A 57,671-nucleotide genomic window follows, 5' to 3' on the forward strand; every position below is an offset into this window, starting at 1 on the left:
TGGTTGGAGGAACTGGGTGTCGAATTTGACTATAACGAAGTGACCATGCCGGTAGGAGCGTTGTGGCGCCGTGGACATAAACCAGTGAAGCATGAAGGCTATGCCTTCGTAGCGGCTTTAGAGCAATTTGTCTGTGCACAGGGTGGTCAGATCCTCACCGATACTCCGGTGAAGCGACTGATTATCGAAGCAGACGGCCGAGTTAGCGGCGTAATTGGTACCGGAGTAGCCGGGCAAACGGTAACGGTTCATGCGCCGGCGGTGGTGCTGGCTTCCGGTGGCTTTGGGGCCAATACGCAGATGCTGAAGCAGTACAATACGTACTGGAGCGAGATCGATGACGACATCAAGACCTCGAATTCTCCGGCGATTACCGGCGATGGTATTCTGCTGGGACAAAGTGCGGGCGCTGATCTGGTCGGCATGGGCTTCTCGCAGATGATGCCAGTGTCCGATCCGCAGACGGGCGCCTTGTTTAGCGGGTTGCAAGTGCCGCCACAGAACTTTGTCATGGTCAATCAGCAGGGCAAACGTTTCGTCAACGAATATGGTAGCCGCGATCAGTTGTCGATAGCAGCAATCAATAACGGAGGCCTGTTCTATCTGATTGCGGATGACAAGATCAAGGAGACGGCCTATAACACAAATCAAGCGAAGATCGATAAGCAGGTGGAGCGAGGCACGCTATTCAGAGCGGACACACTGGAGGAGCTGGCCCGGCAAATTCATATCGATCCGACTACGCTAGTGGATACGATCGCGATGTACAACTCTTACGTTGATCAGGGACATGATCCGGAATTTGGTAAAAATGCGTTCGATCTTAAGGTTGCAGTGGCTCCGTTCTATGCGACACCTCGTAAGCCAGCTGTTCACCATACGATGGGCGGACTCAAGATTGATACACAGACGCATGTTCTTCGCGAATCTGGCCAGATCATCCCGGGGTTGTACGCAGCCGGTGAGGTGGCAGGCGGTATCCATGCCGGTAACCGTCTGGGTGGTAACTCGCTCACCGACATTTTCACATTCGGCCGAATTGCCGGACGGACAGCTGTTGAGGAGCAGGCTGTTTTGTGGAGCTGACTCATAAGTAGACTTACTACGAAGATAACAGCTCATCTTGATTCTAAATGTTGTTAAAAAGGCAGCGATTCTCTTGTTATTGGAGGATCGCTGTCTTGCGTTTTTGGTCCGCTGCGGCTTGCTTCAACACATTGTGGGCGAGCGAAAGCTACCCGACCTCAAGGGTCACTTTGGACAGCCCTAGAAGCAGAAAATGCCGGAATCCCCGGTTATTTTTCAGTTGCCCAAACACACTTTCTGGCTCAATCATTCGGCGGACGGCTAAGGTATACCCTTCCTCGCTTCGAAGCAGTTCCCGTGCTTGGTGTTGGTATCTTAGTCGTTCCAGACTAACGACCACCTCTCGGTTTCCTGTTGCTTTCGTACAGCGATCCTTCAGAGGGCACCCTTCGCAGGAGCGACTTCGATAATGTCGTTTGTGAATTTCGTATCCACTCGATAAGGTTCCCTTGTGTTCTCTATGAATCTCCAGGGTTTGACCGGTCGGACAGGTCCATGTATCCTCATTTTCGTGATATGTCCAGTTCTCGATCTTAGAGATGACGAAGGAATGTAAGGGCAAAGACCCCGCGTGACATGGGAGGGTAAGCCGTCAGGAGACAGATTTGAAGTGATTCATATGCAACTTGAGCTGCAGGCAACCAGATAGCCGAATTTACAGCAGGGCCGCCGCTCACTCCTGTCAACACTTCCCGATAGAATTTGATCTCCATCGGCACTATCGGCCTGGACACCGGCGGCGAGGAGCGGACGCAGCGGGAGATTGCGAAGGACCTTGGGATCTCGAGGAGTTATGTGTCGCGGATCGAGAAGAGGGCACTCATGAAGCTGTATCATGAGTTTTATAAGGTGAAGCGGTAAAGAGTGAGGATTGCCTGTAGGAATGAGACAGTAAAGGTCTCAATCTTACAGTTTTTTTATTTTTGAAAATTCAATGATTAGATTCTATACAACAGGCTCTTAGCTGAAATAAGTTGCGCTTTACTGTGGTATACTCGAACTATAAGTGGAAATGAGGTGTTTCTATATTGATGAATATTACACAGGACCTTGCAAAATTGATTCGACTAACAGGTGACCGTGCCAAATTGGATGCTAAGGCAAATGGAACATATATAGTGTATAAGACAAATGAAGGGCAGATTGTTAGAGAATACAGTACGGGCAAAATAGAGGAAATGAATGAACAGGATTTCATCCATGATTGAAACAAAGGCAACAATGTTTGTATTTGCAGGTAATAATGGAAGCGGAAAGAGTACAATACGCAACTTGATTGTGGACCGGCTTGGAGTCAGTGTGAATATTGATCCAGATGCACTAGCCCGGAAGATCAATAATAGTCAACCTGAAAGAAGCAAAGTATCTGCGGGAAAAGAAGCTATAAGAATAGCCAGGGAATGCATCCGTAATAAGTGGGACTTCACCGTGGAAACTACTTTAGCTGGTGGTAACGTTATAAGGCAGATGAAGGACGCTAAGGAGCAGGGCTTTAAAATCATTATGTTTTATGTGGGACTAGGTGATGTCCGGCTAAATATTGAACGTGTTGCTTTGCTTAGATCTAATTGATCAATTAATTGTTGTTGATAATAGTAAGGCTGATGGAGAGTTTATTCTTGAAGCAGATAATAGCGGGATAAAATATTATTTAAATGAACTGCCTGAATGGGCACAATTAATCGATAAACAATTACAGATTAAATACAAAACGTTAAAATAACCAATTCAATCGGAAACGATCTTGATTGGTTTATTTTTTGACATCGCATCGTGTCCACAACCTCAAGAAACTCGGGCAACACCGGTGAAGATATGGAAGACCTGATCTCCATCGGCACCATCGGATTGATTAAGGCCATCGAGAGCTACCACCCGAACAAGGGCACGAAGCTGGCTACTATCGTAACCTCGATATCTTGGACGAGAGGGAGAAAGAGGTCGTCGTCGGCCGCTTCGGCCTGGACACCGGCGGCGAGGAGCGGACGCAGCGGGAGATTGCGAAGGACCTTGGGATCTCGCGGAGTTATGTGTCGCGAATTGAGAAGAGGGCGCTGATGAAGCTGTATCATGAGTTTTATAAGGTGAAATGGTAAACGCATAATCACAAGGTAATATCCGTTAACAATAGCGCATTTATAATTTCTAAAGCAACTTGTCTGCGGATGAGTTGCTTTTTGTTTTACCAATATATCGTCCTGGAGATACCCCTTCTGACTTCGTGAATTGTTTGGTGAATGAATAGATATCCCCGTAACCAAGACTAACGGCTACATGTTTGATGGGAAGTCCGGATAGCAGCATCATTTTTGCCTGTCTCATTAAATGCTCCGTGTGATATCGCTTAGGGGAAATCCCCGTAGTCTCTTTAAACAATTTTCGGAAGTTCTCGTAGCCCATATTCACGGCAGATGCCACTTCCTGAATATCAAAGTGAATATCATTGGAAACACTAATCAGCTCGCAGGCTTTTGTTATTTTATTTTCATTTTCATTGCTATGGTCAATATGAATGCTACTGTGTAATCTGATAATCAAATCCTGAGCCTTCATTAGCAGGGAGGGAAGACTTTCATCTGTTGCACTTTTCAAGGCTTTCAGCAAGGAAACAAAATCAAAGAAAAAATCATTCGTATGCTGTGTCGATTGAACTTCCTTATCGGAATTAATAATTCCAAGTGTCCTTAAGTATGAATAGACAGGATACCCGACACTGATATAAAACTCGATCCACTTACCATCTGGTTCAATTGCAGTAGAGTGCAAACGTTCAGGTAGACGTTGAACAAGATCGCCTGCTTGCATAGAAGTAACGGTACCGTCCGTAGAAATAAACTTACCACTGCCTTGCAATACTACAAAACAGCTGTAATATCCTATCTTAAAATCATATTGAGAACGCTCTGCTGATCTTTTACGCATAAAGCCGCAAGACAAAATACCCTGATTAAAATCGTTGCCGATACATCGGTAGATTACATCATTTTCATCAATGTCTTCAACATTCATGGTTTCACACTCCTACCAAAATGGATAAATGAAATACCATACTCAACATTTAATATAAGGAATTTTCCTTCTATTATAGGGGTATCTACATTGAAAGATCAACCAATTAGAACAATGGATGGGAGTGTTATATAAGCCAATGAAGCGAAGCAGAGATTGGGAAAATCAATATGTCACTCAAAAAAACCGTTATCCCATGCATGAGCCCTACGGAGCATACGAAACCGTTGAACAGGCTTTAAGCGGAGACCGGAGAAAGTCTAAATATGTGAAGAGCCTGAATGGAGTGTGGAAGTTTAAAATATTTGGGTCTCCCGATGAAGTAACGGATGAATTCTATAGTCCTGAACATGATGTTTCCCAGTGGGATCATATTCCGGTTCCTTCCCATTGGGAGCTTTCGGGGTATGGAAAACCTGTATACACCAATATGCTGTATCCCTTTGTTCAAAAAGGGGAGGGTTCACATCACGAGATCCAACTCAAGAAGAATGAATACATTTTGAATCCGCCTCATGTGCCGGAGAGCAACCTTACCGGTTGTTACGTCCGAACGTTTGAAGTGGACGAACATTTTAACGAAAGGGATATATTTATCGATTTTGGAGGTGTGGAATCGTGTTTTTATCTGTGGTTAAACGGCAAGCTGGTTGGTTATTCTCAGGACAGTAAGCTTAATGCTTCTTTTGAAATCACGGATTACATTCAAAAGGGGCAAAACCGTATAGCGGTTCAGGTGATGCGGTTTGGGGCCGGGACTTATCTGGAGGATCAGGATTACTGGCATCTCTCGGGGATCTACCGGGATGTTCTCATTTATGCAAAACCACGTATGCGCATCCATGATTATAAGATCGAAACTCTCTTTTCAGGGAATTACAACAATGCCGAATTAAGCGTAACGGTTCTTCCTAATAATCAAGCGAATCGTTATGGTGAAGCCCATGTGCGGTTGTCCCTGTATGATAGCGATCAGCAATTGGTTACTGCGTTTGAAACGCCAAAGTTTGCGGATTGTGATTTCTACCTGCGAGAGAAATATGTAGCAAAGGTTACGAAAACCATTTCAAATCCGCAATTGTGGAGCGACGAGAACCCTTATCTCTATAAATTGGTCTTAGAAATGATTGATTGTTCTGGAAATGTAATTGATATTGAGAGCGCAAATGTCGGCTTCCGTGAAGTGAATATTGATCGAAAAGGGGTCCTGAGAATTAATGGGAAGCGTCTCATTATTCGGGGAACCAATCTTCACGCCTTTTGTCCTGAAACCGGACGGGTCGTAACAACAGAATATATGCGTGAGCAAATCAAGGTCATGAAATCGCTGAATATCAATGCGGTAAGAACAAGTCACTATCCGCACGCCATCGAATGGTATGACCTGTGTGATGAACTGGGCATTTACCTGGTGGATGAAGCGAATATTGAAACACACGGTCTTGGCGGCCAGTTAAGCGCATCCCCCGAATGGACAAATGCGTATATGGAACGGGCTACACGGATGGTTCTGAGAGATAAAAATCATCCATCCATTATTCTCTGGTCTCTGGGTAATGAATCCGGTTATGGAGCGAATCATGCTGCGATGTACGGCTGGATTAAGGAGTATGACAAAACAAGGTATGTTCAGTATGAGTCTCTGAGTCCTCCGGCAAATATCTCCGATATTGTGGCGCCTATGTATCCTCAGAAAGATTGGATCTTGGATGTCATGGCTGATAGCGAAGACCTGCGTCCTTTTATTATGTGTGAATATGCGTATGCGAAAAGCAACAGTAACGGAAACTTTAAGGAATTTTGGGATCTCATTCATAAATTCCCGCGGTTTCAAGGAGGATTTATTTGGGATTTTCAGGATAAGGCGCTTGTTAAGCAGGATAAAGACGGAAATAAAAATTATGTCTATGGCGGGGCATTCCAGGAAGAAGTTACGGATCCTGCTCCTGACATGTGCCTGAATGGTATTGTTTTCGCTGATCTAACGCTCAAGCCGGCTGCGAATGAAATAAAAAATGTACAATCTCCTATCCAAATGGATTACATGCCTGGGAATAATGGCTATCGAATTTATAATCATTACAGTCATCGGGATTTAAGCCATTTGAATATGACTTGGGAGCTGGTTTGCGATGGCAGTGTGATTGAAAGCGGTAGTTTGCCTAAATATCACACAGCACCCGGTTCCGTTGATAAGCTTCAAGAGCCATACGATTCGTCTAAAGTCTCCGGGGAAGCTTTTCTTAATTTCTATGCTTATTTGGACGAGGACACCTTTTATTCTAAGAAGGGAACCTGTATTTATGCCTGCCAGATAGAGCTTAAAGATTCTGTTAATAAAGTGCATACCGGAGAGATAGAAAAGGATAGCTTGAAGTATGATGAAACGGCAAATGAAATTCATATCTATAATGAGAATACAACGGTTCTTTTCTCGAAAGAAACCGCAGAGTTCATCTCTGTAAAATACAATCACAAGAATTATTTCACGGGAGGAACAAATAACTTCTATCGCCCTCCGACAGGCATTGATGCAGGTATTCATCTCGAATCGTCCAATTATGCAGATGAATGGAAAGCTCTCGGGCTCCATTCCAATCAAAAAGAAATCAAGAATATTCGGGTATTTGCAGCACCGGCAGCTGTTATCATTCAAGTTCATTGTATATATCATGGATGCATTGAAACCAAAACAAATTATACCGTCGGCGGCAAAGGTATAGAAATCACAAATACAGTTGTGAACAATGCGAAGGTAGATACCCTCCCGAGAATTGGGCTAAGCTTTAAGTTCTCTGAGGCTTGGAAGAAGATGAAATGGTATGGCCGCGGGCCATGGGAAAACTATGCGGATCGCAAATCTGCCGCATTCGTTGGAATATATGAAAGCACTGTAGAACAGCAGCATGTACCCTATATCTTACCGGTAGAATGCGGGGGTAAGGAGGATGTCCGGTATTTATATTTGTCATCCGAAGAACAAGGCGTGAAAGTATCGGCAGCGGGACATTTCCATTTTGATATTCATGGGCACAGTATTGAGCAATATGACAACGCCGCCTATGAAGACGAGCTGGGACATTCAGATTCTGTTTTTCTTAATATTGATCACAAACATGCAGGTCTTGGCGGAGATACCGGCTGGACCAAAAATATTCACGAGCCCTATCAAATTAAGAAAGGTGTCTATGTGTATACGGTAACTATAGAAATCATTTCTTAAGAAAAACTAATATGTAGGATAATAGCCTGTAGACTCACAATAGATATTTAAAAAGCGACTTGCCAACAGGGAAGTTGCTTTTTTTGTCAGGTCAAGTAGCTGAATTCATTCTAGAAAAAATATTTTAAAAATTAAGTTTTAACTGATGAGGAGTGCTATTATGACATACAAAGAAATATAGGATATCAATAGGGGAAAAGGAAGGAAGGCAGCGCGTGATGAAAGGGTTCTCGAGGTATATAGGCGGGATTTCGATTAAAAACAAAATATTCATATCGAATGTATTAATCATTATCGTATTTATTTCAACTCAGTCGTACTTTGCCAACACGATTTCACAGAAGGCCATTATTGAGAAAGAGATCAATAATTCATCCCGGGAGCTTGTGCTTATCCAAAACAACCTTCAAACCTTGGTATCTACAATTGAAGATTATTCAAAAATTCTGGCCAGCGATTATCGTTTGCAGAACGTGCTTTATAACGACTTATTATTAAATAATGAGCAGAATGCGGGCAAGCCGGTTGAGGGTTTAAATAACCTTTCGATGAAAAAAACACTTTCAGAGACGATCAGCAATATTGTGGAGCCTAACACAAGAATTAAAGCGGTAAGCATCCTCACCGCAAATCATCACTGGGTGGACGTCGGGTTTGCTGATAACGCCTATGCTTCACGCATATTCGGTGACGGTTATGGAGCGGAGGATCGTTACTATTTACCCATTTGGACAGGCTTGATGAAATTCGGATTTTTGTATGAAGGGGAAGACAGCGTATTTGCGGTTTCCAAAACGGTCATTCACAAAGATACCGGTAAAACGATTGGCCGAATTTTTTTGTACGTGAAAGAAACGACGATTGCCTCGATTTACGAGGAAGAGGAAAATAAGGGCGGGGAATTTTATATTGTCGATTCCGCCGGCCAAATTATTTCCTCACAGAATAAAGCCAAGTTGTACCGGGATTTCAAGGAAGCCGTCTCCATAAGCATTCCCGAGAATGCTGAAGACACAACCTTTACCCAGGGCAGCGGAAGTGAAGAAATGTTGATATTCACCCATCGCTTCGAACCATTGAAATGGACAATTGTAAGCGCTATCCCGATGAAGAATATCTCTTCAGGCCGGAAAGAAATCAATCAACTGATTCTCGGGGTCGGTGCAGCATGTTTGCTGCTGGCATTAATTGTGTCCTTCCTGCTGTCCCGGTCGATCACACGGCACATCTTCCAGCTTGCCAAGACAATGAGACAAATCCGGTCTGGACAGATGCAAGTCAGAAGCCCTTACCAATCCAAAGACGAGATCGGATATTTAAGCGAGGGCTTCAATAACTTAATGGATCGTATGGAGGCGCTTATGGCTGAAAACGTGGAGAAGCAACGGACAAAGGCTGAGATCGAATTCAAATTGCTGCAATCGCAAGTAAAGCCTCATTTTTTGTACAATACGGTTGAAACCATTATTTCACTCATTAAGCTGGGCTTAGGGAAGCAAGCCATACAGGCAGCCCAATACATGGCGAATTTCTATAAGATCTCCTTAAGTAAAGGTGACGATATCATACCGATAGGTGACGAGATGCGTTTAACGGAAAGCTATTTGGAAATTCAACAGCTGCGTTATGTGGAATATATGGAGTATACGATGGAAATTGACAATGAAATTTTGTCCTATTCGATACCGAAGCTGACCTTGCAGCCCATCGTCGAGAATGCGATCTATCACGGATTGAAGCTCAAACAGGAAAAAGGAATCATACGCATTTCAGGAAAACGAAGCGGAGACCATTTGGAAATTGAAATTTATGATAACGGCGCCGGGATGCACAAGGAGCAGATCAAGGCGATTATGGATGGGACCAGCATTCCTGATGAAATTAACGGATTTGGGATCAGAAGCGTATCCAACCGGATAAGGATGCTGTACGGGGAAAGATACGGACTGCGGGTTGAAAGCAATTACGGCGTTTATACGAAAATTATAATCGTACTGCCTCTTCGTTATCATTAATCCGCAAGATAAGGAGTGTATAGAATAGGAGGAATGACCATGTACAAAGTGCTTATCGTCGATGATGAATATTACTTCAGGCAAGCCTTGAAGATTTCGCTGCCATGGAGTGAGTTGGGCTTTCAAATTGCGGGGGAAGCCAAAAACGGGGCGGAAGCGCTGGAGCAGATGACCGAGTTAGAGCCTGATGTTGTACTGGTGGATATGAATATGCCGATTATGGATGGATTGGAGTTCATACACAAAGCCAAGGAGCGCGGCCAGACCACTAAATTTCTGGTGTTGTCAGGCCACAGCGAGTTCGTGTATGCCAGACAGGCCGTGCAATTAGGCGTTGTTAATTACGTGCTGAAACCCATTAACGAAGAAGAACTCCAAAGTTCCTTATTAGATATCAAGGAACTTATACGAACGGAGCGTCTGGGCAAGCTTGAATTGGACGATTTAAGAAGGCGGGCGAGCGAAGGCTTGTCTGTCCTGAAGGAGCAAGTGCTGAACGGCTGGCTGCAGGGCAAGGCTATCTCTAGAGCACCTTCCGAACGGGGTCGATTAAATGATTTGGGAATAAAGCTCGAAGGGCTGCATTATCGGGTGATTGTTGTCGACCTGGATTCAAGCGATGAGAGGAATCTTGAGGAGGGTATGCGGATTCGCCAAGCCAAGTTACAAGAAATCGCTCAAAAGGATATGCAAAGTGCCTTTCAGTGTGCCGGCTGTTACGATCATGATGCCCGTCTGGTGCTAATCATAGGAACGTCTGACGGCTCCTTCAATAGGCTGGAAACGATTTGCGAACGTATTCGATTATACGTGCAGGACAATTTGGACTGTACGGTAACGATCGGCTTAGGGAATAGTTACGACAAGTTTGAGTCGGTTTCGGTGTCGTACAAGGAAGCGTTAATCGCCTTGAAGCATCGGTTTGTCTGGGGAGGTAACAAGGTGTTCGCACATTCCCAGGTAGCGGAATCCGGGATAAAGGTTGGGTTATTCTCGGTGGACAAAAGAAGCAGCTTGCTGATGCACATGCGAAGCGGACAACCGGCCGGGACAACAGAATGGCTCTCGACTTTTTTTCATGATACCCGTGTTAAAAGTGCAACTATGGAAATGCTGCTTCTCGCCGGAATCGAAATCGTATCCACCTGCCTGGAATTTTTGTCCGAAGCCTCGCAAACGTTAGAAGATGTCTTCCTAAATACGACACAGCCCGATATGATACAACACGTTCAGCGGATGAAAACCTTCAACGAGCTGGAGGACTGGATACGTGTATTAGTTCTAAAGACCATGGATCATGTGCATAGCCGCAAACCCAATAGAGCCGTCAAAGTCATAGAGGCGGTCAAAACGTATATTTCGGGGCACTATGGCAACGATGAATTACGAATCGAGGATATCGCAAAAAGCGTTCATATGAACTATAACCATCTTTGCTTCGTGTTCAAAAAAGAAACGACCTTCACGATCAATGACTACCTGACCGAAATACGGATGACTAAAGCAAAAGAGCTTTTTGATCAGGGAGAGAAGGTTATTCAAGACGTAGCGAACCGGGTGGGTTATGCGGACGCCAATTATTTCAGTAAATGCTTCAAAAAATATATGGGAATCACGCCTAGCAAATATGTGAATCAAAGCCGGTAGCCTATGCAGACGTTAGAGGGAAAGTGAAAACTTTGCCTTTAGCGTCTGTTTTTTTGCCGTTAATTTTACTGCTGGCCCGAGAATAATCTCTGTACTAAGTGTGGGAAGATTCGTAAAATGATCACAAGATTGATAACGCTTTCAATATCAATCCGATATCCGCTTCGCTAAATAGGGGAGGTAAACAATGAAAAAGAGGTCGAAGGCAGCAGCTATGTTCCTTATGGCAAGTATTCTTCTGGTTTCATCGGCATGCAGCAGTGGGAATGAACCAAGTTCCAGCCAGTCATCCGACAATCCGTCACCCTCGGCAGTAAGCACGGAGGATACCAAGAATACTACGAAGACGGACGGCAAAAAAATCAAGATGAGAGTCATAACGCTTACGACCGACGAGAACCGCAACAACATTATGGACAAATTCATCAAACCGAATATTGCTGCAGCGTTTCCCAATCTTGAAATCGAGTTTGAGCCGGGCGGCGGCGGTGAGGAAATGGCCAACAAATTGAAGACGTTGAATGCTTCCGGGGATATGCCGGACGTATTCTGGAATGATGCCGGCTTCTTTACGCCATTGAAGAGCACAGGCAGCATTCTGGATCTGTCATCTTATATTTCCAAAGACGGTTTCTTGGACAAATATGCGGTGCCTGATGCGTTAAAGCATGTCGATAACGGGATCTACAGCTTGTCTTCCGGAGCGGACACTTATTTCACCCCTGTAATCTTCTATCACAAAGACATGTTCGAGGAAGCAGGGGTTCAAGTGCCAACTACGTTCGACGAGCTGATTCAAATCTCGAAGACGCTCAAGAGCAAAGGGGTGGTACCGGCTGTGACTCCCGGCAAGGACGGGTGGGGACCGAAGCTCTTTATGCTGCAGCAAATGATTCAAATCGGTGATCCGCAGGCGATGGCCGACCTTGTCAGCAACAAAACGGACTTCAACAATCCATCCGTCAAGGAAGGTGCGGCCCGCATCGAAACGCTGGTCAAGGAAGGCGTGTTCCCGGACGGTATTTCCAATTTGGATTACGGTCCGGCGATGGAAATGTTTACGTCCAAAAAGGCGGCTATGTTATGGATGTTTACTTGGGAGCTGCCAAATCTCGCAAAAGACGAAACGGTTGACTTCTTCCCGTTTCCAAGCGCCAGCGATAAATATAGCCCTACAGAGAACGTACAGTTCTGGGGTTCTCCGCTTAACGGTTATGCGGTCAACGGCAAAACGGAGAACCCGGAAGAGGCTGTTAAGCTTGCTGAATTTCTAGCCATGGGGGATGCGTTATACTTTGAATCTCTCGGTGCTCCTATATCTTTACAGACAGGCAACCAGGCAATGGACAGGAGCCCGCTTATGCAGAAGTTCGTTGACTGGTACAATCCGATTCCGAATAAAATCGCGTCATGGGCACTTAATTCGCTAGATTCGAGGACGTCTGCCGAAATGTCTACGCAGGGAGCGAATTTATTAACGGGCGAGTACGCAGCCGAAGATTTTAATGTGGCGATGAACAGGATCTGGAGCGAAAATACGTGGTTTGACAAGTAAACGACGCATTAACTGCTAAATCCCCTTCGGATAGATCCAAGGGGGTTTAGACACAAATTAAATGGTGGAGAGAGCGATGAACAAGTACTTTAGCACGAAAGTATCTATATTTGTGTTTGCTTTCCCTGCATTGCTGCTGTTCACCTTATTCTGCGTATACCCTTTGCTGCCGGAGATCTGGGTGAGCCTGCATAAGCATGACGGGTTTAGAAATTTGGGTTTTGTGGGTTTGGATAATTACAAAGAAGTGATGGCTACCTCATCCTTTTGGACCGCTCATAAGAATACGTATCTCATTGTAGGCATCTCATTATTGCTGGGGCTGCCCTTGTCGATGATGCTTGCGTTTTTTATGGACGCTCAGACACCGAGGTTTCGCCGATTCTTCAAGACGGTGGCGATGTTTCCGGCTATCCTGTCGGTCACGGTTGTTGCCCAGATTTGGGTGGCGTTCTACGAACCGAATTGGGGTTTACTGAACAAGATTCTCGATTCGTTAGGGCTACATTCCTGGACGCATTCGTGGTTAACGGAAAAGAAAACGGTAATGCCCAGCATTGGAGTGACCTTCCTATGGCAATATATTGGACTGAACGCGTTGCTGTTCTATACAGGAATTAAGACCATACCCAAAAGTTACTATGAAGCTGCATTAATCGACGGCGCTAATTATATTCAAGTTTGCTTAAGAATTACGATCCCCTTGCTGCAGAATGTAATCAAATACGTACTTATTCTGTCCACATTAGGCTCAATGGCATTTTATTCGCATGTGCGAGTCATGACGGCAGGAGGTCCGGGAGATCTATCCAGGACGGTCATCTACCAGATGTATTATACGGCGTTTGATACTTCCGAATTTGGCAAAGGTAATGCGATCGCCGTTATTTTTATTCTGGAATGCCTTTTGATCTCCTTTGTCATTCAAAGGTACGTTGCCAGAGAAAAACTGGAGTTTTAAGCTGGGGGGGAGCTTTCTGAAATTATTAAGCCGAGTGTTTTGGGTAGCTATGGGATGCACATTTCTATTTCCCTTGTACTGGATGGTAACGATGTCATTAAAGTCCAAAAGTGAAGCTTACGACAATCCTTTTGGATTACCGTCTTCCTTGGACTGGCTGAACTTCAGCGAAGCGCTGTCCAAATATCATTTTTATACGTATTTCGAGAACAGCGTGATTTATACCACAGGCACAATTGCCATTACGCTGACAACGGGCAGCATGCTTGCTTATTGCCTCAGCCGTATGCAATGGAGATTCAATTCGGCAATGTTGTTTTATGTATCTATGGGTTTAATTGTCCCAATCGAAGTCGTCGTTATTCCGTTATTCCAGTTGGTTAAATGGATGCATATCAAAAATAGTTATTTGGGTCTTATCTTGCCGTATTCCGGCTTCGCCATTGCTTCCTGCGTACTGATGCTGTATGCCTTTTTCCGTTCTTTGCCTAAGGAGCTGGAAGAAGCGTCATGCATAGATGGAGCGAATGTCTATCAAACGTATATCAAAATCATATTTCCAATCGTAATGCCAGCGCTCGTGACGCAATGTGTTCTGATATTCATTCGAATCTGGAACGAATTTCCGCTTGCATTTATTATTGCTTCCAAGGATCAATTCCGGCCGCTTACAGTCGGGTTGCTTGGTTTCTTCATTAATGTGGGAGTTACGGATTGGGGGCCGATCGGCGCGAGTATGCTGCTGTCCAGCCTGCCTATGATCATCGTTTATTTAATAGGCAACGAAAAGATCGAAAATGCGTTAACTGCAGGTGCAATTCTGAAGTGAGAATGTGAAGTGGGAGAAGGGACATCTGATAAGTGATCCAAGAGGGGGATGGAAATGCGAAGAAGAGCATTAATATGGATTCTGACTTTGATCATGGTAATTCCCATGCTGCAATTCTCAGGCCCGGTAGTCTCGGCTGACAGTGCGCCAAGTGTAACGATCTACGTGGCTACAAATGGCAATGATAACACAGGGGATGGAACACAAGGAAAGCCGTATAAAACGCTTGCCAAGGCAAAGGCAGCAGTAAGGACTCTGCCTAAGACCGGCGGTGATATCGTGGTTCAAATTGCGGATGGATACTATCCGCTTGATGAAACGCTGGTTTTTAACAAGGATGATTCCGGAAGTGCAAGCAGCACGATTCGCTATGAGGCGGCGCCGGGTGCGAAGCCGGTAATCAGCGCCGGTGAAATGCTCAAAAAAGGCGTATGGACTGAAGCGGTTGGCCTTACCCAGACTGGCGGCTTAAAGGCGTATAAAACGACCCTTAACCGGAGCGATAAGTTGCGGATGATCTATGTAAACGATAAAGGCGCTACCATGACGCTGAGCCCGCAAATCGTTTCAGCCAACAGAACCGTCACCGGCACCCCTACAGCCAGCTTTACCGCTGCCAATAACCCCTGGGCGTGGCAGAACGGCAGCAATATTCGGGCGGCTATCGTATTCGATGCCAGCGTGGGTCTGAGTACGGCAACGAAAAACCCCCAAAACATCGAAGCCGAAAGTGTCGGCGGTTCTACCGCCAGGTGGTCGCGGCCGTTTGTCACCTTCGCATCAATCGAACAGGCGCCGGCAGAGAGCAACAAGCCCGGCGGTGTTATGCTCCGGTTCCAGATGCCATATGGTGCGATTTCACAGTCTTTGAGTAATAACACGCAATACAATCCAGGTAACAATCAAGTCATCCGCAACGCTTTCGAGTTCTTCAACAAACGCGGAGATTTCTATTTCGACCAGGCGGAAAGCACGCTATATTACATCCCGCTTGCAGGCGAGGATATCAATACCGCCGACGTGGTTATCCCGAAGCTTGAGACGGTCCTCGACATACAAGGAGAGCCTGTTGGAGACCGGTTAAACCCTGTTCAGGGCTCGGATAATGGGCGTGTCAAAAATATAACCTTCAACGGGCTGAAGTTTGCCCATACCGACTACAAACTGTATGAACTGACGGGCACTTATACTCTTAGCGACGGAACCGGTCCGGTAACAACCCGTTCCCGCGGTTATGCGTCCGTTCAGGGCTCTATCGTGAACACAGCTTACTTCCCCGGCAGCATAAACTGGCATGAGACCTTCTACCGGGGCTATGATATACCGCCGGCAGCGGTCATGATCAACGGGGCGAGGAATATCAAGGTGCTGAACGGTGAGATCGGACTTACCGGATTTAATGGTATCCATGTCGAGAACGATGTCAAGGATATCGAAGTCACGGGCAACTATATCGTAGATACGCTCGCTTCCGGCGTTGTAATCGGACATCCACAGCATATCTATGAGAACGATGAGCCGATTAAGCATGAGTCTAGTGTGTCAATCTCTGGTACGCCAATAAGGAACTGGGCCGGTGTTAATAAGGAAAAATTCAAGGTTGGTACTGAAGCTGTGCCGGAAAATATTTATATCACAAATAACTTTTTGTACAGAAACTGCTATGGATTCCCGGGCGCCAACTCCCTAACCTCTTTCTACACTACGAATATGCAGGTACTGCACAACTTCCTGTATGATTCTACTTACGGCGCGATGAGCATTGGCTGGGGCTGGGACGAATACGATGGTTTCGGCTTTACCGCCCAAGGCACCAACAAGACTGGCGGCCCTTATCAGGGTACACATGAAACGAGCATCGCAAGATCTCCAGTAATCTCTACGACCTCCAGGAATAACAAAATAAACTATAACAGGGTAGAGGAAATTTGCACGGTAGTTAACGACTCCGGGGCGATCTACTCCTTGGGACGACAGGGTGATCCGGGTAATTTGCCGGGCGGAGGGACATGGGACACGATCAACAATCTGACGAATAACCCTGTCACCGACAAGACTAGTAACTGGCATTCTGACAACTGGACGAATTTCACCGAGATGAATTACAACTTCCTTAACCCGAATCCAACGGACAAACCCACGACCTCTAACAACTGGACAAACGGATTTCATCCCGACGAAGGCAGCACGTTCATCAAGATGATAGGCAATGTCGTGCAGTCAAAGCTCTCACATGCCGCCGGACAGAGCCGTCTTTTTGAATTTAACAACTGGAAGCGTAAAAGCGACATGATTGCCATCGACGGATACGTGGACGGGAATAACAACCAGAATGGCGCCCCCAGGACTACTTACGACAATTACAAAAGCGAAGCCCGCATTTGGCCCGTTGCAGGCAACGAAATCGTTCTGAATTCGGGTCTTACCAACGAATACACACATATGATCCCAAGAAGCCTCATTGCCGATACCGAGTTTGAACTGGCTTCCAATGTCATCATGGGTGCAAGCGGTGAAAAGCTGAGCCGCAGAGGTCTGCTTAAGGCGGAAGACACGGTTTGGCTGGCACCCGCGAACACAACTGTCTTTAAAGAAGGCGCTACGATGACAAAAGCTGCCGGCAATGAAAAAACAATCAACACTCCATCTGCCGCAGGAGAATACAAACTATTTATATTATATGGAGACAAGAGAGAAACAGCCACTTCCAAGTATACGGTATACGTTGACGCGAGCGAGCCGGCAACCAATGTGGTGGATGGGAAAAGCTACGAAGTTTCAGCCATAAGGCCGCTTAAACTAACTTTGAGTGATGAATACACCTTCACGCTTAACGGCAAGCCCGTGGCGGATGGGTACGAAATCCGTACCGAAGGAAACTGGACCCTGGTAGGCAGCACTTCGAAGCCTGAAATAACCATCAACTTTACCACCACAGTATCGGTGGCCAACAAGCTGCTCCCGGCTGATGTGTCCGTAGCCCCCGGCGGGACCGTCAGATTTGCCTACGATTTGGACGACGCGGCCCAAAAGATATGGATTTCTTCGTCGAGCGGCGGACATTTTGATGGAGGCGATGATGAAACCGTAGCCTCCGGCGACGCGCTCGGAATGACCGCGCCCATGGTGCCCGGTCCGTACATTATTTTTGTACTGGCGAAAGACGGCGAAGTTCGAAGCCAGTCGCACGCTCGTGTTGTGGTGAGAGATGTAACGCCTGCCGATATTCCCAGAAATGGTCTTGATTTATGGCTCAAGGGCGATGAGGGCGTGGAAATGGATAGCAGCGGCAACGTGACGGGGTGGACAAATATGGGGAACATCCCGGCGAAGCTTGTCCCGGCAAACGTCCCTGGAAGCGGCGGCGATAATCTTGGAACACCTGACGGGAACCCCAAGCTAAAGAAAGATGTTTACGACTATGTAGAATTCGCCGCGAACTCGAAGCCGTTAAAGGCTGCTGGCTTTAAAGACTATAACGGCAGTACACAGATGACAATATATACACTGGTTAGACCAACGACAATAGCCAATAACTCCAGCGACCAAAATGGTCTTGTTTATTTCGGATTGAACGAGGCTTACCAAACGTGGGCCGCCAACGACGGTTGGAGCGGTATTAGTCTCGGGATAGGAACAAACCGGGTTAACGTCCGCTTTGGTAATGCGGATGGCAGTGTATCGGGTGGCGGTCAACAATTTACAACAACAGCCACTGATGATCTGGTCAGTGTCCGGGCGCAGCTAAACGGAACCAATAGAGCAGTTTATGTTAATAACAACGTCATCGGCACTCCCGGAACCAACGCTAAGGCCCTTTTGGGGAACAGACCGGATCTGAGCGTAGGTTACACGATGGCGGCTGCAACCCCCCACCGCTTCATGGGCAGAGTCTTGCAGATTCTCATCTACGACAGGGTGCTGTCCGCTGATGAAATCACGAAAGTAGAAACGTATTTTAACGAGGTTAAAGCCGGCCGCGGCGGGTCCGCGAACCCCGTGGTTCCAAAGGTTGACACAACCTTGCTGACCGCCTTGATCGAGGCCGCGGGTAACAAGGAAAAAACGATGTATACAAGTGATTCATGGGACGTTTTTGCAGGCGCATTACGTGAGGCCAAAGCTGCTGCCGCCAATGAGGAGATCTCGCAGACAGCAGCGGATCATTCATATTACGCGCTGCGTGACGCAATCAAAGGGCTTCAACTGTTATCTGGCGGAGTTGCAACCGCTGTATACGGGACGCCTGTTCTCGGCGGCTCCGAGCTCGACCCGCTCTGGAATAAGACCGTCACGCTGCCGATCCTTAAGCATCTGACAATGGTGAACGGTCCGGCGGATGGTTCCGCTAAAGTGCTATGGGACGATTCTAACCTGTATGTTCTGGTGCGTGTAAAAGACCCTGTGCTGAACAGCAGCAGCAGCGACGCGCATGAGAAGGATTCGGTCGAGATCTTTGTGGATGAGACCAACAGTAAACAAACCTCGTACGGACCGGGTATGGGACAATACCGTACTAACTATCTTAATGAGAAAAGCTTTAATCCGGGCAGTGTCAGTGCGGGTTTTGAGTCTTTTGCCAAAGTAGTGGATGGCGGTTATTACATTGAAACTAAGATTCCCTTTAAAGCTGGTGCGCCTGCGGCTGATCATGTAATCGGATTTGATGTGCAGATCAATGACGCAAAAGCAACGGGTGGCCGTCAGGACATTATCATGTGGCACGATGTGTCCGGACAGTCCTATAATAACGGTTCACAATGGGGTGAGGTTAGACTTGTGAAAGAGATCAGCAGTCAAGAAGGCAGCGCTTTGCTGACCGGACCGGGAACCGTTGAAGGCGGCAACAATTTTGATGTTGAATTCAGCTTGGCGCATGCTGGAACAGATGTCAAAGCGCTAGATATTACGATTAATTATGATGCGGATAAGCTGGAATTCATATCAATGGAATCGCTTCAGCAGGATTTCAAACTAGTTGGTGAAGTGAATGAAGCCGGCAAGCTTAGAACCATCGGGACTACTATTGGAAATACAGATATGACCAAGGGATTGATTAAGCTTAAGTTCAGAGCGGTTGCAGCGGATAATCCGCAGAGCGCTTCCATTCGCGTCACTCAGTTAACGGTTGCGAATGGCGCAGGCCAAGAATCAGATTGGGCGGGTGCAACGCACACAGTCCGAATTAATAACATGGATAAGTCGGGCTTGCTGCTTCTGATTGCGGAAGCGCAAAGTACGCATGATGCAGCCGTTGAAGGCGTATCTCCTGGCCAGTATCCATTAGGCTCGAAAGCAACTCTACAGGCAGCTATTGATAGCGCTCAAGTGGTGGCTTCGGCTCAGGAAGTAAGCCAGGCAGATATTGAACAGGCGACATTGAAGCTGCACGCAGCTCTGCAAAGCTTCAAGGGTTCAATGATTAAATCCATCGAAGGAGATTACAATAACGACAGCAGAGTAAGTGTGGGGGACCTTGCAATTATTGCATCCGCTTATGGTAAAAATAATCAAGATCCAAATTGGAATAAGTACAGTGCGTTGGATTTGAATGGCGACGGGATGATTGACATCGTGGATATCTCCATTCTGGCCCGTAAAATTCTGAATTAATTACATGTGGGAATAAGGAGATATCGAAAGGATGGGAATTCGCTTGAAATATCGGGTGAAATATCGGGTTGGAATGATGCTTCTAGCTGCTTGGTTCACACTTTCCCTGCTGCCGGTGTACGCAATGGCCAAGGACGCCTCCTTTAGCTTAGCGGTCTCCAATTCTACGTCCATTAAGGGAAATCAAGTTGTCGTGACGGTGACGGGATCGGATCTTACCGATGTCTATGGCTTCGAAATCAATTTGAAGTACGATGCAAACCTTCTATTGTACAAAAAAAGTGAAAGCTTGCTGCCAGGGTTCTCCGTCCCGCTTACTCCTGCAGATGGTCTTGTCGTGTTCGCGCATACGAAGGTTGGCAAAGTCGCCGGTCTATCGGGAAAAGCCGAGCTCGCAGCCATTACGTTTGAAGTCATTGGAAAGAATGCGGAGAAGCCGAGAGTAGAATTAACACGTGTGAAGCTTGTGAAAAGCGATCTTACGGATACGGTTGTCAAGCCGGGAACGAAAGCAGACATCGCGGTGCAAGCAGCGGGAAATACCGTAGCATTCAAGGATATTGCTAATCATTGGGCCAAAGAAGGGATAGAACGCGCTGTCAGTATGGGGTTTGTGAACGGCTTCGGGGACGGGACGTTCCGTCCGGATGTGAGGATCACACGCGCAGAGTTCGTGGTTATGACCGCGAGGGCGTTTGATTTCGAAGCGAAAGGCGCGATGCCGCTAAATTTCAGGGATGTAGATACAATCCCGGTCTGGGCAAGGGATTACATCGCGGAAGCGGAGCAGACTGGCCTGATTAAAGGCTACGCCGATGGCAGCTTCCGTCCGAACCAATGGATTAGCAGGTCCGAAATGGCTGTCTTGATCATGAGGCTGTATGACGGCGGGCTTCATTCGAACGAAATGGTCTCATTTGCCGATAAACAGCATATTAAGCCATGGGCGCTGCCGTCCGTCGCTGCCGCGGTAGATTTGGGAATCATTAAGGGCAAGAATGGTCATCGTTTTGCTCCCAATGATCCTGCTACCCGGGCTGAAGCGCTGATTATGCTGCTTCGTCTGATGGATGCAGAAAAGTGATACCCGATATCCGTTTTCTTAAATGTGCTTCCTTCTATAAGTGAAGCGTTGAGAGTAAAGGGTCTGTCATTTGACAGACTCTTTTGTTGTCAGGCTGCCCAGAGCTCTTGCTTGTTTTTAAAGTGTTTATAAAGCGCGGCATGGGTGATACTTAATTCATCCGCTATGCCGGAGCCAAGTATGATCACAAAGCAAAGAGAAAAAGATTCCCACGAAATCAACGAACTGAATTTCGTCTAAAAACGCACAAAAGAAACGGGTATCATCCTCATTCAAGGATGATACCCGCTTCTGTTACTGCCCCAAACAAAGCCTGATCAAATCATCAACATGGGCCGTAGCCAAACATTCTACGGTGTCAGCGGCGCCGTAATAGATTTTCACTTCGCCGTCGTCCTCCAGGATCATGCCGCCGGGAAAGATGACATCATTGCGGAAGCCGCCATCTGTTTCGTAGGGGGCTTCAGGGGCGAGCAGCGGTGATGCGCTCATCCCGAGGATTTTCTTCGGATTATGGAGATCAAGCAGCATAATGCCTGCTGTATACCGCTTCTTCCAGGACGGCTCCCAGCCGTTCTTGCCTCTGGCGGGATCAAGATCCACCGCATGGAAGGTGGTCAGCCAGCCCTTGTCTGTCTTCACCGGCGGTGCTGCCGGGCCGATCTTGTCATTGGCGAACGGAACCTGCTCCACCGCCAGCAACAGTTCGGAACGGCCCCAGTAGATCAGATCCGGCGACTCCGCGATCCAAGTGTCGAACCGGTCCAAGCCTCCGCGGCTGTATACGGTGAACGGCCGTTCCAGCCGCACATAGTTGCCGTTGATTTTCTCCGGGAACAGCACCATATTCCGCAGGTCCGGCGTAGACAGGCTCAATATTTCAAAGGATTCGAAGTCATCCGTGACTGCGATTCCGCCCCGGATCCCATGCCGTGTATCTACAGCGAAGCACATGTAGCAGCGGCCATCGATCACTGTCAGACGCGGATCATATCCGCGCACGAACTCTTCATCGTTTAGCTTGAACAGCGGCTTGGGCCCCGCCGTCCAGTGAATCCCGTCTTCACTGAAAGCGATACCGAGATCCGTTGTGTGAGACGGCTCAAGGGTCTGCTTCTCAAGGGAGCCGTAGTCATTGCGGAATACCATCACATACCGGCCGCCGAACTTCACCACTCCCGCGTTGAACACAAGTGCAGTGGGGTAAGGGACCCGGGCTGCATCCAGCACTGGGTTAGCCGGGTGACGGCGGATGAGCGGGCTAGATGCCAAAGCTCCTATAATGGGTGTATTGTTATCATTCATCGTTGAATATCCTCCTTGGATGTTGAACTGTGTCTAGATAAATTGAACTAATTTTTTTATGTTTTGGAATTAGCCGTGACTCCAGAGAAGTTTTGGACTTCCAGCCGCTGTTGTCTACAGATTTCATGATTTTATGCCGTTTTTAACGGTTGAAATCCGTAGACTGCTGATGCTTACGATGCGAGCTTTCCTGCGGAAAGCTTTCAGGCGGTCGCTATCGCTCTTCCAGTTCCAAAATTCCCCTCCGCCACTTTTCCTTTAGCTTAAATTTTTAGTTCAATCTATTTAAACAATGCTTCCGTAAGGCGCAAACGGATAGTCAATCGTAATGCGTCCGGCCTGGCAGTCGCCAACCCCGCTGTACAGATCAGCCTTGCCGTCCTCACGCATCACGATCCCCGCAGAGAAGACGCAGTCCGTCAAGTAGGGTGCCTTGGCGGGTCCAGGAGGGTAGCAGGAACGGCTTCCGATCAGATGCAGGTCATGGGATTCCCGGGTCACGGGATCGAAGATGAAGGACATATTCATATAGACCTTGATTTCCTGCCCGCTCTCCTCCTGATGCGAATAACAGATATGGCCGATAATCCCGATGTTGCCGCTGCTCAGCAGGTAAGCCTGGTTGACGCCTCCCCATTCGCCTGCTCCGAAGATACCATGAATGTACGGGGCATTCTCAATAACGTCAGCAGTCAAATCCTCCAGCTTGTCAATCACCGTGAAGCCGATCATGGATTCGCTGCCATATTGGCCCTTCACCTCATGGCCCCGCGGACGCGAGAAGACGCCAATTCTGCCATCCGCCAGAGCAACAAGGCGAATATCCTTCATTTTGTTAGGACCGGTAGTAAAGTAATACAAGTCGTGGAGGTCCGTCCCCCGGTAAAAATAACCGAAATACGTGCTGTATTTGCCGCTTTGATATTGCACATGCGTTCCGCCCAGTACGAGCTCATCACCTATTTCGCTGATATACGGGTCCTCCAGCGTATAGATCATGCTGTTCTCCACCAGGGTCCATTCATCCTGGCCTGTTTCCTCGAACAGCCGGACCCAGGAGCGTGCCCATTCTTCCCGGCGTTCTACCCGCCCGAACAAGTAGCGCTTGCCATCCCGTTCAAAAGGAATTGAAATATTATAGACATCGAATCCGTCCACGTTTTTAAATAGCAGGGTTGCGCTGTCATAGATGGTTTTGGTGGCTTCAAATTGTTGTTTTTGCTGATGCAGGCTCACGATTTCTCCGCTCCTTTTATGTTGCAGCTCGTTTTATTGCTGAGAAGCTTGATATTCCTTGAACTGCTTTTGGTATTCGGCAACGACCTTATCCAGACCTGCCTTCTTCATTTTATCCAGCGCTTCGGGGAAGGCCTTGTCGTAGTCCAGCACACCCATATAGATTGGAGTGATGCTGGCTGAAGCCTCCGAGAGAATATTGGTATATTCTGTTCTTACATTCGTCGGGTCAAAAATAAAGTTGGCGGCAATACTGTTGACCGCACTCGGATTAGGCTCGAATAAGACCTTGTTATTCTCAGGAATACTGCTCTCCGGGTCAAAGCGCATAAAGTTCACATTGCCGTTCTGGGAATCAGAGCCTCTGTATCTTGGATTATTATTGTTGTTCGGGTCTCTGATCGGCTTTAGGCCCTTGTCGCCATCTTTGGTGTAGTGCTCACCCTCGATGCCATATTGAACCAGATCGTAGTTGTCCTGGCTGGCCAGCATCCAATCCATAAACTTAACGGCCGCCTCGGGATGCTTGCTGTTCGCCGGTACGGCATTCCCGTTCTTGAAGGAGAGGGGGCGCAAATACTCTTTCTCCGGGTTAAACCATACCACGCCGATATCGTCCACTGTAGCATCCGGATTGTACTTCTGGAGCCCGTTCAGGCTTCCGCCCGTTCCCAGGCGTACGAACCATTCTCCGCTGTCGAGCTGGGCATCTACCTGTTCCTGCTTCATGACCAGGATGTCAGGGTTCGTAATTCCTTTGGTGTACAGCTCGTGCATGAAGGCGGCATCCTTCTTGAATTCGTCTGTTTCAATCCAGGATTTGACCTCTCCGTTCTGGCTGACATAGAAGAACTTATCCTTAACCGTGAACGGGAAGGTGTCATAGGTCCGGTGCAGGATGGAGGTATGCAGATTGATCGGGTCAAAATCAGCCCGGGTGCCTAAGTAAGGCTTGTTCTTCCCCTTCCAGTTCTTCATCACCGTCTCCCAGGCGCTAATCAATTCAGCCGGAGTTGTAGGCTCCTGCAAATTGTTCTCGCGGAGAATGTCGCGGCGGATATTGAACTGGCCTTCACTGGCCATTTCAACCCAGTAGGAGGGGACGATATAATATTTCCCGCCAATGGTGGCTCCACCAAAGATGTCCTCCGGAATATTCTTTTTCAGGTTGGCTCCGTACTTCTCAATCTCCTCTGAGATATCGGCCAGTGCACCCCGGGTATAATAGTTGGAAAAAGGAGTGCGGTCCTGCATGACATGAAACAGATCGAATTCTTCACCGGTGGACAGCATCAGGTTCAGCTTCTGGTCCCAGGCATCCCAGGGGATGAAGATTTTCTCCACGGCAACGCTGACACCGTCTGCAGCCAGCTTCTCGTTGACCTTCTCGAACACCTTCTGGTAGTCTTTCGGCTCGGTGCCGGGAACCACGTATTTGATCTTGACGACCTCAGAGGAATTAGTCTTCTCTGCATTCGGGGATGAAGCATTGCTTTCTCCATTTGCAGCAGGGCTGGCATTATCGGCCTTGCCGCACCCAACCAGGGTGGACAGAGCAAGGACCACAGCTAACAGGGTTGCATAGGATTTTCTCATGAATAATACGGACCTCCTCTTATGTTGTCTTCTATATGTTAACCCCTAAGGGATGACATCAGCCTTTGACTGAACCGATCACGAGCCCTTTCACGAAGTACTTCTGTAAGTAAGGATAGAGGAAGATGATCGGCCCGATGGTTACGATGGCTGTCGCCATCTTGACCGACTCCGAAGGAAGCGTAACGTCGCTTGTTCCGGCCAGCATGGCCATATCGTTCAGCATACTGATCTCCGATTGCATCTGCAGCAGCATGAATTGCAGCGGGTACAAGTCTTTCGTGTCGATCAGCATGATCGCATTCCACCAATTGTTCCAATAATCCAGTCCATAGAAGAGGGCGATGGTCGCCAGTACCGGTTTACATAACGGAAGATAGATCTTAAAGGCAATGACAATATCACTGGCTCCGTCTATAGTTGCGGATTCCCTCAGCGAGTCGGGTATGCCGTTCATGAAATTACGCACCAGGAAGAGGTTGAACGGGCTGAACAGCAGGGACGGAATAATCAGGGCGAGAATATTATCGGTTAAGCCGAGCGCCCGGTTCATCAGATACCAGGGCACAATGCCGGCGGAGAAAATCATGGTGATAAAAAAGTAAAGGGCCAGCAGATTGCGGTACCTCACATTTTTGTTCGCCAGGGTATAGCCTGCCATAGAAGTAATCAGCAGGGCCAACGTGGTACCGACGAGGGTGACAAAGATCGAAATGCCGTAGCTCTGAATGACCTGGGAGCCGCTCGTGAAGATCAGCTTATAGGCATACAGAGAGAATTTCTCCGGAAACAGGCTGTAGCCGTTCTTAAGAATGGCATCCTCATCCGTGATGGAGATCATCAGCACGAGCAGCATCGGAAGCAGGCACAGTGCCGAATAGACCGCAGTAAGCGTGTACATAACCGTTCTGCTGAATGAAATTCTTTTCATGAATACTCCTCCTCCTTCCCGGATTTAATATAATGCACCGTCTTTGAAGTACTTGCGGGTAATGGCATTGGTACCAAAGACAAGGATGAATCCGATCACCGACTGGAATAATCCCACGGCCATGGCTTCGGAAGGGTCGCCGATCTGGCGCAAGGAACGGAATACATACGTATCAATAATATCTGTAGTCGAATACAGGGTGCCGTTGTCCCCGATGAGCGCATAGATCATCCCGAAATCGCCGTACATAATTTTGCCGACCGAGAGCATGGTCAGGATAATAACCGTTGGCATCATTAGCGGAAGTGTTATCCTAAAACACATTTGCAGGCGGTTCGCCCCGTCAATCTCGGCGGCTTCATACAACGTCTCGTCGATGCCGGTAATGGTCGCCAGGTAGATGATCGCACTCATGCCCGCACCCTTCCACACATGCATGATGGTCAGAATCGCCGGCCAGGACTGGGCTTCGGTATACCAGTTCACGGAGGCCATGCCGAATTGGTTCAGGATTCTGTTAATCACGCCCATATCCATGGAGAAAAGCGCATACAGCACATAGCTAATGACGATCCATGAAATGAAATTTGGGAATAACATCAGCGACTGGCTGATCTTCACAAACAGCTTCTTGCGCAGCTCATTCAGCACCAGTGAAATGGCCAGCGCCATCAGTGTACCAAAAATAATAAACAGTAAATTAAGGTAAATGGTATTAAAGGTAACTGTAAGCGCTTTATTGGAACGAAAGAAAAACTCAAAGTTTTTGAAGCCCACCCATTCGCTATGGAAGATTCCCTTTGTATAATTGAAACGCTGGAAAGCAATGACCAGATAAGGATAGGTCATATACCCGAAAATAAATGTGTATGCCATGGCCGGCAAAACCAACAAATAGGATGTGCCGTTTCTGCGGATGTCCGACAGTATGCTGAGCCCTGGGCGCCGTTTTTTCTTCAATTCCTGTTCCCCCTATTTGTTATAAATGACTGTTGCCTTGATTTCAGCTTAGTCATAGCCGCAACGAGTGTCTATTTTAAAACCCGGCAAACGCTTTCAAATAAGGGCACAAGGCTTTCAAAAAAAAGGAATGGCTTTCATTTTCCCCTGATTCAGTACCTTTTCGGCCGGAAATGGTCTATATTTAGAAATGATAACGAGCAGCATTGGGAGGAATACAACATGCGGGCAACCATCAACCGGCTTGTTCGATACAAGGCCTTTCAAAAACTCACCATCTCATATTTCCTTCTCGTTCTGCTAACCGTAAGCCTGCTGTCCAGTGTACTCTTCTCCTTGTTCTCCAGAAGCGCCATTAAGGAGATCGAACGTAATTCCCGGGCCATGTTATCCCAGATCACGTACGCTTCGGATGTAGTCTATAATCAAGTCATGACGATTGGAAATACACTGCTGATTCAACCGGAGATCCTTTCGTTTCTGGATGAGACGGTGGAGAACAAGGTAAGCAATTATCATATTTTTCAGCAGATTGAGCAAATTGCCAATCTAAACCCATATATCCACAGTATCGGAATCCACCGGCCTTCTACAGGCACGACAGTCGATACAGCCGGGCTTCCATTCGACGTATCGCTCACCGCGCCTAGCGCGAAGCAGTACATGGAATTCAATCCGCGCAGCCTGAAGGTTGCGGGCCGCAACAACGGCAAGCCCTTACAGTTCCTGACCTTCTTGCTGTATCCGAATTTTGCATATCAGACCACAGGCAGTCCGCTGATCTATATCAATGTGGAGGAGCAGTCGATTCTGACGACCATCCGCAAGATCGGCAAAGCGGACGCCGCTAATAATGTCTTCGTGATCAATAATGAAGGTAAAGTGCTGTCTCATACCGATTCCAATCTGTTCCTGGATGATCTATCCGGGGAGGAGTATGTGCGGACGATATTAATTGAGAACCAACCGGAGAACAGCTTCACCACGACGATCGCAAACAAAAAGAGTCTGGTCACTTATGTGAAATCAGAGGAACTGGACTGGTATTTTGTAAGCGTTTCACCGTATTCGGAGCTTATTTCTAACATTGATCAGCTCCGGGGAATTACGCTGCTGGTGACCGCCGGAATTGTACTCGCAGGCCTGTTGAGCTCTATCCTGTTGACCTCGAACATGAATAAGCCCTTATCGGCGCTGCTGGAAAAAGTTATGCCTGCCCCGGCCACACCCGCATCCGGCCTGGCACTTATAGATGAGTACAAGATGGTGAACGAAGTGTTCCAATCCTATCATGAACGTGAGAAATCGATGCAGTTCGTCATCAGCCATTCTTCCCGGACGGTCCGTGAGCATTATCTTCATGCCTTGCTGCGGGGTCATTCCCTGGAGGACTCGGCCTCCAGCGAAATAATTAAGGAGATTGGAGAGGAGGTGGCGGGGCCGTTCTTCGGCGTGCTGGTGTTCAAGATCAATGAGCTTGAGCCGGCAGGGGAGAGGGTAGAGGGGAAACAGCAGTCCTTGCTGCGCTTCGCGCTGGGGAATATCTCCAAAGAGCTGCTGGAGCATATCGGCCCCTGTGATGTTCTCATCATGGGAGGAAATGAAGCCGTTGCCATCCTTCAGTATACGAAAAATCAGCTCCCGGAGGAGCTGAAGCCTGCCTTGCGTGATGTTCAAAGCTTCCTGAACCGTTACTTCAAGGTGACAGTATCTATTGGTATAGGAGATATAGCCTTTGGCAAGGGAAATATTCCGTCCTCGTATACTTCCGCGCAGCAGTATGTGAAATACCGCTTAATCTATGGAAAAGAAGCGATTCTGGATGCAGCGGCGACAAGGCACCATGTGTTAACGGCCTTAAGCTATCCCGGCGCCTGCGAGAAGAAGCTGATTGATGCTGTGCAGCAGGGCAAGCCGGAGCCTATTATTAGCGCCACCCAAGAATTTATCGATACCATATCCGGCGGTTCGGTTCATCAGATCATTACCTTTAGCACTCAGCTCATGTTGTCTTTGCTGAAACATTTCGATTATTTACAGCATGTGCCGGATTCTAATTTCAATGATTACCTGCAGGCGGTAACCGAGATTGAAGGTGCTGAGGATTTGGCGGAGATCCGCAACCTGTTTGGCCGCTATTGCTCCACGATCTGCAAGTTAATTGAAGACAAAAATCACTGGATGAATGCCAAGAAGCATAATAGTCTCATTGAAAAAGTACAGAATTATGTCCATGAGCATTATGCCGAGCCTAATATTTCCCTCGATCTGGTGTCCAAAATCGCCGGACTGTCACCCAGCTATCTGGGCAAGCTGTTCAAAGGAGCAACCGGGCAATCCTTCAGTGAATACCTGAACAACACCCGGCTGGACAAAGCCAGGGAGTTACTTGCTGCTACACCTGACACGGCGGCCAAGATCAGTGAAGCGGTCGGGATCTACAACATCACTTACTTCTCCACCCTGTTCAAGAAAAAGTACGGACTGACACCCTCGGCCTTCCGTGAGCAGGAGGCGATGAAGAGCGCGATGGATGATGAAGAATGATCATTTCCCGCTTAAGGCTGCTCCGCATATCTCCACCAGGCAAAGGTTCCGGCGATTCCGATGATCCCGGTATAGGCAAGTATGATGATACTGCTCAGCTGCAGCGAACCGGTGCTTAGAAATACCGACGGGATCGTCCATGGGAAGTAGGGTGCAAATCCGAAGGAGCTGAGCACATTGGACAGAATGACGATGATCAGGATGAGCCCCAGGGGAGCCAGGTAGCCCTTGGTCACATTAGCCAACAGAATGCTTGGTGTGGTCACCAAAATGAACAACAGCGAGGTAATCAGGAACTTAAGGAACAAGCTCCAAATGAAAGCGGCGGACCCGCCTGCAACGCCCAGGATGGCTCCTACGGCAAGACCAATGGCAAACATATAGATGGACAGCAGCACGCACCATGCTAAAATGACCAGAAACTTAGACAATACAATTTTCGCTCTGGAAATGGGCTTGGCCAGTAAATCTTTGATGGTCCGGTCTGAAAATTCCCGTCCGAATACCCATGCGGCCACAAAGGTGTATCCGATCACTCCCAGCGGGGCAAGTGTCTCCAGCAATCCGTTTAAATACACTTCCCAGGTGACACCGCCGGCGTCACTGGATAATACATTTCCGACGCCCATCATGATGGGCCCGAAGCCTAAAACCAGGAACATGATCCAGAATACATTCGAGCGGATAATCTTGCGGATCTCACAATGCAACACCGATAAAATATTCATTATACAATCCCCCTGTTAACCCCGATGGTGCGGAGAAAATAGCCTTCCAGATCCTCTGTAACCACCCGGAGTGACGTTGGCGGCTGATTGCTTTGCACGAGCAGTTCGGCCAGCCGTTCAGGATGATCTGCGGCATGTTCATTGGTTAGTTTAATGGAGCCGTCCGCCGTATCCACGAAGTTATAGCCATGCTCCTCCAGCACCTTCTTTAAGGCGGGCTTGTTCCGGCCGTTCACGACCAGGCTTTTCTCCAAGGACTGCTCCAGCTTGTCCATTGCGACTTCTTTCACCAGCTTGCCGCCGTGAATAATACCAATCCGTGTGGACACCTTCGAGAGCTCCTCTAACAGATGGCTGGATATAAAAACAGTGATGCCGAAATTGTGCGCCAGATTGTATAACATATTCCGTATCTCCGCCACGCCTGCGGGATCAAGGCCGTTGATCGGCTCGTCCAGAATCAGAATCTCCGGGTTGTGAATCATCGCTTTGGCAAGACCCAGACGCTGCTTGTTCCCAAGTGAGAGATGCTTTGCTTTTTTCTTTTTGTGCGGCGCAAGCCCCAGCTTATAGATGACCTGATGTACGGCATCCGGGTCCGGCAAGCCTTGCATACGCCGTGCGATATCAAGATTCTCCGTTACCGTCAGATCCGGATAAAAGGTAGCCTCCTCCAAATATCCGACGTTGCTCCATAATTTAGAGTTTCCGGCGTCGACCTTCTCACCTAACATATACAGCTTGCCGGAAGTAGGCTTAAGCATTGCCAGGAGCATTTTGATCGTCGTTGTCTTCCCGGCGCCGTTCAGTCCCAGGAATCCGTAGATCTCTCCCCGGCTGACCTCCAGCGAAAGATTGTTTAATATGGTATAGTCGCCAAAGCTTTTGTGCACTCCGTCAATTTGTATAGCGGGCGTGCTGCCGATTCTTTTCTTGGATAAAATACTCATTCTTCCTCAAACCTCCTGCTTGGTTCCAGTGATTGTTGTATCCTGCTACAACTTATTGTCACATCCAAACATGAAGCTTTATTAAAAGAAAAATAAACAGATCTGAAGAAAATATAAAAAACTATAAAGGCAGGCTGAACCTGATCCCGAGACCGCCATGTTCGGAAGGGAAGGCCATAATTTCGCCTCCATGGTGCTCAATAATCGATTTACAGCTGGCCAGCCCCAGACCAAGTCCGCCCTTCCGGATCTGCCGCGACGGGTCCACCGTAAAAAATTTGAGGAACAGCGAAGACATGTCCTTATCCGGCACACCAATGCCATTATCCTCAATCTGAAAATAAGCATGATGCTCCCGCAGGTAACCGGTCATATACACCTTCAGCTCATTCTTTCCACCATATCGTACGGCATTGCTGAAGAGATTGCCGAACACCCGGCGAAGCATCGGTTCATTGACCGTCAGCCAAATGCTGTCCGTGAAGGAATGGCGGCATGTCAGTTCAATATCAAGTCCCGCCAGCTCATACTCATATTCAAAAGCAATGTCGGCAAATAAATCTCTCGCCTTTACAGGCTTAGCGGTCATGGATTCGAGCTCCGATTTTTCTTTGGTGAAGCTGGAGAAATCATTGAGGAGTTCAACCATAAAGGCTGACTTCCGCTGAATCAATTCATAAAATTCCTGCTTTTCAGCTTCAGGTAAGTTCTCATGGGTAGCCAGCAGTTCTGTGAAGCCGTTAATCGAGGTCAGGGGTGTCTTCAAATCGTGGGCGATGGCGGCAAGCATATCGGTCTGTTCTCTGTGGGCGAGCTGAAGCCGGTGCTCCATCTTATTGAAGTGCTTATATAGCTCTCCGATCTCGTCCTTACGCTTCAAAGCCAGCGGAGGCAGGGGATGGACCACATTGACTTCCTCCAGCCGGGCATTCAGACGCCGGATAGGCTTCTCAATATAATAATGAATATAGATGATCAGAATGAGAAATATGCAGCCAGCGATGGCGAAGATGGGCAGCAGTAATACTATATATGGTGAGTCCAGCAAGGTGGTACGTATTGGGGAATATACGGCAAAGACAAACTTCAAGTAGAGTCCAATAGAGAACATCAGAATCAGCAGCATCAGCAGGAATAACAGGGGAAGCTTGATTTTAAGTTTCATCCTATTGCTCTCTTTCCGTGTATTTATAGCCTATGCCCCAAATGGTTTTAATGAAGTGTTGCTCAGGACCCAGCTTCTTGCGGATATTCTTGATATGAACCGTTACGGTATTGATCTCGCCGTATTCGTCTCCCCAGACGTTCTCATAGATCTGCTCCCGGCTTAGTACCTGATTCGGGTGACGCATCAGAATAGACAGAATTTGAAATTCCTTCGCGGATAAGTCGAGCTTCCCGCCGTACAGGAAGGCTTCATACGTTTTATCATTTAAAATGAGCGGAGCATTGGCCTTGTCTTTGGCGGGGCTAAGCTCGCCCCACTCTTTGTGCAGCCTGTCCACTTTGCGGAAATGCGCCTTGATCCTGGAAGCCAGCTCCTGAATACTGAACGGCTTGGTCATATAATCATCTGCGCCGATTTCCAGACCGACAATTTTATCAATATCCTGATCCCGCGCACTTAATAACATAATAGGAACATTATAAGAGGACCGGATCGTCCGGCAGACATCCAGTCCGCTCATATCAGGCATGACGATATCGAGAACAACGAAATCAATAGGGTGATCCTCCACCGCAGATAAAGCTTCTCCCCCCGAACTGGCCGTAATTACAGCGAATTGCTCATACCTTAGCGTCTTGCTGATAAGCTTTACGATTTCTTCATCATCGTCTACCACTAATATCGTTTTGGACATATTACTACCTCCCGGGGCACTAAACATTATGAAGTTAATCATAATTGCTTGATGTTGTTGTTGCAAACCTATGGATTTTTATAGAAAATTTGAATCAATGTGATAAATTTTTTTGATATATTTACATTTATTGGGACATGAGTGTATGATGCGAATGTATTTATTTTACTTTTTATAGAAAAAAATATGAGATTTTCCCTTGGGAGGTGATAGGTTTGATCTACGACAATGTGCTGCAATTAATTGGGAACACGCCTATTGTTAAACTGAATTATCTTCCAGAGCCGAATGGGGCGCAGGTATTCATCAAGCTGGAAGGCCTTAATCCCGGCGGCAGCATGAAGGACCGCACAGCGCTCTACATTATCAGCCAAGCGGAGGCAGCGGGACAACTGCAGCCCGGCGGCACGATTGTTGAATCTTCCTCCGGGAATCTGGCGATCGGACTGGCGCTTGTAGCACGGCAAAAAGGGTACAAGCTGATTTGTGTGGTCGATCCCAAAATCAGCCCGGTCAATCTCAGCATTATCCAGGCTTATGGTGCAGAGACGGTAATGGTTGATCAGGCTGATGAGTATGGCAACTATCTTAGAGCCCGCCTGGACAAGGTACAGGATCTCGTCAGGCAACTGGGGGCATTCTGGCCTAATCAGTATAATAACCCGAGTAATCCTGAGGCACACAGACAAACGACTGCGCCTGAAATCTATGAGGCGTTCGGTAATGGGCTTCAGTGGGTGGTCATACCGGCAGGTACCTGCGGTCTCATTACCGGGTGCAGCCTGGGGCTGAAAGAACATATCCCGCAGATAAAGATCATGGCCGTTGATGCGGCCGGTTCGGTTACCTTCGGGCAGCCGCCGGGTGTAAGGCATCAGATTGGCATTGGTTCAGCTATAGTACCGGGCAATGTACGAAGAGAGCTGTATGACGAGATTACGCATGTCTCGGATGCGGAGGCCTTCTCCACCACCCGCAGGCTGGTTCAGGAAGAAGGGCTGCTGGTCGGCGGCTCCGCAGGTTCAGCGGTATTCGCGGCCCTTAAGCTTGCCCGCCGCCTGCGTGCCGGGGACAAAGTTCTTGCGATTCTTCCAGATCGCGGAGACCGGTATTACAATACTATTTTTTCGGATGAATGGCTGGAGAAGATTGGGATTGAACGGGTTACAAGCGCTGTGAAAATATGATCGGGGGTGCTGAAGATTACTGTATCCACACGTAATGAGGTAATTGACCGTGCCGTCAGACAGACCCGCCGGCAGCTTGCCAGGCTTGCTTCAATGCCACCTTCCGGTCAGATTAAGCTTCCTTATGTTACGAACAACGGAAGATACATGCTGGAGGATAAGTGGTCTTCCGGCTTCTTCATTGGACTTCTCTACCGGCTCTATCAGTTGACTGGCGATCCTCTCTATATGGAGGAGGCTGACCGCTGGATCGGCGGGATTGAGCCTTATAAGAATCAGGGGGATTATCAGGATATTGGCTTCCTGTTCTATTATTCTTATGCACTCGGGTACGATCTGACCGGTAAGGAAGCCTACAGGGCGATTGCGCTTGAAGCTGCTGACAGCCTCTTTGATTCCCGTCTCCCGGGCGGTTATCTGGAATGCAATTGGCTGCCCGAGGGGAAGCGCTACGCAGGCGTTGACAGTATGATGAACATCCGGTTGTGGCTATGGGCCTACCGGGTAACCGGTGAGGAGCGCTATCGCGCCGCTGCCATAGAATCAGCGCGGATTACAAGTGCTGCGCTGATGAGGGAAGACGGCTTCACTTACGAATATATGAGAATGGATTCCGTTACGGGAGCCCCGGAGGAGCCCTACAACAAGAACGCTAAGTTCAGCTCAGCCTCGGTATGGGCCAGAGGCCACACATGGGCACTCTATGGAGCGGTTCAAATGTATCTGCTTGGCCATGAAGAGGAGTGGAGAACAAAGGTTGAACGGCTCTCTGCATTCTACTTAGCCCATGTCTGTAGTGACGGTGTTCCGGCCTGGGATCTGATGCTGTCCGATCAGGAGACGGCTATGAGGGATGCTTCCGCTGCTGCGATCTCTTGCTCTGCCTTCTATCAGTTTGCCGCAGCCCTAAGCCCTAATGATCCCTTGCGCCAGCAATTCCGGCAAGAAGCAGAGAGGGTGCTCGATATTCTGATTTCTGCGGAGTATGCGCCTACGGGTCCGGAGCATGAAGGATTGCTGGTGCACGCCAGCACTCCGCTGCATGTCGTTCAAGCCGCAGGCGAATCCCAGATCTGGGGCGATTATTTTCTGCTGGAGGCTCTATATTACTCATTGGAGGTCGGTTCTTAATGAATGTCAGTGCCGGATCGATAGAATCTAGCGATATTAAAATTGTCATCGAAGAAGGTCATGCTGCAATGCAATGCATGAATATGGTGCCGGAGCTTACGGACCGCCAAGTCTATGAATATGTTGTTCCCATTCTGAAGCAGTATGGCTTGGCGGATCTGTCCCCCCAGATCTGGTTCAATGGAGCCAATGATTGGGTGGTCCGCAGCCGCTGTGAAGCCTTGCGAAGTATGCTGAGTGCTGCCTTAGAGCGGGAGGAGGTAACGGGATGAATCAGGCTGCTGAACAGCAAGTCTATTTCTATGTTCCGGGATACAAACCGAATTACATAGAGTATGCCATGACCTTCTATCCTATGAATATTATTCTTTGTCTGGAAGACGGTACGCCGGAGGATAAGAAGCTTGAAGCAAGATATGTGGTCAAGAATGCCCTTCAGGAATTCAGTGACTCGGAGCATACCCTCATTGTCCGCGTGAATAGTGTTCATACCTCTCACTGGGAGCAGGATCTGGAAGAGCTAGTGCCAGAGCGCCCTGCCCGAATCCGGCTGCCCATGGTCCGGACGGCGGAGGATTTACGGCAAGTGGAACGCAAGGTGCAGGATATTATTCAAAAGCGCAGCTTGAACTATTCTCCAAGCTATGAAGTCATGATCGAATGCTGCGAGGCTATTGCCAATCTCGGAGAGATTCATCAGGCCAGCCGGAATATTTATGCTTTTACCTTTGGAGGAACGGATTATTTCAATGACTGTGTAGCTAAGGGGCTTGTGGACCCGGCCTGGGAGGTCCGGAAGGCCAAGCAGAAGCTGGGGGAATACTGCCGCAGGCTGGGGCTTCAATGCTTTGACACTACTTACATGGCTTATCGTGATCTGGAGGGGTTTCGCGAGGATTGCCTGCTCTCCAGGGAATATGGCTTTACGGGGCGTTCCGTAATCCATCCTGACCAGGTTGCCGTCGTCCAAGACATATACGGAATTTCAATAGCGTAGGAGGCTGTTATGTTCACAACATACCGATTGGAATTACCTGATCCTGTGACGCTGAATAAGCTGCAAATCCCTGTTTTCACCCATATGTTCCTGCAAAATGTATCCGCCCATAAGGTGCAGGTGGACCCGATTCAGGGGAAACGCATCAGCGTCACTTATCTATCGTCTTATCCCAGGGAGCAGATTGAGCGGGAGGTTGCTATTTTCCTGGAGCGGTTCACCCCCGAGCATGATGAGGCATCCGCATCATCCGCTGAAGTACTGGAGCCTGGGCTGAATGTGGTGGAGCTGCATGAGCCGCCGCTGGAGAAGCTGTGCTCCTGCTGCACGCCGGGCAATCAGCGGAATATCTCGGATGACCTGCTGGAGCAGAGATGGCTGACTTTATTGAAGAATCAGGAGCTGGCGTACCATCGCCCGATCATCCGTCTGCTGGAGTATTTTGACCAGAGCTATGTGGATTATATCGGCCGGAGGATCGGGGATTGTCAGGAGCGGCAGTATTCGGTCTTGTTGCCTGCTGCCTTCGCCGAGAAGATGAATTATTTCCATAGTGCCCCGATGCATTTGCTGCTGGCTACCCACCTCAGCCATGACCAGGCCAAAATGATAGCCTTCGCGGAAGATATCTCCGCCAATAACGGCAAGCTTCCGCAGGACTCCGGCCCTTATCTGGAGACGCCGCCCTATCTTCTGCAATCCGCGCCTTGCTATAAGGTCTATATGGAAATGGAGGACCGTGAGCTTGAGGACAATACCGCTTTTGTACTCAAAGGCCAATCCTTCCGCAATGAGGGCAAACGTGTATATCTGCTTGAACGGTTATTGAATTTCACCATGCGGGAATTCGTATTTCTGGGGACGCCCGAATACGTCACCCGGATGCGTGACTTGACATTAGGATGGACCATCGAGTGGATGGAAGCGGCAGGGCTGAAAGGCGAGTGTGCCTTAGCCAATGATCCATTCTTCCTGCCGGGTAAGGTGAAGCAGAATTTCAAAGTGCCCAAACATGTCAAATACGAGGTTCGTGCGGATATTCCCTATAAAAACGATACGATTTCGATTGCTTCCTATGACACGCACGGCGATTTTTTTGCAAAGACCTTTAACTTTAGACTGAGGGACAACGCAGAGACATGGTCGGGCTGCATCGGACTTGGCCTGGAACGGGTAGTATGGAGCTTTCTGCAGCAGTACGGTCTACAGAGTGAGCACTGGCCTGCGGCAATCCCGGAGAGCGTAAAGTGACCGCTTCCGGCCAAGCTGCAGCGTCCTGGATTGCCGAAACGATGGTCTACAGTGTTCTGGCCGAGGCTGTGAGCTGGCCTTCCCCCGGATTGGTATCGGCGGTCAGCAACGGATGTCACGCGGATATGGATGTTTACACTTTTCTGAGAAGCGCACTCCGCATTCAGCCTTATTACCAGCAAGCAGCACGCTTGGGCGTAGCAGAATCCTCGGGCCGAACCGGCAGAGAATATTTATTCAGGAGGCTCCAGCAGACCGGGCGGCGGGCCGAGGCTGACATGCTTAAGGCTACCGGGGGAGTGAATACCCATAAAGGAACGATCTTCCTGGGGTTGATTCTATGCGCGGCTGCCGGAATGACGAGTCAAAGTCCATCCGGCATAGCAGAACCGCAGGAGATATGCCGCTTGGCCGGAAGGCTGGCTGAGTATCCGCTGCGGGCACAATTGGCAGACATCCTGGAGGAGACGCAACATGCAAGCACAGGCGGACGCGCGTACAGGGAGTGGGGAATTAGAGGGATACGGGGCGAAGTTATAGACGGATTTCCGTCCATTCTTCAGCAGGGCTTGCCTGCCTTGCGTGAGGCGCTTCAACAAGGAGCGGATCTGCGGACGGCGCAGATCCACTCCTTGTTATCATTGATGACTGTGGTACAGGATACCACGCTGCTGAACCGCAATTTCGACAGGACAAGGATTGACTATACTCAGAAGAGTGCCTTAGCGGCGTTGGACCGGGGGAGTCTGTTCACCTCTGAGGGCAGAGCCTATATCCGCACCATGGAGGAGGATTTCCGTCTCCGTTCCCTATCTCCCGGCGGATCAGCCGATCTGCTGGCCATGACGCTTGCTTTGCATTTGTGGACTGAGAATCAGGGGGAGGAAAGAGTGTGGCGAACGATTCCGCTGTGTCAGCCATCCTTCGTGACCGGGAGCGCCTCCATGAGCTAAGAGAGGCCAGGTATCCGGCAGAAGGCTCGCTGATACAGATTATGATGAATATTCCGGGGCCGGATAAGAAGCTGGCTGTTGCCTATGAATTATTCGAGCTCTGTATGGAGGCTTTACAGGAAGCTCTGGCGGTTGCAGCTTATAAGATACTTATGCTTGAGCGGATCGAGCTGGCGCTTGGTCCGGTAGCTTATCTTCAGGTATCTGCGGATGCGGCGGAATTGAAGCAATTCTGTCTGTCCTTTGAACTGGAGCATCCGCTTAGCGCGTATTGGGATATGGATATTTATGATTCATCGGGAAAAGCAATGGGCAGGCATGAGCTGGGTGCTCCTTCACGCCGCTGTTATCTGTGCGGGCAGCCTGCTAAAGTGTGCGGATTCCTGCAGCGTCATTCGCCGGAGGAATTAATCGGACGCATGGCTGCTGATCTGGCGGCAAGGAAGGCCATCACATGAATCTTTTCCGAAACCTAAAGGTGCCCCGGCCGGTGTTTGCCATTTGCCTGAACACGCTGATTACCCATCTTGGCTTCTACGCCATGACGGCGATATTAACGGTCTATCTGTCTCAGGTCAAAGGATTGCCTCTGTCGGTTACCGCTGTAGTTACCATGATCTTCACCGTGTCTTACCGCAGTGCGAGGTTCCTTACCGGACCCTTGCTGGACAATATGGACCCGTTCAAATGCATGTGGTTCGGCTGCCTGCTAACAGGCGTCTCCATCGCAATGGTGGATTTCTGGCAGTCGCCGCTTTTGATTACAATCCAGCTTATCATTGCCGGGATCGGCTACTCGGTCAGGGGCTTGTCCTCCAAGGCTTCTTTATCCTTCGTGGGGAGTAAGGATGGCAATGCCCTGTTTTATTTTGCGAATTCCAATATGTATACGAACGGTGCGGCCATTGCCGGGCCGTTAATCGGCTCCTTTCTGCTGACTAGCTCCTTGAAAAGCTTCACGTTGACCTTCGTTGGAGGGTTCTATGTTGCGGGTGCTATCCTGCTCACTATCTTCCCGCCCGGGTGCAGTCTGCTTGACCAGGAACGGAAGCCGGTAAGCTTCTGGAAAGGATATCAGACCGTTCTGCTCGATAAAAGCTTCCGTAAAGTGCTGCTGTTCAATATGATCGGCTGCTTTTTCTTTACCCAATTGTTCAATTCCTTTCCTTATTTAATCGGCACTTATTATAACGCACCGGAAAGGCTGGGGAGTCTGCTTATGCTGAACGGAATCCTCGTGGTGCTGCTGCAGATTCCGTTCGGGCGCTGGATGAATACAGCGTTGTCAGGCCAGCGTGAGGGATACCGGCTGACTCTGGCGTTTCTGCTATTCAGCGTTTCTTTTTCAATGAATGCGGTCATTGGCTCGATCTGGGGCTATTACGTATTCGTCGCGTTGTTCACCCTTGCAGAAATGTTATTCATACCCACGATAGATGCTTATGTCTCTAACGCTGCCCATCCGGATCTGCGTATCACGTATTTCAGTGTCATCGGATTGTCCACGGCCCTTGGCGAAGGAATCGGTGTATATACCGGGCTGCAATTCATACATATGTGGAGCATCTACGGAGAGTTGTCCTACTTCTGGTTATCATTAGCCGTTCTGTCCGGGCTGTCCCTTGTACTATACGTGATGTTAAACCGGTCACCTGTTCATAACAAAGAGGAGGGGAAACTGTGGCGATATTAATTCTGAATCAAAGGAGGCGGGCCTTCGCTCCTTATCTGAGCTGGCTGGAGGATCTGGATGAAGAGGTATACCTGTATACTTCGCCGGCATATGGTGAGACAACGGAGCCCTATGCCCTTGTAGAGGTGTTCGACAACTGGGTGACTAATGACCGGGTAGAGATCGATGCGTTACGTTTGTATGAAGATCATCCTTACCGTCTGATTATAGCCCTCGATGAGAGCGATCTGATTCGTGCAGCCCGGCTGCGTGAACGGCTGCATCTGCCTGGACAACGGCTGGATAGCGCAATTGCCTACAGGGATAAAGCGGTGATGAAAAGCTTGGTCAGCCCGCAGGTATCATGCCCGGCATTCCGCAGGCTGGCTTCGCCGCTTCAGCTGTATGATTTTGTACGGGAACATGGCTTGCCGGTTGTGGTTAAACCGCTGGATGGTATGGGTTCTATGAATACGGATATTATACGGACCCCGGAGCAATTGAATGGTGTATGGGAACGCGGCCTTGGCAGCGGCTTAATGGTTGAAGCCTATGTTGAGGGAGAGATGTATGAGATTGATGGTCTGATGATGGGCCAGGAGATCCGCTTTGCTTCTGTGGGCAAATATTCCTGCAAGCCGCTGGAGATTCTCCAGCAGGATTGCTTCGTGGAATTGCTCAGCCCCGGCTGCGCGCTGTATGAGCGGCTGGTTCATGAAGTTCAGCAGGTCATTGAAGCCCTGCCCTCACCGGGAATCTCAACCTTTCATTGTGAAATGTTCCATACTCCGGAGGATGAATGGGTATTCTGTGAAATTGCCAGCCGGACCGCAGGCGGACGGATCAGTGAATCTGTCAGTGCCATGTACGGCGTGGATCTGAACCGGGAATGGGTCCGGGCGCAATGCGGTCTGCCGCTGAAGCTGCCGGCGCCAAGGCCGTCACAGGTAGCGGGGGTATATCTAATGCCGAAGCGTCCCGGGACAGTAAAGGCTATTCCGCAGACGCTGCCTTTTGAATGGGTGAAGGAATATGTTCCCCGCGTCAGAGAAGGCGAGCAGCTGGACGCGGCCCATTCCAGCGTGGATGCCGTGATGACCGTAATCATCGTTGGCGAGAATTCGGCGTCGCTGCAAGCCAGGCTGTCACAATTGCGGCGGTATCTGGAGCATGAAGTGCAAATACTGCCCGCTTACAAGGAGGATGCAACTCATGAAGCACCTGTTATTAGTAGAAAGCAATGAGTCTATCGCAGGTATCCAGGCTTGCAAGGAGCTGGGGTACACTGTCACGTTGCTGACCCAGAATATTCAGCATTACCTGAAGGGCCAGCCGCTGGAGTCCCACCCGCTCCGGTTGGTAGATTACATTCATGAAGTGGACACCTTTAATGAAGAAGCTGTGGTTGACTTTGTCAAAGAGTACCATCAAGCGTATCCCTTGACCGGAGTGATGTCCTTTGCAGAATTCTATGTGGTGCAGGCAACGGCTGCTGCGCATGCGGTTGGTGTGCCGACCATGCACCCGCTGGCTGCCAAGAATGCCCGGAATAAATATAGATCCAGAGAAATCTGCGTTCAGAGCGGTGTGCCGGTTCCCCGTTCGCTGCTCGCAGGCAGTGCGGAGGAAGCTTGCCAACATGCCCATTCCATGGGTTATCCCTGTATCGTTAAGCCGTGTGACGGGGCTATGAGTATTGGGGTAGTCTTTGTCAACAATGAGCGAGAGCTGCGCCAGGCTTACGAGAGTTATGTGAACAACAGGGATTTCGGGCGTAATCTCTATGGAAGTACGGATGTGCTCATTGAGGAATACGCAGCCGGGCCACTGGTCAGTGTGGAGATGGTTACTTATCAGGGGCAGGATCACCTGATCGGGATTACGGACCGCCGTCTGGTTGGATTCCCCTATTTTGTAGAGACGGGTGCCAGCTTTCCGGTTCAGCTAAGCCATGAGGCAGAGATCGTTGACGTGGTCCGCAGGGGACTGCATGCACTTGGGGTTGACTTTGGCCCCACACATACAGAGGTTGCTCTCACTCCTGAAGGCCCTAAGATTATTGAATTCAATCCGCGGATGGTGGGCGGGCCTGTTCCGGAGATGATTAAATACGCAACGGGCATTGACCTGGCGCGCGAAGTGCTTCGTATGCATATGGGGGAGGCCCCGGAGTTGACGCCAAGCGTCTCACGCGGCGCTGCTTCACGGGAATTCTGTTCGCCGGTTGACGGCAGGCTGATCGAGGTTACGGGGCTTAAGGAATTAGAGGGACGTGCGGACATTCTGCGGTCGCATTTCATTGCTGCAGGGCGCGAGGTGTCCTTTCCGAGATCTAATTTTGACTGGATTGGCCGAGTGATGGTTGGAGGGGACGATGCAGCGCAGGCGGAGCAGAAATGCGGCGAAATACAGAATACGATCGGCTTGCACATTGCAGCCAGACCTATAAGCTGAGGAGGCCTTGAGCATGTTATACTTAAATACTGCAAATTTACAGAGCATACAGCTTCCCTGGAAGAGGAGTGTCGATACCATACGGAGTGCTGTCCAAGTGATGGCAGCGCATGAATTCTCCCAGCCTATTAAACCCTATTTGCTCTTCGATAAAGATCCAAGCAGCCGGATTATTGCCATGCCTGCTTATGTGGGCGGAGAGATCGGGATGGCAGGCATCAAGTGGATCGCCAGCTTTCCCGGTAACCATGCCAGGCAGCTTCCCCGTGCCCACTCGGTGACGATCCTGAATGATTCCGGCAGCGGCAAGCCTGTGGCTATCATCAACAGTCCGCTTATCTCCGGGATTCGCACGGCTTCGGTCAGCGGGCTGATGATTCAGGAATATGAGAAGGTACACCCTTTTGCCGATAACATTATTGCCGGTATCGTCGGGTTCGGGCCGATCGGTCAGCTCCATCTGTCGATGCTGAGTCAGCTGCTCGGGGACCGGCTGGAGGAGGTTCGGATCTTTGATCCGAATCAAGATATGCTGCAGCCTATCCCGGAAGAGCTTGGGACAAGGGTGCGGCCTGTGAATTCCTGGGAGGAAGCCTACGAAGGGGCCGATCTGTTCATTACCTGTACCATTTCCAGCTCCGGTTATATTGACCGCAAGCCCAAAGAACAGAGTCTGCTGCTGAACGTGTCTCTGCGCGATTTCACCCCGGCGATCTTAAGCCACACCTCTGCCATTATTGTCGATGACTGGGATGAAGTATGCCGTGCGAATACGGATATTGAACATATGCATCATCAAAGAGGGCTGCGGAAGCAAGACACGGCGTCCATCATCGAGGTGGTCTGCGGCAACGCACTGGCGAAATTCCCGAAGGAGGAAGCGGTCATGTTCAATCCGATGGGAATGGCTGTCTTTGATATTGCCATTGGGTCACTATATTATCGTGAAGCACTGAATCGCGGGTGTGGTCAGGAGCTGGAGGAGTAGCGGCAAGATCAGCAAGATCAGCAAGATCAGAAGATCAGCACAACAAGTAGCCGGGCCGGATGAGAGATGCTCTTGTCCGGCCCGGCTTTTTGCTGTCTCGTAGTTAGACTAAGGATTCTTGCGGTGCTTCTTCTCTTCGGAGTCTGGTGCAAGGCCAGGAGCTGCTACCTCCGGGTCATTTCCCAGCACGGCGCCTACGATCTCATCCAGCTTGTCTGTTTCAGATTGGCCGTCCGCCGGACTGGATTCGCCCTCCGGGATCGGGTGGACACCTGCGGTGCGTCCGTCGAGCGGAGCTTTTTGATCATCCTTCATTTGTAAGTCTCCCTTCTAAGTGCAGGTTCTGTCTTAGGATGTGTCTGCGATAACTGTTCTATGTAACGATAACCGCAGCGGAGACTGGTGAACCACCCGGCTGGTTAGGATTGGCGGACCACTTCCATACTCTTTTCCAGGGCAGTCTTATAATAGTGGCATTTATGGTCTATGACTTCCATCGTTTTTCTTAATTCCTCCATCTGCGCTTCTACGGAAGCCTTCCGCTCCAGGAACATGTCGTATCGGCGCTGCAGGGTGGAATCTCCTTCGGAGCACCATTCAATGAAATGCTTAATCTCTTTGATGGGCATCCCGGAGGCCTTCAGGCATTCAATGATCTTCAGGGCCTCCATGTCGGAGGGCTTGAATACACGTTTGCCGCTGGGAGTTCTCTCTATAGAAGGGAGCAGGCCCTCTTTGTCATAGTAACGCAGGGTATGCGGGGTCATGTTGAAATGCGCTGCGGCTTCGCTTATGGAATAGGTCTTCATCATCGTTCTCCTGTCCTGGATATTTCGGGCTTGACTTAGAGTTAACTTTAAGGAATATTATAAGCTTTGTAAAGCTTAAGGAATGATGTCTACTATTCTATTGAAAAGAGGTCTCACTATGATACAAGTTAATGCACATGCTGCATTCAGCCAGGAAGGCCCGTTCAAGCTGACTACGATTGAACGCCGGGAGCTGCTGCCGCAGGATGTTCTGATCGAGATTAAATACGCCGGTATTTGCCATTCCGATATTCATACCGTCCGCGGGGAGTGGGGACCGGTGAAATATCCGCTTGTTCCGGGGCATGAGATTGCAGGTATTGTCAGCCAGATCGGTTCTGGAGTGACGAAATATGCTGTTGGCGACCGTGTCGGGGTAGGCTGTATGGTCGATTCCTGCGGAGAGTGCAGCAGCTGCCGGCAAGGCGAGGAGCAATATTGTCTGGAGGGGAACACAGGAACCTATGGAGCGACTGACCGCCACGGGCACTATACACAAGGCGGATATTCCACACATATCGTTGTCACTGAAGACTTCGTGGTGCGGATTCCCGACAGCCTTCCGCTTGACGCTGCTGCACCGCTGTTGTGTGCCGGAATCACTACTTACTCACCACTGCGCCACTGGGGAGCTGCTCCCGGCAAAAAGGTAGCTGTAGTGGGTCTCGGCGGGCTGGGGCATATGGCAGTGAAAATTGCTCATGCCATGGGGGCTGAGGTTACGGTGTTATCCCAATCCCTGAAGAAGAAGGAAGACGGCCTGCAATTGGGCGCAGATCATTATTATGCCACCAGTGATCCGGAGACATTCAAGCAGCTGGCCGGTTCCTTCGACCTGATCATTAATACGGTCAGTGCGCAGGTAAATATCAATGCCTTCCTGTCACTCCTGGCGCTGGACGGGACGTTGGTGAATGTCGGTGCGCCTGCTGATCCTTTGGCTGTTAACGCCTTCTCGCTGATCGGTCACCGCCGTTCCTTTGCCGGTTCGATGATCGGGGGAATCCGCGAGACACAGGAGATGCTTGATTTCTGCGCTGAACATCAGATCGCTTCCGAGATCGAAGTGATTTCGGCTGACCAGATCGATGAAGCCTGGGAGCGTGTGCTGGCCTCGGATGTGCGTTACCGGTTTGTGATTGATATCAGCACGATGGGGAAGGCATAAGGATTTAGAAGCGCAAGCTCCTTCACCTATATTGTCAAAAGAAACAGCCTGCGGGAATGGAACTACTCCATTCCCGCAGGCTGTTGGTATTTCTGCTGAGCTTCTCCTACGAGAAGCTATACAGCCGTACCCCGTGCGGAGGCACGGTGGTGTGCAGCACGCCGCCGCTAAGCTCAGCAGGCGTCTGGCTCCACAGCTCCGTTCCGGACGCCGCGCCGCTGAGGCCGATCTCTTCGAGGCTCAGGTCAACCGGCAGCGGACTGCTGCCAATGTTGAAGACGGCTGCATAGCGGGTACCGTCGTCATGAGCTGCTGTCCAGACGATTAGCTCATCGCGGTAGAGAGCTTCCCTGGCGCCATGGCTCTCGCGCTGCATACGCAGCACCTCGCGGTTGGTGAGCAGCGACAGGGTCCAGTCGTCATTGTCCCGCAGCTCGCCTCCGAAGATCAGCGGCGAACGGAAAATGCTCCAGAGCGACATCATCGTCAGCTGCTCGTCCCGGGTGAAGCGGGTCCAGCGGTCATCCCCGCCGCCGTCGACGGAGCGGACGCCGATGTGGCCGAGCGGCAGCATATCGCAATCCGGCCATGAGCCGTCCTGCGGCACGCCCTGCCAGCTGCGGCAGCGGCTGAACATGTCCAGCAGCAGCTCCCAGCGGTCCCAGAAGTCATCCGTTATGCGCCACATGTTGGCGTGTTCAATGAAATGCTCTTTGTATTCCACCGGAGCGGGACCGGGGGAGAGACTCAGGACCATTGGGCGGCCGCAGTTCTCGATCGCCCGGGAGATCAGGGCAATCTCCGGCTGATGGGTATCGTGCAGTCTGGAAGCGGCGATGTCATCCACCTTGACCAGATCGACGCCCCACTGGGCGTACAGTTCAAAGAGTGAATTATAGTAGGCCTGAGCGCCTTCCTTGGAAGCATCGACACCGTACATATCCGTATTCCACGGACAGATGGAGCACGTGTGCGCGATCTCGCGGGCAGTCACTTCCGTACCCAGAATAGCGGTGCCTGCATGGGCGGCCTGGCGCGGAATGCCGCGCATAATATGAATACCGAACTTCAGCCCCAGGCTGTGGACGTAGTCGGCGAGCGGCTTGAAACCCTGTCCGCCTGCTGCGGAAGGGAAACGGTTCTCGGCAGGCATCAGGCGGGAGTATTCATCCATGACCAGCGGGACGAAGGGGCGGTACAGAGAGGACACGGCACCAGGCTCATACCACTGAATATCTACGGTAATGTAGTTCCAGCCGAAGTCTTTGAGATGCTCGGCCATATATTCCGCATTGCCGCGGATTTCCGCTTCTGTTACGGCTGCGCCGTAGCAATCCCAGCTGTTCCAGCCCAGCGGGGGGACAGGTGCTGCAAGCTTATGATTCATTGTATAATCTCCTTGTCAGATGGATTATTGCTCTTCATAAGTCCATCATAATCAAGGATAAATCCAATATCTATAGTAATCTTATAAGCCGAATAGCACTATATTGCGCTTAGTCAAAAAAGAGCTGGCGGTAAGTCAGGCTCTCGCCTCCGCTGCGGAAATCGCCCGGTGTCAGTCCGGTCAGGCTGCGGAACGCCTTGATAAAGTAGCTTCCGCTGGAGTAGCCGATCTGCTGGGCAATGGCTTCAATGCTTAAGCTCGTCCCCCGGAGCAGTTCCATCGCCTTCTCCGTGCGGACCCGGGTCAGATAAGCACCGGGCGTATGGCCGGTGCTGGCCGAGAAGCGGCGGATGAGATGATATTTGGAGAGGGAGACATGCTCCGACAGCTGGTCGATGCTGATCATCTGCGAATAATGCTGCTCGATGAATGCGGCGGCGCGCTTGATATTCTCTGACCAGTTGTCCCTGTCGCGCAGCGTAGCCGCCTGCATTCGGGTTAATTCGGTCATGAATTGGTAGACGCTGGACGAGGCGATCAGCGGATCGGAGATTCTGCCCGCTCCGGCATCCATTACAATCATCCGTGCCAGCCGGACAGGGGCACAATCTGCGGGCAGCCGGGGTACCTCACCCGCTTCGCGCAGGAATCTGCGCCAGTGGGGCAAGATCAGGCTGGGGCGCAGCAGGAGGAACAGAAACTCCCAGGGCTCTGCCGCATCCGGCGGATAATAATACCGGTGCGGCCCCGGGATTTCTGCCAGCAGAGCCTGTCCGGCCCGGACCCGGTAGGTCCGGTTCTCTGACTCGAACACGCCCTCACCGGAGAGGGTGTACTGGAACAGCAGCAGCGGGCCGTCGCTGCGCTCCATACCGTCCCAGCGGTAAGCGGGATCGGAGACGGAATCATAACCGGCGGCGAACAATACGCACAGCTGCAGCTCCTTATCTTCGGCAAAGCGAAAGCCATAGGTTCCTCTGGGGATGTCCATGGAGATCCTCCTTTTTTCAAAATAGAATGTATAGGGTTCCAGTTGACAAGTACTTAGTATCTTACCACACCACCCTAAGCAGCTATATGAAAAGCACTTCTAAACAATCTTCATTGCCAAGATAAAGCGCCTTTGCTACTGTTACGAATAGAAACGAGAGAAGGAAGGTTATGGAATGTCCCAGATGCAAACGTACCAACCGGCAGCTAACCATGTCAGAATTATCGGACGGACCCACTGGATAGGAGAGGTGCTGTGGCTGGCGCTCTCCGGCGGCGGGGTGGAATTCTCTTTCTACGGCCGGGCGGCCCGGATCACTCTGCAAGGCGATGATACCGCTGTAACTGGCAACAATCTGGCCCGGATCGGAATCAGCGTTAACGGCCAGCGGGTGATAGACGATCAAGTGGATCAGCCGCGCAAAACGTATACAGTGTTCGAAAGCGACACCGAGCAAGAGGTTACCGTAAGAATTACGAAGCTGTCTGAAGCGGCCATGTCAACGGTTGGCATTGTAGAGATCGCGGTGCAGGCTGAGGAAGGGATTAAGCCGACCCCATCTCCGCAGCATACGATCGAATTCATCGGCGATTCCATTACCTGCGGATATGGTGTGGATGATGAAGAGGCGCTACATACTTTTTCTACGGCTACAGAAGATGTAACGAAGGCCTACGCCTACCTGAGCGCAGAGCAGCTTGGTGCGGATTACAGTATGGTGTGTTACAGCGGATACGGCATTATTACCGGCTACACGGAGAACGACCAGAAGCTGACCACGCATCTTCTGCCCGATTACTACGAGAAGGTAGGCAAGTCGGAAGGGAGGTTCGGCGGCAGTCTGCTGCCCCAGGAGATCCCTTGGGAGTTCAGCAGATTCACGCCGGAGCTGATCGTCATTAATCTGGGGACCAACGACGATTCGTACACCAAGGAGGACCCCGCCAAGCAGGCGGATTATGCAGAGAACTATGCCGCTTTTCTCCAAAAGGTCAGACGGAATAATCCCGATTCCATCATTCTATGTACGCTCGGGATCATGGGGGACAGGCTGTATCCTGTCCTAGAGCAAGCGGTTGGCCGCTATACCGGGGAAACCGGCGACAGCAGGATCTCAGTGATGAAGTTCGAGGTACAGCGCGAAGAGGACGGCTACGCCGTTGACTTCCACCCCTCCCAGGTGACCCACCGTAAAGCCGCAGACAAACTGACGGCTGAAATTCGGAGGCTGATGAAGTGGTGAACTGGGCTGGTGAAGAATGGTGCGGGTAGTCCAGTGGTGATTGCACTATGTGCAATAGAAATTCATTAAACACCTCAATAAATGGTCCTGATTGTATTTAGTACAGTAGAATGTTGGAGAGAAGTCCAATATGGGCAAAATCTCTGAATTCTGCTGTACATAATACAGTAGAATAGCTAAAAAGTTAGTTTTAAAGCTCGATCTAATGTACAAAATGCAATAGGTACATTACCCGTCACCGGTGAATCCCCTTCTCACGCACAAACTTCTCCAGCACCCTGAATTCCTCCGTCACCTTGGTGAACGGCAGGGCGGCGAGGACCTGCTCCCGGTACGGGTTGCGGGCTCCGGCCGACAGGCGGGAATCCAGAATGCTGAGCACGCCGAGGTCCGTCTCACTGCGGATCAGACGCCCGGTGCCTTGCCGCAGGCGGAGCAGCATGTCCGGTACGTAGACCTCCATGAGCGGATTCGCCGCCTGCGCAGCCTTGTATTCGTAGACAGGATCGGCCGGAACCGGGAACGGCAGCCGGAAGACGATCAGATGCGACAGATCCGCCCCCTCAATATTCACGCCTTCCCAGAATACACCGGTACTCAGCAGCACACCCTTACTCGCCCGGAACTCAGCGATCACCCCGTCCTGGGACGAGCCTTCCCGCTGCATATGCAGCGCCCACTTCTGCTTTTCTGCACTCAGCTTTTTGTGAATGTACTTCATATCCTCTTTGGCCGAAAAAAGCACCAGTGTCCGCCCGTCCGTTACATTGCATAGCCGCAGCAGCTCCTTATACGCCGCTTCCAGATAAGCTTCGCGGTTGTTGTGGTTATAGTAAGGAACGTCCTTGGCAATATACATCATCGTATGGTGGTCATAATCGAACGGTGAAGCCTGACGCTCCATATACTCCCCCCTGTAGCCCAGCGAACGGGACAGATAAGCGTACTGCTCCGCAAGCGTATCGCCGGACTGGCTGAGGGTTGCGGAGGTCAGGATGACAGAGGTTTTGCCGCTAAACAGGCTGTATTTCAGGAATCGGCTGATCCCCTTGGGGCAGATGCTGACGGCAGCTTCTCCCCGGGGCTGGCTGGCCCAGAGGAGATAGTTGTCCTCCTTCCCGGCAAGCACCTGGAAGAGGTCAATCATTCCGTTAACGGCTTCGAAGGTATTGTCGATCTCCCGCTCATGCCGGGAAGTCAGGACCGAGAGACTGAGGCGGAACTCCTGCAGAATCTGCACAGCTTGCTCTAGCGGGACTCCTGTAATCGCCGATACTTTAATTCGGTCAGTGTCCTGCTTGGCCGTATGCAGCAGGTCTGCTTCTATCTGTCTGAACAGCTCTTTGGCGCAGCGCCGGACGAACTGGAAGGACTTCATCAGGCTGCGGTCTGCGGATTGCTTGTACAGCAGCTGCATGGCATCCTCCAGCACCCGTGAGGTCCCCCGGAAGGTGAATTCCAGGGTCTGGGCATCCCGGACCTTGGCCTCCAGATTATGCGCTTCATCTATAATGATCAGCGCAGGCCGCTCGGTGATCAGGCCCTTGGTTCCTTCTTTTTTCTTGATGAGGTCACGGATCAGCAGGTCCTGGTTCACGATGATGATATCCATCTCGCCCGGGCCGGCGTTGATCTTGGCCCGCATGTCATAGAAGGCGCAGGTATGCTTGTAGTGGCAGTGCTCGAACTTGCAATCCGTCACACACACGTTAGACCACAAGGCATCACTGACCCCGCCCTTCAGATCTGCCCGTTCATTGATTTCTGCATTCAGGATACCTTCTGCGAGTACAGTGAGCGGGGAACCGGGCTCCCCGGAGGGGAACAGGTCCGCTGCCCGGTACCGGCAGGCATATTGCCCCATGCCCTTGCCGACTACTGAGCGGACCATCGAGAAGCCGAGCCGGCTGCCGATGAACCGCAGATCCTTATGGATCTGTTCGGAGAGCTGGATGGACGAGGTGGCGATAATGACCGGCTGCCGGGAGAGCTGGTTAATGAGCAGGCCGGGAATCAGGTAGGCGAAGGATTTGCCGATGCCGACTCCGGCTTCAATCATTGCATTCCGGCCATGGATATAAGCGTCGGCAATATCCAGCGACATATCCTGCTGGCCGAGCCGTTCGGTGAGGCCGAGCCGTTTGAACCGGTCATACATGCGGAAGATGGCATTGACCAGAGCAGGCTCGGCGTCTTTGGCCGGCTCCTTCTTCTGTAATTTGTAGAGATCATTTAACCAGCTGATGACGACCGCCCCTTTTCTGTATCAATGTTAGTCTTGTCCTGCATGGAATACGGCAGAGGTTGTTATTATCTTAGATGGCGGGCGAACAGTCAAGGGTTAAGGCTGAAACTGTATTCTAGATTCTGGAATTTCGTCCCTTGCAGGCGGGAGCGGGTCTACATTCGATCGGAAGGTCTACATCTATTATAATGAGGGAATAATCTGCGTACTGATCATGAAGGGAGAGAGAGGATATGAGCGAACGTCTGCCTTGCCAGACCCCGGGCTGCACGGGAACGATTCTTCCTGCAACCGCACTGAAGACCGGGGGCATCTGTATGCCCTGCTACCAGCAGAAGAAAGCGATGGCTAAACAGGCTTATATTGAACAGAACCGCAAAGAGGTGAACAGGTATGCCGGTATCCATGATCCGGTTGAAATTCTCACCATTATGCATAGCCCGCGGAAGCCAGATCCGCTAATTAAGGAAGTCCCGTACCCCCGGACCGCACAGGAGCTGTATCATGATCTGACGGAGGAACAGAGAGATCGGATGGAGAGCTACGCTGTTCATTTATTGGAAGAAGAGGATATAGACCAGGCGGAGATGATTCTGGTGTCACTCCTCTGCTTCACGGATACACGGCTTGGGCCGGCTCTGGAAATGCTCCTCCGCACAGGGAATTATGCGCCTGCTATCCTCTTCAAGGGTGCTGACGCGCAGGTCCGGGACCGGCTCATTGCCCAGGTGGATTCCGATCCGGCTAACCGTAATCTGCTGCTGCTGGCGCTGGCCTGGATTGGCGATGAAGAGGTGGTCAGGCTATTTGCGCAGTGGCGGCACTCCCCGCCGGAGTGGGCAGCGGCGTTATATCAGGCACCCGAGACGTATGCCCTTGAAGCAGGCTGGGAGCTGGATGCCGGAGGCGGCAAAAGGCAGCTGTACCCTTCTGAATGTTACCCCTTCCTGGTAAGCAGGGAAGACACTCCGGAAGCGCCCGGTGCTCCGGCGGCGGTTCAAATGCTCCAGACAGGAACGCACGCCTGTCCTTGGTGCGGAGGTGCGCTAACCGTCTTATTCGATTACGATTTGCAGCATCCGCAGGTTAGATTCATGGAGCTTCCCGGCAAGCGGCTAAGAATTGCAGCCTGTATGCACTGCAACTGTTACGGCACTGTATATATGAAGGCTGATCTGGAGGGCGGTTATTCATGGAGTGAATATAATGTTGTTCCTGGATATCTGCCTGACAATACTGGAGGAGCACTGGCGTGTAGTACATGGCATGTAATGCAGCTGTCGGAACAGCCGGCAGGTACTTATGAGAGTGCACACTGGGTGCTGGAGGCGCCGGCCTCGCAGATCGGAGGACATCCGGCCTGGATTCAGGATGCGGACTATCCGGCGTGTCCCTGCTGCGCACAGACGATGACTTTTGCAGCGCAGGCGGATATGGGCCAGGTGGCGGAGGACGAGGGTATTTATTATGCTTTTCTGTGCCGGGACTGCCTGATTACAGCAGTAAATTACCAGCAGACCTGAGTTTCGTGATTTGGAATTTTGGGTATATAAGCTATATTTTCGAAATATAAACGTAAGCGAGCCACAAGCTGGAAAGTGAGGTTCTCATGGATTTTCCGGTCAATATCCTGCTCGTAGACGATCATCCCGAGAATCTGCTTGCCCTTGAGGCCGTTCTCCGCGAAGAGCCTTACCGGTTGTTTCGGGCTTATTCCGGGATTGAAGCGCTGCGCTGTCTGCTGGAGGAGGAATTCGCCGTCATTGTGATGGATGTGCAAATGCCTGGGATGGACGGGCTGGAGACGGCGCGCCTTATCCGTACCCGGGAGAAGAATCATGTGGTGCCGATTATTTTCATGTCCGCTAACAGTACGACGATGGAGGATATCTTCGCCGGTTATTCTGTGGGTGCGATGGATTACATGACGAAGCCCTTCGTCCCGCAGCTGTTCAAGTCGAAGATTGAGGGTTACGTCAGCATGTATGAAGCGAATAAAACACTGCAGCTCCAGAGCGAAATGCTGAAGCAGCAAGCCCGGCAGCTGGAGAAGACGAATCAGGAGCTGAGGGAAGCGAAGGAAGCCGCAGAAATTGCCTCTAAGGTAAAGTCGGAATTCCTGGCGATGATGAGCCATGAAATCCGCACGCCGCTGAACGGGATCATCGGGATGTCTGATCTGCTGCTGGCCTCGGATCTGCCGGAGGAATATTGTGAGATGGCAGGGATTATCCACACGAGCAGCAATGCCCTTCTGTCGGTGATCAATCCGATTCTCGATTATTCCAAGCTGGAAGCCGGGAAGCTGGTGGTGGAAGAGGCGCCGTTCTCTCTGCAGGACTGCCTGAGCGAGACGGTTGCCCTATTCACCGCGAGGACCCGTGAGCGGAAGCTGGATATGGTGGTGGAGATTGATCCTGCTGTGCCGCCTGATCTGGTGGGAGATGTGAACCGTCTCCGCCAGGTATTGAATAATCTCGTGGGCAACGCCGTGAAGTTCACCCATGCAGGAAGTGTATACATAATGGTTAACAGGCTGGAGGGACCGGCGGGGCAGCTTACACTTGAATTCACAATCAGAGACACAGGAATCGGGATTCCCCCGGATCAAATCGGAGAGCTGTTCCAGCCCTTCTCCCAGCTCGATGCCTCTACCACACGCAGGTTCGAAGGCACGGGGCTTGGATTATCGATCAGCAAAGCTCTGGTGGAGCTGATGGGCGGAAGCATCCGGGTCGAGCCATCGGAGGAACCCGGGGCTACGTTTGTTTTTACAATTGCCGTTCGTGAGCAGCTTGGATTGGAGAGCAAAAATACGTGCTGAATAAGGGGCAGGGTTGATACTATGAGCGATGACAACCAAAACAAAGAAAACCAGGGCGATGGAATAGACGCCGGCGAACTGCTGAGCGCCTTAATGGCGATGAAGAAGGGCAATTTCTCCCACCGGATGCCTTATGACCGGACGGGGCTCGCAGGTAAGGTAGCGGATACGTTCAACGAGATTATGGATATTCAGGAGAGTCTGGTGAACGAGGTTCAGACGGTGGCCAGAGTGGTCGGCAAGGAAGGGAATCTGTCGAGACGGTTCGTGCAGAAGAATCTGGGCGGTTCCTGGGAGACGGTGACCGATTCCTTGAACGGCCTGGTGATTGACCTGATTCAGCCGACCAGCGAGATGGTCCGGGTAATTAACGCCGTAGCCAAGGGCGATCTGTCCCAGCAAGTGGAGCTTGCGATCGAAGGACGGCCGCTTACGGGCGAGTTCCAGCGAACGGCAAGCAATATAAATATGATGGTGAACCAGCTGAGCACGTTTGCTTCTGAGGTTACACGTGTAGCGCGTGAGGTCGGTACCGAGGGTATTTTGGGCGGACAGGCTGATGTGAAGGGGGTCTCCGGCACCTGGAAGGATCTGACCGACAGCGTCAATTATATGGCGACGAATCTGACGGATCAGGTGCGCAACATCGCGGCGGTGACCACGGCCGTAGCGAACGGCGATCTGTCGAAGCAGATTACGGTCAATGCGCGCGGCGAAATCATGGAGCTGAAGAATACAATCAACACGATGGTGGATCAGCTCTCCATGTTCGCCTCTGAGGTGACCCGGGTGGCGCGTGAGGTCGGGACCGAAGGCAAGCTCGGCGGACAAGCCGATGTGAAGGATGTCTCCGGCACCTGGCGGGATTTGACCGAGAGCGTCAACTATATGGCGTCCAATCTGACGAATCAGGTGCGGAACATCGCGGTGGTGACCACGGCGGTTGCCAACGGCGATCTGTCGAAGAAGATTACGGCCGATGTGCAGGGCGAAATTCTGGAACTGAAGAACACGATCAATACGATGGTGGATCAGTTATCGACCTTTGCTTCCGAGGTGACCCGGATGGCGCGTGAGGTGGGTACGGAAGGGATTCTCGGCGGGCAGGCTGACGTCAAAGGCGTGTCCGGCACCTGGCGGGATTTGACCGAGAGCGTCAACTATATGGCGTCCAACTTAACGAATCAGGTGCGCAATATCGCGGAAGTGACCACGGCGGTAGCCAAGGGCGACTTGTCGAAGACGATAACCGTCGATGCGAAGGGCGAGATTCTGGAGCTGAAAAGCACCATTAACATCATGGTGGACCAGCTCAGCAACTTCGCCTCTGAGGTCACGCGCGTGGCGCGCGAGGTATCTACGGAAGGGATTCTCGGCGGGCAGGCCGATGTGAAGGGCGTCTCCGGGACCTGGAAGGATCTGACCGACAGCGTGAATTTCATGGCGGGTACGCTGACGGATCAGGTGCGCAATATCGCTGAAGTGACGACTGCCGTGGCGAAGGGGGATCTGTCCAAGCAGATTACGGTGAATGCGACCGGTGAGATCCTGGAGCTGAAGAACACCATTAACACCATGGTGGAGCAGCTGTCGATCTTCGCTTCCGAGGTGACGCGCGTGGCGCGCGAGGTCGGCACTGAAGGGATGCTCGGCGGACAGGCGCAGGTGAAGGGCGTAGCCGGAACCTGGCGCGATTTGACCGAGAGCGTGAACTACATGGCGTCCAACCTGACGAATCAGGTGCGCAACATTGCGGTGGTAACGACAGCGGTGGCAAACGGCGATCTGTCCAAAAAAATCACTGCCGATGTGCAAGGAGAAATTCTGGAGCTGAAGAACACAATCAATACGATGGTGGACCAGCTCTCCATGTTCTCCTCCGAGGTGACGCGTGTAGCGCGCGAGGTGGGTACAGACGGCAAGCTTGGCGGCCAAGCGCAGGTAAAGGGAGTCGGCGGCACCTGGAAGGACTTGACCGAAGGCGTAAATAACATGGCCCGCAATCTGACGGATCAGGTGCGTAATATTGCAGATGTGACCACGGCGGTAGCCAAGGGCGATCTGTCCAAGAAGATTACCGTAGACGTCAAGGGCGAGATCCTGGAGCTGAAGAATACGATCAACACGATGGTGGACCAGCTCTCTATCTTCGCCTCCGAGGTGACGCGTGTAGCGCGCGAGGTGGGCACGGACGGCAAGCTCGGCGCGCAGGCCGAGGTGAAGGATGTCTCCGGTACCTGGAAGGATCTGACCGATACGGTGAACTTCATGGCGAGTAACCTGACGATTCAGATGCGCAACATTGCCGGTGTAACCACAGCAGTAGCGAACGGGGATTTGTCCAAGAAGATTACAGTGGATGTCAAAGGCGAATTGCTTGAGCTGAAGAACACGATCAACACGATGGTGGATCAGCTGAATTCGTTCGCCTCCGAGGTGACGCGTGTAGCGAGCGAGGTCGGCACGGACGGCAAGCTGGGCGGACAGGCCCAGGTGCGCGGTGTCGGGGGGATCTGGAAGGATCTGACCGATAACGTGAATATCATGGCGACCAATCTGACCGATCAGGTGCGCGGCATCGCCAAGGTCGTGACGGCGGTGGCGAACGGTAACCTGAAGCAGAAGCTGACGGTTGAGGCGAAGGGCGAGATTGCCGAGCTGACGGATACGATCAATAACATGATCGAGACGCTGGCCACCTTCGCTGATCAGGTCACTACCGTGGCACGCGAGGTTGGAGCTGAAGGGAAGCTGGGCGGACAGGCCAGCGTGCCGGGGGCTGCGGGTACCTGGCGTGATCTGACCGACAACGTCAATTACATGGCGAGTACGCTGACCACACAGGTACGGGCCATCACTAATGTGGCTACAGCGGTGACTAACGGCGATCTGTCACGGGCGATTGATGTGTCCGCCTCCGGGGAGGTTGCTACGCTCAAGGATAACATCAATGAGATGATCCGTAACCTGAAGGAGACGACCCGGATCAATACCGAGCAGGACTGGCTGAAGACCAATCTGGCCAAGTTCTCGCGTATGCTCCAGGGACAGCGCGATCTGTATGCAGTCAGCCGGATGATCCTGTCCGAGCTGGCTCCGCTGGTATCGATGCAGCATGGCGTCTTCTATATTAATGAGCCCTCCGGCGGGGAAGCGGTTCTGAAGCTGTTCGCCAGCTATGCGTATCAGAACCGCAAGCATCTGGCGAATGAATTCCGGGCGGGGCAGGGGCTG

At 50.5% G+C, this 57,671-nt stretch carries 43 protein-coding genes and 3 pseudogenes (2 of these 46 cut by a window edge); 30 read left to right on the forward strand and 16 right to left on the reverse strand.

Annotated features, from left to right (window positions below; all coding sequences use genetic code 11):
- Positions 1 to 1,086 carry the 3' portion of a flavocytochrome c gene (locus NSS83_RS27300; RefSeq protein WP_341187522.1) on the forward strand. It extends 1,353 nt beyond the left edge of the window, so 1,086 of the gene's 2,439 nt are visible here — the last part of the coding sequence; its start codon lies off the left edge, out of view; it ends in the stop codon at positions 1,084 to 1,086.
- A gap of 148 nt (positions 1,087 to 1,234) precedes the next feature.
- Here the strand turns inward: NSS83_RS27300 and NSS83_RS27305 are convergent, their stop codons facing one another.
- Positions 1,235 to 1,648: a transposase gene (locus NSS83_RS27305; RefSeq protein ID WP_341346896.1), complete on the reverse strand. Its 414-nt coding sequence runs from the start codon at positions 1,646 to 1,648 to the stop codon at positions 1,235 to 1,237.
- 143 nt (positions 1,649 to 1,791) lie between these two features.
- Between NSS83_RS27305 and NSS83_RS27310 the strand changes: the two are divergent.
- From NSS83_RS27310 to NSS83_RS27325, 4 genes and pseudogenes are all read left to right on the forward strand, one after another.
- Positions 1,792 to 1,947 (forward strand): annotated as a pseudogene (locus NSS83_RS27310) (sigma factor-like helix-turn-helix DNA-binding protein); the annotation flags it as partial.
- Between the two features lie 170 nt (positions 1,948 to 2,117).
- Positions 2,118 to 2,294: a hypothetical protein gene (locus tag NSS83_RS27315; RefSeq protein WP_209874930.1), complete on the forward strand. Its 177-nt coding sequence runs from the start codon at positions 2,118 to 2,120 to the stop codon at positions 2,292 to 2,294.
- A pseudogene (locus NSS83_RS27320) lies at positions 2,287 to 2,809 on the forward strand (zeta toxin family protein). The gene NSS83_RS27315 and the pseudogene NSS83_RS27320 overlap by 8 nt, the downstream one beginning before the upstream one ends.
- A gap of 77 nt (positions 2,810 to 2,886) precedes the next feature.
- Positions 2,887 to 3,182, forward strand: a pseudogene (locus tag NSS83_RS27325) (sigma factor-like helix-turn-helix DNA-binding protein); the annotation flags it as partial.
- A 49-nt stretch (positions 3,183 to 3,231) separates the two neighbouring features.
- Here the strand turns inward: NSS83_RS27325 and NSS83_RS27330 are convergent.
- Positions 3,232 to 4,095, reverse strand: a complete 864-nt coding sequence (locus NSS83_RS27330; RefSeq protein ID WP_341187523.1) for an AraC family transcriptional regulator — start codon at positions 4,093 to 4,095, stop codon at positions 3,232 to 3,234.
- Between the two features lie 139 nt (positions 4,096 to 4,234).
- On the opposite strand from NSS83_RS27330, the gene NSS83_RS27335 reads away from it, so the two are divergent.
- The 8 genes from NSS83_RS27335 to NSS83_RS27370 all read left to right on the forward strand — a co-directional run bounded on the left by NSS83_RS27335 (position 4,235) and on the right by NSS83_RS27370 (position 21,022).
- Complete coding sequence (locus tag NSS83_RS27335; RefSeq protein ID WP_341346897.1) at positions 4,235 to 7,318, forward strand: glycoside hydrolase family 2 TIM barrel-domain containing protein; 3,084 nt, start codon at positions 4,235 to 4,237, stop codon at positions 7,316 to 7,318.
- Between the two features lie 218 nt (positions 7,319 to 7,536).
- On the forward strand, positions 7,537 to 9,333 hold the full coding sequence (locus NSS83_RS27340; RefSeq protein ID WP_341188093.1) for a sensor histidine kinase: 1,797 nt from the start codon (positions 7,537 to 7,539) through the stop codon (positions 9,331 to 9,333).
- A gap of 39 nt (positions 9,334 to 9,372) precedes the next feature.
- Positions 9,373 to 10,980, forward strand: a complete 1,608-nt coding sequence (locus tag NSS83_RS27345) for a response regulator (RefSeq protein ID WP_341346898.1) — start codon at positions 9,373 to 9,375, stop codon at positions 10,978 to 10,980.
- A gap of 187 nt (positions 10,981 to 11,167) precedes the next feature.
- Positions 11,168 to 12,535 (forward strand): extracellular solute-binding protein, encoded by a 1,368-nt coding sequence (locus NSS83_RS27350; protein WP_341346899.1) that lies wholly within the window; start codon positions 11,168 to 11,170, stop codon positions 12,533 to 12,535.
- Between the two features lie 76 nt (positions 12,536 to 12,611).
- Positions 12,612 to 13,496, forward strand: coding sequence for a sugar ABC transporter permease (locus NSS83_RS27355; RefSeq protein ID WP_341187531.1), 885 nt, complete (start codon positions 12,612 to 12,614; stop codon positions 13,494 to 13,496).
- 91 nt (positions 13,497 to 13,587) lie between these two features.
- Complete coding sequence (locus NSS83_RS27360) at positions 13,588 to 14,325, forward strand: carbohydrate ABC transporter permease (protein WP_256706356.1); 738 nt, start codon at positions 13,588 to 13,590, stop codon at positions 14,323 to 14,325.
- Between the two features lie 54 nt (positions 14,326 to 14,379).
- Positions 14,380 to 19,938 (forward strand): sugar-binding protein, encoded by a 5,559-nt coding sequence (locus tag NSS83_RS27365; RefSeq protein ID WP_341346900.1) that lies wholly within the window; start codon positions 14,380 to 14,382, stop codon positions 19,936 to 19,938.
- Between the two features lie 31 nt (positions 19,939 to 19,969).
- Complete coding sequence (locus tag NSS83_RS27370) at positions 19,970 to 21,022, forward strand: S-layer homology domain-containing protein (RefSeq protein WP_341346901.1); 1,053 nt, start codon at positions 19,970 to 19,972, stop codon at positions 21,020 to 21,022.
- A 294-nt stretch (positions 21,023 to 21,316) separates the two neighbouring features.
- Here NSS83_RS27370 and NSS83_RS27375 read toward each other — a convergent pair whose 3' ends face one another.
- From NSS83_RS27375 to NSS83_RS27395, 5 genes are all read right to left on the reverse strand, one after another.
- Complete coding sequence (locus NSS83_RS27375; RefSeq protein ID WP_341346902.1) at positions 21,317 to 22,327, reverse strand: glycoside hydrolase family 130 protein; 1,011 nt, start codon at positions 22,325 to 22,327, stop codon at positions 21,317 to 21,319.
- Positions 22,328 to 22,612: 285 nt separating this feature from the next.
- On the reverse strand, positions 22,613 to 23,563 hold the full coding sequence (locus tag NSS83_RS27380) for a DUF1861 family protein (protein ID WP_341346903.1): 951 nt from the start codon (positions 23,561 to 23,563) through the stop codon (positions 22,613 to 22,615).
- 33 nt (positions 23,564 to 23,596) lie between these two features.
- Complete coding sequence (locus NSS83_RS27385) at positions 23,597 to 25,159, reverse strand: extracellular solute-binding protein (protein WP_341346904.1); 1,563 nt, start codon at positions 25,157 to 25,159, stop codon at positions 23,597 to 23,599.
- A 58-nt stretch (positions 25,160 to 25,217) separates the two neighbouring features.
- A complete protein-coding gene (locus NSS83_RS27390; protein ID WP_341187538.1) occupies positions 25,218 to 26,090 on the reverse strand; it encodes a carbohydrate ABC transporter permease in 873 nt (290 codons plus the stop codon).
- Positions 26,091 to 26,114: 24 nt separating this feature from the next.
- Positions 26,115 to 27,050, reverse strand: a complete 936-nt coding sequence (locus NSS83_RS27395; RefSeq protein WP_341346905.1) for an ABC transporter permease subunit — start codon at positions 27,048 to 27,050, stop codon at positions 26,115 to 26,117.
- 222 nt (positions 27,051 to 27,272) lie between these two features.
- Here NSS83_RS27395 and NSS83_RS27400 point away from each other — a divergent pair, with 222 nt between their 5' ends.
- Complete coding sequence (locus tag NSS83_RS27400; RefSeq protein ID WP_341346906.1) at positions 27,273 to 29,597, forward strand: helix-turn-helix domain-containing protein; 2,325 nt, start codon at positions 27,273 to 27,275, stop codon at positions 29,595 to 29,597.
- A gap of 11 nt (positions 29,598 to 29,608) precedes the next feature.
- On the opposite strand, the gene NSS83_RS27405 is transcribed toward NSS83_RS27400, so the two are convergent.
- The 4 genes from NSS83_RS27405 to NSS83_RS27420 all read right to left on the reverse strand — a co-directional run bounded on the left by NSS83_RS27405 (position 29,609) and on the right by NSS83_RS27420 (position 33,137).
- The gene (locus NSS83_RS27405; protein WP_341346907.1) at positions 29,609 to 30,325 is read right to left on the reverse strand and encodes an ABC transporter permease; all 717 of its coding nucleotides are present in this window, start codon (positions 30,323 to 30,325) and stop codon (positions 29,609 to 29,611) included.
- On the reverse strand, positions 30,325 to 31,275 hold the full coding sequence (locus NSS83_RS27410) for an ABC transporter ATP-binding protein (RefSeq protein WP_341187542.1): 951 nt from the start codon (positions 31,273 to 31,275) through the stop codon (positions 30,325 to 30,327). The genes NSS83_RS27405 and NSS83_RS27410 overlap by 1 nt, the downstream gene beginning before the upstream one ends.
- A 121-nt stretch (positions 31,276 to 31,396) precedes the next feature.
- Positions 31,397 to 32,440, reverse strand: coding sequence for a HAMP domain-containing sensor histidine kinase (locus NSS83_RS27415; RefSeq protein ID WP_341187543.1), 1,044 nt, complete (start codon positions 32,438 to 32,440; stop codon positions 31,397 to 31,399).
- Between the two features lies 1 nt (position 32,441).
- Positions 32,442 to 33,137 carry a response regulator transcription factor gene (locus tag NSS83_RS27420; protein WP_341187544.1) on the reverse strand — a complete coding sequence of 232 codons (696 nt, stop codon included), beginning with the start codon at positions 33,135 to 33,137 and terminating at the stop codon, positions 32,442 to 32,444.
- A gap of 215 nt (positions 33,138 to 33,352) precedes the next feature.
- On the opposite strand from NSS83_RS27420, the gene sbnA reads away from it, so the two are divergent.
- The 11 genes from sbnA to NSS83_RS27475 are packed head-to-tail and all read left to right on the forward strand — an operon-like array spanning position 33,353 to position 43,770.
- Positions 33,353 to 34,324, forward strand: coding sequence for a 2,3-diaminopropionate biosynthesis protein SbnA (gene sbnA / locus NSS83_RS27425; RefSeq protein ID WP_341346908.1), 972 nt, complete (start codon positions 33,353 to 33,355; stop codon positions 34,322 to 34,324).
- A 6-nt stretch (positions 34,325 to 34,330) separates the two neighbouring features.
- The gene (locus NSS83_RS27430; RefSeq protein WP_341187546.1) at positions 34,331 to 35,455 is read left to right on the forward strand and encodes a glycoside hydrolase family 88 protein; all 1,125 of its coding nucleotides are present in this window, start codon (positions 34,331 to 34,333) and stop codon (positions 35,453 to 35,455) included.
- A complete protein-coding gene (locus tag NSS83_RS27435; protein ID WP_341187547.1) occupies positions 35,455 to 35,727 on the forward strand; it encodes a hypothetical protein in 273 nt (90 codons plus the stop codon). Before NSS83_RS27430 ends, NSS83_RS27435 begins: the two co-directional genes overlap by 1 nt.
- Positions 35,724 to 36,452, forward strand: coding sequence for an aldolase/citrate lyase family protein (locus NSS83_RS27440; RefSeq protein WP_341187548.1), 729 nt, complete (start codon positions 35,724 to 35,726; stop codon positions 36,450 to 36,452). The genes NSS83_RS27435 and NSS83_RS27440 overlap by 4 nt, the downstream gene beginning before the upstream one ends.
- 9 nt (positions 36,453 to 36,461) lie before the next feature.
- Positions 36,462 to 37,703: a hypothetical protein gene (locus NSS83_RS27445; protein WP_341187549.1), complete on the forward strand. Its 1,242-nt coding sequence runs from the start codon at positions 36,462 to 36,464 to the stop codon at positions 37,701 to 37,703.
- The gene (locus NSS83_RS27450; protein ID WP_341187550.1) at positions 37,700 to 38,656 is read left to right on the forward strand and encodes a triphosphoribosyl-dephospho-CoA synthase; all 957 of its coding nucleotides are present in this window, start codon (positions 37,700 to 37,702) and stop codon (positions 38,654 to 38,656) included. Before NSS83_RS27445 ends, NSS83_RS27450 begins: the two co-directional genes overlap by 4 nt.
- Entirely contained in the window at positions 38,596 to 39,114 is a 519-nt protein-coding gene (gene citX / locus NSS83_RS27455; RefSeq protein ID WP_341187551.1) for a citrate lyase holo-[acyl-carrier protein] synthase, read from the forward strand. Before NSS83_RS27450 ends, citX begins: the two co-directional genes overlap by 61 nt.
- The gene (locus NSS83_RS27460; protein ID WP_341187552.1) at positions 39,111 to 40,349 is read left to right on the forward strand and encodes an MFS transporter; all 1,239 of its coding nucleotides are present in this window, start codon (positions 39,111 to 39,113) and stop codon (positions 40,347 to 40,349) included. Before citX ends, NSS83_RS27460 begins: the two co-directional genes overlap by 4 nt.
- A complete protein-coding gene (locus tag NSS83_RS27465; protein ID WP_341187553.1) occupies positions 40,337 to 41,572 on the forward strand; it encodes an ATP-grasp domain-containing protein in 1,236 nt (411 codons plus the stop codon). Before NSS83_RS27460 ends, NSS83_RS27465 begins: the two co-directional genes overlap by 13 nt.
- Complete coding sequence (locus NSS83_RS27470) at positions 41,541 to 42,782, forward strand: ATP-grasp domain-containing protein (protein WP_341346909.1); 1,242 nt, start codon at positions 41,541 to 41,543, stop codon at positions 42,780 to 42,782. Before NSS83_RS27465 ends, NSS83_RS27470 begins: the two co-directional genes overlap by 32 nt.
- Before the next feature lie 13 nt (positions 42,783 to 42,795).
- A complete protein-coding gene (locus tag NSS83_RS27475) occupies positions 42,796 to 43,770 on the forward strand; it encodes a 2,3-diaminopropionate biosynthesis protein SbnB (protein WP_341187555.1) in 975 nt (324 codons plus the stop codon).
- Between the two features lie 108 nt (positions 43,771 to 43,878).
- Here the strand turns inward: NSS83_RS27475 and NSS83_RS27480 are convergent, their stop codons facing one another.
- Complete coding sequence (locus tag NSS83_RS27480; RefSeq protein ID WP_341187556.1) at positions 43,879 to 44,085, reverse strand: hypothetical protein; 207 nt, start codon at positions 44,083 to 44,085, stop codon at positions 43,879 to 43,881.
- 104 nt (positions 44,086 to 44,189) lie between these two features.
- Positions 44,190 to 44,579, reverse strand: a complete 390-nt coding sequence (locus NSS83_RS27485; RefSeq protein ID WP_341019511.1) for a MerR family transcriptional regulator — start codon at positions 44,577 to 44,579, stop codon at positions 44,190 to 44,192.
- Positions 44,580 to 44,697: 118 nt separating this feature from the next.
- On the opposite strand from NSS83_RS27485, the gene NSS83_RS27490 reads away from it, so the two are divergent.
- The gene (locus NSS83_RS27490; protein WP_341187557.1) at positions 44,698 to 45,747 is read left to right on the forward strand and encodes an NAD(P)-dependent alcohol dehydrogenase; all 1,050 of its coding nucleotides are present in this window, start codon (positions 44,698 to 44,700) and stop codon (positions 45,745 to 45,747) included.
- Positions 45,748 to 45,853: 106 nt separating this feature from the next.
- Here NSS83_RS27490 and NSS83_RS27495 read toward each other — a convergent pair whose 3' ends face one another.
- Complete coding sequence (locus tag NSS83_RS27495) at positions 45,854 to 47,134, reverse strand: glycoside hydrolase family 27 protein (protein ID WP_341187558.1); 1,281 nt, start codon at positions 47,132 to 47,134, stop codon at positions 45,854 to 45,856.
- Positions 47,135 to 47,243: 109 nt separating this feature from the next.
- Complete coding sequence (locus tag NSS83_RS27500) at positions 47,244 to 48,125, reverse strand: AraC family transcriptional regulator (RefSeq protein WP_341187559.1); 882 nt, start codon at positions 48,123 to 48,125, stop codon at positions 47,244 to 47,246.
- 175 nt (positions 48,126 to 48,300) lie between these two features.
- Here NSS83_RS27500 and NSS83_RS27505 point away from each other — a divergent pair, with 175 nt between their 5' ends.
- Positions 48,301 to 49,368 carry a GDSL-type esterase/lipase family protein gene (locus NSS83_RS27505; protein ID WP_341187560.1) on the forward strand — a complete coding sequence of 356 codons (1,068 nt, stop codon included), beginning with the start codon at positions 48,301 to 48,303 and terminating at the stop codon, positions 49,366 to 49,368.
- A gap of 235 nt (positions 49,369 to 49,603) precedes the next feature.
- On the opposite strand, the gene NSS83_RS27510 is transcribed toward NSS83_RS27505, so the two are convergent.
- A complete protein-coding gene (locus NSS83_RS27510; protein ID WP_341187561.1) occupies positions 49,604 to 51,526 on the reverse strand; it encodes an ATP-dependent DNA helicase in 1,923 nt (640 codons plus the stop codon).
- Between the two features lie 320 nt (positions 51,527 to 51,846).
- Between NSS83_RS27510 and NSS83_RS27515 the strand changes: the two genes are divergently transcribed.
- From NSS83_RS27515 to NSS83_RS27525, 3 genes are all read left to right on the forward strand, one after another.
- Positions 51,847 to 53,136 (forward strand): DUF1963 domain-containing protein, encoded by a 1,290-nt coding sequence (locus tag NSS83_RS27515; RefSeq protein ID WP_341187562.1) that lies wholly within the window; start codon positions 51,847 to 51,849, stop codon positions 53,134 to 53,136.
- 86 nt (positions 53,137 to 53,222) lie between these two features.
- A complete protein-coding gene (locus NSS83_RS27520) occupies positions 53,223 to 54,437 on the forward strand; it encodes an ATP-binding protein (protein ID WP_341346910.1) in 1,215 nt (404 codons plus the stop codon).
- A 21-nt stretch (positions 54,438 to 54,458) separates the two neighbouring features.
- On the forward strand, positions 54,459 to 57,671 hold the 5' portion of the coding sequence (locus NSS83_RS27525; RefSeq protein ID WP_341346911.1) for a HAMP domain-containing protein. It continues 2,496 nt past the right edge of the window; 3,213 of the gene's 5,709 nt are visible here — the first part of the coding sequence; its start codon is at positions 54,459 to 54,461; its stop codon lies beyond the right edge, outside the window.

Source organism: Paenibacillus sp. FSL H3-0469 (assembly GCF_038051945.1).
In the GTDB taxonomy this organism is placed as follows: Bacteria; Bacillota; Bacilli; order Paenibacillales; family Paenibacillaceae; genus Paenibacillus_AQ.

Bases quoted from the DNA above. Each gene is read 5' to 3' on its own strand.
- NSS83_RS27315 (WP_209874930.1), top strand. From the start codon at position 2,118: ATGAATATTACACAGGACCTTGCAAAATTGATTCGACTAACAGGTGAC.
- NSS83_RS27330 (WP_341187523.1), bottom strand. From the start codon at position 4,095: ATGAATGTTGAAGACATTGATGAAAATGATGTAATCTACCGATGTATC.
- NSS83_RS27335 (WP_341346897.1), top strand. From the start codon at position 4,235: ATGAAGCGAAGCAGAGATTGGGAAAATCAATATGTCACTCAAAAAAAC.
- NSS83_RS27340 (WP_341188093.1), top strand. From the start codon at position 7,537: ATGAAAGGGTTCTCGAGGTATATAGGCGGGATTTCGATTAAAAACAAA.
- NSS83_RS27345 (WP_341346898.1), top strand. From the start codon at position 9,373: ATGTACAAAGTGCTTATCGTCGATGATGAATATTACTTCAGGCAAGCC.
- NSS83_RS27350 (WP_341346899.1), top strand. From the start codon at position 11,168: ATGAAAAAGAGGTCGAAGGCAGCAGCTATGTTCCTTATGGCAAGTATT.
- NSS83_RS27355 (WP_341187531.1), top strand. From the start codon at position 12,612: ATGAACAAGTACTTTAGCACGAAAGTATCTATATTTGTGTTTGCTTTC.
- NSS83_RS27360 (WP_256706356.1), top strand. From the start codon at position 13,588: ATGTCATTAAAGTCCAAAAGTGAAGCTTACGACAATCCTTTTGGATTA.
- NSS83_RS27365 (WP_341346900.1), top strand. From the start codon at position 14,380: ATGCGAAGAAGAGCATTAATATGGATTCTGACTTTGATCATGGTAATT.
- NSS83_RS27370 (WP_341346901.1), top strand. From the start codon at position 19,970: ATGGGAATTCGCTTGAAATATCGGGTGAAATATCGGGTTGGAATGATG.
- NSS83_RS27375 (WP_341346902.1), bottom strand. From the start codon at position 22,327: ATGAATGATAACAATACACCCATTATAGGAGCTTTGGCATCTAGCCCG.
- NSS83_RS27385 (WP_341346904.1), bottom strand. From the start codon at position 25,159: ATGAGAAAATCCTATGCAACCCTGTTAGCTGTGGTCCTTGCTCTGTCC.
- NSS83_RS27390 (WP_341187538.1), bottom strand. From the start codon at position 26,090: ATGAAAAGAATTTCATTCAGCAGAACGGTTATGTACACGCTTACTGCG.
- NSS83_RS27400 (WP_341346906.1), top strand. From the start codon at position 27,273: ATGCGGGCAACCATCAACCGGCTTGTTCGATACAAGGCCTTTCAAAAA.
- NSS83_RS27405 (WP_341346907.1), bottom strand. From the start codon at position 30,325: ATGAATATTTTATCGGTGTTGCATTGTGAGATCCGCAAGATTATCCGC.
- NSS83_RS27410 (WP_341187542.1), bottom strand. From the start codon at position 31,275: ATGAGTATTTTATCCAAGAAAAGAATCGGCAGCACGCCCGCTATACAA.
- NSS83_RS27415 (WP_341187543.1), bottom strand. From the start codon at position 32,440: ATGAAACTTAAAATCAAGCTTCCCCTGTTATTCCTGCTGATGCTGCTG.
- NSS83_RS27420 (WP_341187544.1), bottom strand. From the start codon at position 33,137: ATGTCCAAAACGATATTAGTGGTAGACGATGATGAAGAAATCGTAAAG.
- NSS83_RS27435 (WP_341187547.1), top strand. From the start codon at position 35,455: ATGAATGTCAGTGCCGGATCGATAGAATCTAGCGATATTAAAATTGTC.
- NSS83_RS27440 (WP_341187548.1), top strand. From the start codon at position 35,724: ATGAATCAGGCTGCTGAACAGCAAGTCTATTTCTATGTTCCGGGATAC.
- NSS83_RS27445 (WP_341187549.1), top strand. From the start codon at position 36,462: ATGTTCACAACATACCGATTGGAATTACCTGATCCTGTGACGCTGAAT.
- NSS83_RS27460 (WP_341187552.1), top strand. From the start codon at position 39,111: ATGAATCTTTTCCGAAACCTAAAGGTGCCCCGGCCGGTGTTTGCCATT.
- NSS83_RS27470 (WP_341346909.1), top strand. From the start codon at position 41,541: ATGAAGCACCTGTTATTAGTAGAAAGCAATGAGTCTATCGCAGGTATC.
- NSS83_RS27475 (WP_341187555.1), top strand. From the start codon at position 42,796: ATGTTATACTTAAATACTGCAAATTTACAGAGCATACAGCTTCCCTGG.
- NSS83_RS27480 (WP_341187556.1), bottom strand. From the start codon at position 44,085: ATGAAGGATGATCAAAAAGCTCCGCTCGACGGACGCACCGCAGGTGTC.
- NSS83_RS27485 (WP_341019511.1), bottom strand. From the start codon at position 44,579: ATGAAGACCTATTCCATAAGCGAAGCCGCAGCGCATTTCAACATGACC.
- NSS83_RS27490 (WP_341187557.1), top strand. From the start codon at position 44,698: ATGATACAAGTTAATGCACATGCTGCATTCAGCCAGGAAGGCCCGTTC.
- NSS83_RS27495 (WP_341187558.1), bottom strand. From the start codon at position 47,134: ATGAATCATAAGCTTGCAGCACCTGTCCCCCCGCTGGGCTGGAACAGC.
- NSS83_RS27500 (WP_341187559.1), bottom strand. From the start codon at position 48,125: ATGGACATCCCCAGAGGAACCTATGGCTTTCGCTTTGCCGAAGATAAG.
- NSS83_RS27505 (WP_341187560.1), top strand. From the start codon at position 48,301: ATGTCCCAGATGCAAACGTACCAACCGGCAGCTAACCATGTCAGAATT.
- NSS83_RS27510 (WP_341187561.1), bottom strand. From the start codon at position 51,526: ATGTATGACCGGTTCAAACGGCTCGGCCTCACCGAACGGCTCGGCCAG.
- NSS83_RS27515 (WP_341187562.1), top strand. From the start codon at position 51,847: ATGAGCGAACGTCTGCCTTGCCAGACCCCGGGCTGCACGGGAACGATT.
- NSS83_RS27520 (WP_341346910.1), top strand. From the start codon at position 53,223: ATGGATTTTCCGGTCAATATCCTGCTCGTAGACGATCATCCCGAGAAT.